Consider the following 40955-nt stretch of genomic DNA (forward strand, 5'->3'; position numbering starts at 1 on the left):
GGGCAGCGATGCAGATCGCTGCCCCCGGCGGATTCGCATTTCAAAGCGGGAATGCTGGGTTACTGGGTGTTCTTGGCCGGGTCCACGAACAAGCGCGGCGCCCCTTCCCAGAGGCTGCAGATCTCGTTGTGCGTCCGGCGCATGATGCTTTCCATGTTCTTCCGCGCGCCGGCGGAGTCCGAATTGGAGATGGCATCGGCGACCGACTGGTGCCAGAGCAAGGCTTCCTCGTGCGGGCGTTCAGGCATCAGGCCCAGTTCGGTGCGTCCGCGCAGGATCGCTCCGATCGGAGTGGAGAGGTTCGCGAACATCTCGTTGCCGGAAGCGGCCAGCACCACCGCGTGGAACCGGATATCCAGTTCCAGGAAACGCCGCAAATCGCCTTGCCGCCCGTAATGGTTCATCTGCGCCGAGAGCATCATCAGCTCTTTGCGCATCGCATCCGGGGCGAACTCGGCAGCCAATTCAGCGGCCATCGGCTCAACGGATATGCGCAGTTCGGTCAGCGAGCGCAGCTGTGCGCCCTTCTGGTCGCTGGCCAGCCGCCAGCGGATGACATGGTCGTCGTAGGGGTTCCAACGCTCCGCGCCCAGCACTCGAATGCCCACGCGCTTAGTGCTGCTGACTAGGCCGCATTGGGCCAGAACGCGGATGGCTTCACGGATCACCGAACGCGAGACCTGGAGCTTCTGCTCGAGATCGGCGGCGAGGATAATGGAGCCGCGCGGAATTTGCCCGCTGATAATGCGGGAGCCGAGGTGCTCAACCACATGAGCGTGCAGACTAGTTGCCATGGGGTCAGTTTAGCCAATGACTTGCGCCAAATCAGGCTATGGCGAGTCGATCCGCGAAATAAATATGCTTTAATTTATGCGATCCGCTGTAAAACACGGGCCTCGCCCTTGTAGGATGGAAAGGTCACGTGGCCGTGAACAGGGATCGTGACTAATCCGGTCTCTGCTTGGCGGTTCAACTCCCCGTAATCGATGGAGACTTATTTTTATGCCTGCACAGATTGGTGTCACAGGTCTGGCCGTCATGGGCGCAAACCTTGCCCGTAACTTCGCTCGCAACGGATACACCGTCGCCCTGCACAACCGCTCGGTCGGCAAGACCGACGCACTGCTTGAAGCACATGGCGATGAAGGCGATTTCATTCGCACCGAAAGCCTGGAAGAACTGGTAGCAAATCTCGAAACCCCACGCCGCGTGCTGATCATGGTCAAGGCCGGCGGTCCAGTGGACTCGGTTATTGACCAGCTGGTGCCGCTGCTCGAAGAGGGCGACGTTGTCATCGACGCCGGCAACTCGCACTACACGGACACCCGTCGCCGCGAAGCTGCCTTGGCTGAAAAGGGCCTGCACTTCGTGGGCATCGGCGTCTCCGGCGGTGAAGAGGGCGCGCTGCTCGGCCCATCGATCATGCCAGGCGGTTCCGCTGAATCCTACAAGTCGCTGGGCCCGATGCTGGAGAAGATCTCCGCAAAGGCTGACGACGGCGCACCTTGCTGCGCTTGGATCTCCACCGACGGCGCAGGCCACTTCGTGAAGATGGTCCACAACGGCATCGAATACGCCGACATGCAGGTCATCGGCGAAGCCTACGACCTGATGCGCAATGCCGCAGGCATCGAGCCAGCCAAGCAGGCGGAAATCTTCAACGAATGGAACCAGGGCGAACTGTCCAGCTTCCTGATCGAGATCACCGCTGAGGTACTGGGCCACGTTGACGCTTCCACCGGCAAGCCGCTGGTAGACGTCATCCAGGACTCCGCAGGGCAGAAGGGCACCGGACGCTGGACCGTGCAGTCCGGACTGGACATGGGCTCGCCTGTTTCGGCTATCGCCGAGTCGGTCTTCGCCCGCTCCCTGTCCTCGCAGCGCGATATCCGCGCCGTGGGCCAGCAGGTGCTGACCGGCGAAACCGCCGAGGTCGCCTTGCCGGAGAACTTCGTCGAGGACGTGCGCCAGGCGCTGTTCGCTTCGAAGCTCGTTTCCTACGCGCAGGGTATCGACATGCTCACTTCGGCTGCCGACGAATACAACTGGGACCTGAAGCTCGACGAGATCGCTGGCCTGTGGCGTGAAGGCTGCATCATCCGTGCGGCCCTGCTCAAGGACATCACCGCTGCCTACTCGGCAGGCGAAAAGCCTTCGAACCTGCTGTTCGCTCCGGCTTTCGCTGAAGCCATCAACAAGGCAGTTCCAGCTTGGCGCCGCGTGGTTTCCGTTGCTGTCCAGCTGGGCATTCCTGCACCAGTGTTCTCCTCGTCGCTGGCTTACTACGATGGCCTGCGCCGTGATCGGTTGCCAGCAGCCTTGACCCAGGGCCTGCGCGACTACTTCGGCGCGCACACCTACCGCCGCACCGACAAGGAAGGCACCTTCCACACGCAGTGGAGCGGTGACCGCACCGAGATTGCTGCCGAGGACACCCACTAATACCGGGTTTTCCTTAATGGCCTGCCGGAGCTCTTCGGAGTTCGGGCAGGCCATTTTTGCGCCCTGGAGAATTTGGACAAATTGTCCAATTTAAACATATAGTCTTATTGTGACTGAGAAACTAGATGCAATGCATCGCTGGGCACCGGTCTGCGAGGCCGTGTCGCGCCTGCTCTCGCCGCACGCGGAAGTCGTGCTGCATGACCCGGATACGGATACCATTCTGGCGATCTGGAATTCCTTCTCCGGCCGAGCCCCAGGAGATGACTCACTGCTCTCCGAGCTGGACGAAATGCAGGACGAGGGGACCAACGTTTTTGGCCCATACCCAAAATCCCTGGCCGATGGGCGGCAGCTCAGTAGCGTCAGCGCGGTGCTGCGCGATGGCAGCGGGCTGGCCGAGGTGGTGCTCTGCATCAACTTCGATCGCACGGTCTTCAACGACGCCTCCAGGCTCATCGCCGCATTTGCGGCGCCGGTTCAACAGCAACCTCGTGAACTTTTCGAGCATGACTGGATCGAGGGGATCCACCAATTCGTAGGTGACTATGTCCGCGAAACGGGAACATCGGTCGAACGCCTGAGCCGAGCCGAGCGGCGAACCCTGCTGGCGCGACTCGACGCCGCCGGCACCTTCGGCCGGCAGCGCTCGATTCCAGTGACCGCGCGGATCCTGAACATGTCAAGATCATCGGTGTACAACCTGCTCGCCGAAGTGCGGAAAGACGGGAAGGAGCGTGGCCATGCTTCCTGATTTCCGCCTCGAAACATACTTCTCGACTTGGGAATTCAGTGCCCGATACCATCTGGCCGCCTCCGACGCCCAAACCTTTTCGGTCACTGAACTGCTGGATCTGGCCGATGATGACTCTCGTGCGCGCTGGAATGAGCTGCAGCTGGGATACACCGAAACCTACGGACTGCCCGCTCTGAGGGAAGCGATCGCCAGTACCTATGAACACGTGGAACCCGCGGATATCATCTGCTTCTCGGGTGCGGAAGAGGGGTTGTATGTGGCCATGCAGGTGCTGTTGGGCGCAGGCGACCATGCAGTAGTCATCACGCCCAATTACCAGTCTGCGGAGACGATCCCGCTCTCACTGTGCGAAGTCAGCGGGGTAGCGCTCAACGCCGAGAACGGCTGGGCCCTGGATCTGGAATCTGTCCGCGCTGCGCTGCGGCCGAACACTCGCCTGATTTCGGTCAATTTTCCCAATAATCCAACAGGAGCCATCCCGGATCAACGGGTTTGGTCGCAATTGGTTGAGCTATGCGATGAACACGGAATCACGCTGTTCAGCGATGAGGTGTTCCGCGGGCTGGAGCTGGACCCGTCGGTGAGGCTGCCGCAGGCGGCAGATCTTTCATCGCAGGCGCTGTCGTTGAACGTCTTGTCGAAGTCTTATGGCCTGCCCGGCCTGCGCATAGGTTGGATCGCCTGCCGAGACCGCGAAATCCTGGCAAGACTCGAACGCGCCAAGCACTATACAACCATCTGCAACTCTGGCCCGAGCGAAATTCTGGGACTCATCGCGTTGCGTGCCGGCGAGAGCCTGCTTGACCGGAATCGGGGGATTTTCGCCGAAAATCTAGTGGCCTTTGACCATTTTTTCGCACAGCACCCCGAATCGTTCGAATTCCAGCATCCGCAAGGCGGCTGCATTGCATACCCTCGTTACCTGGGCAACGAAGGCGTGGAGCGGATGTGCGCAAAGCTCGTCGAAGAAGCCGGCGTATTGCTCTTGCCGGCCAGCATTTACCAATCTGAACTGACACCCACCCCCACCGACAGGTTCCGGCTGGGACTGGGGCGTAGCAATGTGCAACCTGCCCTGGAGGCCTGGAACTCGTGGTTGGAACGCAAGGCATGAATCCACCGATGATTTCCCTAGCCGAAATCAGGCAGGCGGCATCGGCAGAGCTCATCTTCACGGCTGTTCGTGAATCGCTGATCGCGCATGCCCAAGGATCCACCCAGGTGCCACCGCCCACGCACCTCTTATTTCCGAGGGCCAACGGCGATTGCCATGTCAAGGCCGGTCAGGTCGAGGGTTTGCCGTACTTTACGGTGAAGGTAGCCAGCGGCTTCTATGGCAATGCAGCTTTGGGATTGCCGACGAATAATGGCCTGCTCCTGGCGCTGAGCGCGCAAACCGGTGCGCTTGGTGCCGTGCTGGTCGACGAAGGCTGGATTACTGCGTGGCGTACGGCGGCAGCGGGAGCGCTCATCACCGATGCCATGGCTCAGGATGGGGTCAGTGAGATTGGCGTGCTGGGGACCGGGCTTCAAGCGAAACTGCAGGTCCAATGGCTGCATTGCCTGCGTCCGCTAAACCGCGTGCAAGTCTGGGGCCGCAACGATGATGCCGCCCAGCGACTAGCCGCAGAACTTCGGGAGGACGGAATCGAGGCCAGCGCCGGCAGCGTCGAAGATGCCGCGGGACAACCGTGCGTCATCACCGCGACGGCAGCTCGGAGCCCGTTGGCTCCTGTCGGCGCATTCCGCGAAGCTCGCCACATCACCGCCCTTGGAGCCGATATGCCCGGCAAACACGAATTGCCGCCCTCGCTCTTCGCCAAGGCTTCGGTTATCGCCACTGATGATCACGCCCAGTGTCTAGAACACGGGGATTTCGGTGCCGCGGTACGCGAGGGATATGCCGATGGCGACGCGGACCTTGCGGTCGGAAGCATCCTTCGCGATGGTGTGGGTCGCGATGATCCAGGCGGACAGGACCACGCATTGAGCATTGCCGATTTAACTGTTGTCGGCGCCACCGATACCGCCGTTGCAAACGCCATACTCAGCAAGCTGAACCTGGCCGGTTGATGGCTCGGATTCACATCCGCATCAGTCCAGCCTGTGTTTCCGCAGACCGTTGAGGGCTGCTGGGCTTGGCAAATAGCATCGTTCCCGCGCAAGGTGGAACGCGCTCACAGAGTCAACGGATCACCCCTAGGGTGTGCCGGTGCCATAGCCGCATGAACTGGCGGCGCTGACTCGGCCGCAGCGTCAGAGCACGGTGAGACGTAGCGCCGCTGCCTTTGGGCGAATGCTTACCAAGGCCAAAGGGGCGATCACAAGACGGCAACTAACCTCGGCCAATAGATCTTGAGGCTGAGCCGATAGGGCGGATCGAGCCCACTGGATGCCGGAACAATGGGTCCCGCGCAGCTGTTTGCGATGGGCCCCGACAACTGGCGCCAACAGTATGCCGGTACCGATGGGTGCGCGTGGAGACTCCGATGATCAAGCAACCGCCGGGATTCGGCACGGATTCGGGGGCACTTGGAGTTAGTTGCGCGCTGGCGGCAAGAACTTGCGCGCCAGGGCACCCGGATGCGTATCGCGTACGGGTTCACTTTCGTGGAAGCGAAAGTTGTTGGCAATGGAAAGCGAAGTGCTCGCTGGGGTAGGCGTAGACCTGGGCCAAACTCATTTGCTCGTGGAAAAACGGATCCCACCGGCTAGGGAAGTCAGCGCAGCGCTGCAAGGCCGCCGTTTGCTCTGTTCCAAGCCTGGACAGGAGCGCTGCTTGGGTCCGCTCCAGCCTTCTCTGCACGCGACGATGGTTGAATACGGTGGCCGCGGCACAGGAACCGAGGTAATTGACCAGATGGAAAAGCGGCGTGCCGAAATTCAGCAATTTGCAGAATGCGGAGCTAATCCAGGGCGGGCACTTGATCAGCAGGTGCACCAGCGGGATAAGTGCCCGGACCACCATATAGCCGAAGACCATGTGGAAGAGGAGCTGCTCATTGGTCCAACGGGTGCCTTCGCTGCGATTCTTCAGCGCATTGAAATCCGCAGCAGACAGGTAGCCGCCCAGGGCAGTGGCGTCGTGCCGGTAGCTGGCGGCAATTTGTTCACGAACCTGGTCCATCAGTAATCACTCCGCATGAGGGTCCTCAGAGCCTGTTTGTGCCGGGGTTCCATCGTAAATCGTGGATTCGCAGATGGGTAGAGCCTAAGCGGCTAATCGTCCAGCAGGTTTTCGGCACACTGCAATAAGCGAACAGCTTCGCTGGGGGAGATGCGCACGATGGTGAATGCTGCCACCACCAGCCCGGTGATCGTGCCGGTGAGCAGGGAGTGGCGTTCGGCCGGAAGGTCCGGACGAATGGCTTGCAAGCCACGGCCCACAGCTCCATCAAGTTCTTCCCGGTAGGCGGAAATGATGGCTGCGATTTCGTTTTCTGCGGCAATCGGTGCGCTCGCGGTGTTGATCAGCAGGCAGCCATGGGCTGCTGGCAGGGACTCGGGCTTCGCGAAAACGGCAGCAAGCCCACGCAGATAGTCTCCCAGTGCCTGGGCAGGTACCGGATCCTGGAGCAGCGGACGCAATCGCGGGCGGACAATCTCATTGAGGTAGCTGTCCACCGCTGCATCGAATAGGCCACGCTTGGAGCCGAAGGAGTTATAGATGCTTGACCGGCTCAGGCCGGTAGCGTTTTCAAGTTCGGGAATAGACGTGGCCTCGAAGCCCTTGGACCAGAAAACCGAGCGGGCGCTCTGGATGACCAATTCCTTATCGAATGCAGATGTCCGCGCCATCACACCCACCTCCTCTTTTCGTAACGACCATTCCAGTATATATTGAAATGGTCGTTACAGAATAGTTGTTTCCCCAACACCAAGGACAGGCCATGATCATCGCCGCACAGGTCTTCGCAACCGTCGCTGCCCTGCTTCACATCTATATCTTCTCGATGGAGTCCCTGACTTGGACCACCGGGAAAACCCGAGCCGTGTTCAAGACCAGCGAAGCCGAGGCAGAAGCAACGCGGGAAATGGCCTTCAACCAGGGGTTCTACAACCTCTTCTTGGCAATTGCCGCTATTGCAGGTGTCATCGCCTTGGGCATTGGCCACCTGGCGGTGGGAGCCACCTTGGTCTTCGCTGGAACAGGCTCCATGCTTGCCGCCGCGTTGGTGCTGGCATTGGGCAGCCCGAGCAAAGCCAAGCTGGCCGTGAAGCAAGGGCTTTTCCCGTTGCTGTCGGTTGCGCTGCTGGTCTTCGGCCTGGCGCTGGGCAACTAGGAAGACACCGAGAGTTCCAAACATCACCGAGAATCGAAAGAACTGGTAACCATGACTGAAGCAACCAGCACGCAGATCCTGCTCGCCTCCCGCCCATCCGGTTGGCCAACGCAGGAGAACTTCACCGTCCAGACCATCGAGCTGCCGGAGCTGAAGGCCGGTGAAATCCGGGTGCGCAATGAGTTCATTTCCGTGGATCCGTACATGCGAGGCCGCATGAATGACACCCGTTCCTACATCCCGCCATTCCAGATTGGCGAGCAGATCCTCGGCGGCGCAATTGGTCGAGTCATCGAGACCGCAGACGAAGCGTTCCCGGCAGGCACCTTGGTCCAGCATCAGCTGGGCTGGTCGGACACCGTGCAAGCTGATTCGGCCAGCTTCAACCCGGCACCCGATCTTCCGGGGGTATCTTCATCCCTTCGCCTGCACATCTTGGGCATGACCGGTTTGACCGCCTACGTAGGCCTGAGCGCCGTCGCCAATCTTGCCGAGGGCGAGACCGTCTTCGTCTCCGGCGCTGCAGGTGCGGTGGGCACTGCTGCCGGTCAGATCGCCAAGCTCATGGGTGCCAAGCGCGTCATCGGCTCGGCTGGCAGCGCTGAGAAAGTTGACCTGCTGACCAGCAAGTACGGCTACGATGCCGCCTTCAACTACAAGGATGGCGATGTCCGCGGGCAGCTGGCTGCCGCAGCTCCAGAGGGCATCGATGTCTTCTTCGACAACGTGGGCGGGGATCACCTCGAAGCCGCGCTGGCAGCGTTCAATGATGGCGGGCGTGCTGCCCTGTGCGGCGCTATCGCCAGCTACAACACCACCGAGTCGACTCCGGGCCCGCGGAACATGGCCAATCTGATCACCCGCGGCCTGAAACTGCAGGGATTCACCCTCTCCAGCTACCTTGATCTCGCCCCGGAGTTCGGCGAGCGCATGGGCAAGTGGTTCTCCGAAGGCAAGATCGCCTACGACGAGACCATCGTTGACGGCATTGAGAATACCGTGGACGCCTTCCTCGGAATGATGCGCGGCGCGAACACCGGCAAGATGCTGGTGCGCATCTAGTTCCACCAACCCAAGGATTGCTCCGGTCCGAACCCCGATTCCGGGGCTAGGATCGGAGCATGAACGGATATGGCGGTGGCTGGGGCTCGGGGCTAGGAATCCTGCTCGCGCTCGCCCCACTTTTGACGGTAATAATCGCGGCCGTAGGTGTTGTCCTGGCATTGCGGACACTGCGGCTGCGCTCGAAGCTGGATACCGCGGACCAATGGTGGCTACGCGTCCAATACGCCATTGACCGGTGCTTGGCCCAGGACATCACCGAGCAGAACGTTGGTACCTCGATGCTCGACCACCTCCAAGGCCAAGGCGAGCTGCCCGAAGGCCTGGACGAGGCGCAGCGCAGATCCTGGCAACATGCCCACAAGGACCGGTGGACGGTGCAGCCAGAGGATTTGGCCTTGATCCGTGATGTGGTCAAGGAGCTGGCCCTGGACAAATTGCGCACACTCAGCTCCATGGGGATTCGAACGAACCCCGATCCCGGTCCGGAATATGACACGTTGCTTCGCCAGGCGCAGCTGGTGCTGAAGATCGACGCGAAGCTGGGCAGGGAAAGCGACCCGGAAATCGTCAAGATCCTCTCCGCTGGCTAGCTACCGCAGCATTCTTGCGTCGGTAATCTTCGGAGCAGTCGGATCATCCTCGGTGACACCGTCGAAGGCGAAGCCGTTGCGTTCGTAGAATCTGATGGCACGCGGATTCTGGGCCGCCACCCAGAGCATGGCCGGCTCATCGCCAAGGACTGCATCTAGCAGCGCCTGCCCTGTTCCGTCGCCATGGAAGTCCTCCAGCAGATACAAGTTGTATAGCTGCCGGGAGACATCTTCGCGCATTCCATCGGTATTCCCGGTAGGGGGTGCGGAGAAGGCGAAGCCGACAAGCTTCCCGTCCTCGCTTTCCGCCACTGAAATCCTGAACAGCGGATTAGGGTCATTCAGGACCCTGGCCCACATGCCTAGCCGCTGCTCCTCGTGCGCAAGGTCGAAGAAGCCATCTGGCAGCAGACCCGTGTAGGTTTCCTTCCAGCAATCGACATGCAGCTTGGCAAGCTCCTGCGCATCGGCAGGCAGCGGTTTTCTGAGCTTTCGAGCCACATCTATCCCTTGATGTATTCGGCTAGATGAACTCCGGTCAGCGTGCCGGAGGCGGCAAGATCCGGCGGGGTACCTTCAAAGACTATGCTTCCACCCTCGTGTCCTGCCCCTGGGCCCAGATCAATGACCCAGTCGCAGTGTGCAACCACCGCCAGGTGATGCTCGATGATGATGACGGTATTGCCTTCATCGACCATCTCGTCGAGCAGGCGCAGCAGGTTCTGCACATCAGCCATGTGCAATCCGGTTGTTGGTTCATCCAGGATGTAGGTACCAGCGCCCTGGCCCAAATTGATTGCCAACTTGATTCGCTGCCGTTCACCGCCAGAAAGCGTGTTAAGGCGCTGGCCCAGTTTCAGGTATCCCAGTCCCACCTGATTCAGCCGTTCAAGCATGGCCTTCGCCTTGGGCACTTTGAGCTGCGCCAGTGCGTCTTCCATGCTCAAGTCCAGGACCTCGGCAATGTTCAAGCCATCCAAGGTGTAATCCAGCACTTCAGCGGTATACCGCTTGCCTCCGCACTGTTCACAAGGCAAAGCAACCCCGGCCATGGAAGCCAAATCCGTATAGGTGAATCCAACACCGCTGCACCCCGGGCACGCTCCGGCAGAATTGGCGCTGAACAGGCCAGGCTTCACCCCGTTGGCTTTCGCAAAGGCCGCACGGATCGGATCCATGATCCCGGTATAGGTGGCCGGGTTCGAACGCCGTGATCCGCGGATGGCGGTTTGGTCCACCACCGCAACGTCGTCACGTTTGGCGATCGTCGAATGGATCAATGTGGATTTACCGGAACCGGCGACACCGGTGATCGCGCACATCACGCCGGTAGGAATATCCACGGAAACGTTCTTCAGGTTGTGCAAGGAAGCGCCACGTACTTCCATTGCCCCATCTGCCTCGCGCGGGTTCGAATTGAGCGACGCGCGCGTCGTGAAATGCTTTCCGGTCAGGGTATCGCTGGCGAGCAGGCCATCGACTGGACCGCTGTAGCAAATGGTGCCGCCGTGGGTACCAGCACCCGGGCCCAAATCGATCACGTGGTCCGCGATTCCAATGACCTCAGGCTTATGCTCCACCACCAGCACGGTATTGCCCTTGTTGCGCAAATCAGCCAGCAACCCGTTCATCCGCTGGATGTCATGGGGATGCAACCCAACGGTGGGCTCGTCGAAAACATACGTGACATCACAGAGCGCTGATCCAAGATGCCGGATCATCTTCACGCGCTGGGCTTCGCCACCGGAAAGGGTCCCGGCCGGACGGTCCAGCGAAAGATATCCCAACCCCAAATCCACCATGGATTTGAGCACGGCCTTCAAATTAGTGATCAGCGGCGCGGCATCCGGGATCTGGATCTTTTCCAGCATTTCGAGCAGCTCGGAAACCTGCAGTGCGGTCATGTCCGCGATTCCCAAGGAATTGATCTTCGAAGCGCGAGCCGCCTGCCCAAGCCGCGATCCGGCGCAGGCAGAGCACGGTGCGGTCGTGGAGATACGTTCGATCCAGGCACGAATATGGGCTTGCTTGATCTCCCTGCCCGAATGGATGTAACTGGACTTGATGCGCGTGACCAAACCCGAGTAGCTCATGTTGGCACCGTTGAGCTTGACCTTGCCAGCTTCTTCATAGAGCAGGCGGTCCAGCATGGCCCTGGGCATGCCACTGAGCTTCACGTCCAGATCCGGCTCCGTGCCGGCGGTCAGTGTCTGCCACAGCCAAGAACCAGGGGCGAAGTTTGGCGCCTTGATGGCTCCCTCGTTCAGCGTCTTGTCCCAGTCCAGCAGCTCGTCAAGGTCGATGCTCGCCTCGGTGCCGAAACCCTCGCACACCGGGCACGCGCCCTGGCCAAGATTAAACGAGTACGCGCCAGCGCCGCCGGCACTCGGAGTGGAATAACGAGAATACAGAACGCGCAGGAGCGAATAGGCATCGGTAGCCGTGCCCACGGTAGAACGCGAATTCGCGCCCATGCGTTCCTGGTCGACCACGATGGCGGTAGAAAGGTTTTCCAGCACCTCGACATCGGGTCGGGGCATCGAGGGCATGAAACTCTGAATGAAAGTCGTATAAGTTTCATTGATTAGCCGCTGGGACTCAGCAGCAATCGTGCCAAACACCAAGGACGACTTCCCTGAACCGGAAACACCCGTAAAAGCTGTGATGCGCCGCTTTGGAATATCGACGTCAACACCTCGCAAATTATTTTCCCGGGCTTGGCGTACTCGAATCGTGTCATGGCTATCGGCCGGATGCTGGATCATGTCCCAAGCCTACTGAGAAACGCGCCAGCCAACACCTCCAGCACGGGGACGAACTTGCAATTGCTGCCGATTCCAGTGGAGGATCAAACCAATAGGGGAGCAGCGACTCCCATGCGAGAGCGGAGAAAGCCATGCCTGACGGACCTAGGAAACTACTCAAGCTCGGCTCGGTGGCGGCACTGGCCGGCTGCCTCGCGCTCGCCGGTTGCGGCAGCACCACAGGTGGCACCGCAAGCCAGGAACCATCAAGTCCTGAAGCCAGCCCGACGCGGTCCGCATCGCCAACGGCATCCTCTTCTGAGGCTGCAAGGGAGTCGGAGCAATCCGAAACTATCGGGGGCCAAGAGCTGGGCAAGCTCCCATCGAGCGCTACCGAGTATGCAGATGCCCTGGTCGTCGCTTGGGGCAATGGAAATGAAGCCCAGATGAAGCAGCTGGCCACCGTTCAGGTGGTCGCCTTCCTCACTGAGCATTCGGCGGCGGGCGGACCGAACTGGTCGCAAACGGGCAGCGATGCCGGAGCCGGTTCGGTCTTCGTGAGCTATGAAAATGCCGATGATGGATCCGTGCTCAACCTCCGCGTGCAAAGCCAGGTGGTTGGCCAGGGCCACGAACAAGGCGTGGTCGAAGCGAACTTCGAATAATCAATGGATCCAAGCCGGGGCGGGACTGCTTAATGGGGCAGATCCGCCCTGGTTCCGTTAAATCGACGAATATTCAACTCCCGAACCCCTGATGCACCAGGGGTCGAACCTGAGTGAGCGTGCTGCGATTTACGATAGAGAATATTCGGCCAAAGGGCGTATTCTCGTAACACTTAATTCATTCACAGGATTTCGGTGTAACAAAAATTACGTCTATCATGATTGAGGCGTGCGCCACGACACATCTGTGGCCCGTCCAACAGTGCGCTCCGATCCCGAACCGTTTAAAGGACATTCATGAAGCTGCTGAAATCTATCCCATTGCTTGGCTGGGTGCTCGTTGCCATCGTGCTGGGTATTCTGCTTGGCCCGATTATGCCGGTCTGGTTGGGAAGCGTATTCCTGACCTACAACTCGATCTTCTCCGGATTCCTTGGCTTCATCGTGCCTTTGATCATCTTCGGTTTGGTGGCACCCGCTATCGCTGAGCTCGGCAAGGGCGCCGGCAAGTGGTTGGGCATCACCGCGGCCATCGCCTACACCTCCACCCTGTGCGCGGGATTGCTCGCTTACTTCGTGAGCCGTTGGCTATTCACCAAGTCGCTTTCCGGTGGCGGCGTTGAAGAAGTTGGCGCAGGCGAAGGATCCGGTTTCGAACCGTATATTTCCCTGGTCGGCAGTGCGGGCGAATCGGCAACCGAAATCGTGCTGACTCCGCTGATGGGCGTCATGACTGCACTGGTACTGGCATTCATGCTGGGCCTGGGCCTGACTGCCTTCCGTTCCACCGTGATCTTCCGTGGAGCAGTGGAGTTCCGCAGCATTATCGAAATGGTTATCCGCCGTGTGATTGTTCCAGCCTTGCCGCTGTTCATCTTCGGCATCTTCCTGGATCTGTCTGCTGCCGGGGACGCCGTAACCGTGGTGCAGAAGTTCCTCTTCGTCGCCGTGGTTTCCTTCGCGCTGACCCTGGTTGTCCTGCTGGTGCAGTACTCCATCGCTGGAGCGATGAACAAGCGCAACCCACTGGCCGCGCTGTGGGGCATGCGCAATGCCTACTTCACTGCATTGGGTACTTCCTCTTCGGCCGCAACCATTCCGGTGACGCTGGAATCCGCCAAGAAGAATGGTGTTTCCGACACGGTAGCCGGATTCGTCGTCCCGCTGTGCGCCACCATCCACCTTTCGGGCTCGATGGTCAAGATCACCTGCTTCTCCATCGCCGTGCTCCTGCTGACCGGTGGCGACGTTTCCTTCGGCACCTACTTCCCATTCATCCTGATGCTCGGCATCATGATGATTGCAGCTCCAGGCGTGCCTGGTGGCGCTATCGCCGCCGCTGCTGGCCTGCTCGCCCAGATGCTGGGCTTCGGGGAGGTCGAGGTCGGCCTGATGTTCGCCGCCTACATCGCACTGGATAGCTTCGGCACCGCAACCAACGTGACCGGTGACGGCGCGCTGGCCATGATCATGCACAAGCTGACCCGAGGCAAGCTCGGCGCCCAGCCCCAGGATCCTGAGGCTGAAATTGTTGAACTGGCAGATGGCACCGAATCAGGTGACCACAAGCTGGCCTAGGCGGCTTCCTGCACTCGCAAAGGCGTCGATGCCCGGTACCAGACTCGCAATGGTACTGGGCATCGATGTTCTGCTTTGCCGGCAAGGATCCGGGCCAAAGCAAAAACCCGCCCAGCATATGAACCTTGACTGGTTCGTATGCTGGGCGGGTTTGCTCTACCGCAGCGGCGGGAAAAGAACTAGATCCACATGGCCGGGTCGATGTACTCGGCGGGGTCCACTGCAGGCTTATGCTCTTCAGGCCTGCGTGGACGGTTCTGAGCAGGGATTCCGGTGACTATCGAGCCTTCGGGAGCATCCTTGACGACCACGGCGTTCGCGCCGATGGCGGAATCGGCGCCGATCACAATGGGGCCGAGCACCTTGGCTCCGGCGCCAATGACCACGCGATCACCGATGGTCGGGTGGCGCTTGACCTTGGCCAGCGAACGGCCGCCGAGGGTCACCCCGTGGTACAGCATGACGTCATCGCCGATTTCGGCAGTCTCGCCAATGACGATGCCCATGCCATGGTCGATGAAGAACCGACGGCCAATGGTCGCACCGGGATGGATCTCGATGCCGGTCAGGGCTCGGTTTGCCTGGGACAGCAGACGCGCTGGCCACTTCAACGAGGGGTTCTGCCACATCTTGTGGGCCAATCGGTGCATCCAGATCGCGTGCAATCCGGAATACACGAAGAAGTTTTCGGGATCGCTTCGCGCTGCCGGATCGTGCTGGCGTGCGTTGGCCAAATCCTCACGCAGGCGGGAGAAAAAACTCATGAATACTACCTTAGTGGTTGCGGTTCGCTCGGGGACAATCCGCAGATGTCACACAGCAAATCGGCGCGAGCTGCACCGATACAGGTCTCTCTATAGACCCAACGGTGGCTCACGCCGATTTATTCTGCTTCTGCAAATTTACTTAGCCACGAATGTCATCGAAGAGCAGGGTGGAGATGTAGCGCTCACCGAAGTCGGGGATGATCGCAACGATCTGCTTGCCAGCGTTCTCTTCACGCGCAGCGATCTGTACCGCGCCCCAAACAGCAGCGCCTGCGGAGATGCCGCCGAGGATGCCTTCCTTGACACCCAGCGCGCGAGCGGTCGATACCGAATCCTCGATGCTGGCATCCAGGACTTCGTCGTACAGCTCGGTATCGAGCACCTCGGGGATGAAGTTCGCGCCCAATCCCTGGATCTTGTGCGGGCCCGGCTTGCCGCCATTGAGGATCGGGGAATCCTTGGGCTCAACCGCCACGATCTTCAGGTTCGGATTCTTTTCCTTCAGGTAGCGGCCTGCACCGGTGATGGTGCCACCGGTACCGATGCCGGCAACCAGGACATCGACCTTGCCCTCGGTATCTGCCCAGATCTCCGGACCGGTCGTGTCTGCGTGGACCTGCGGGTTCGCGGTGTTCGCGAACTGCTGTGCCCAGATGGCATTTTCGGAGGTCGCAACGATTTCCTTGGCCTTCTCCACAGCACCGCGCATGCCGTCGGCACCCGGGGTCAGCACGATCTCTGCACCGAAAGCGCGCAGCATCACACGGCGTTCGGTGGACATGGTTTCAGGCATGGTCAAGATGACCTTGTAGCCGCGAGCTGCGCCTACCATGGCCAGTGCGATACCGGTGTTGCCGGAAGTGCCCTCGACGATGGTGCCACCTGGCTTCAGCGCGCCCGACGCCTCGGCCGCATCAACGATTGCTACACCGATGCGGTCCTTGACGGAGTTAGCCGGGTTGTAGAATTCCAGCTTCACTGTGATGTTCCCTGGCAGGCCCTCGCCGACGCGGTTCAGCTTCACCAGTGGGGTGTTGCCGACGACTTCGGTGACGTTGTTGTAGATCTTGCCCATCTTGTATGCAATCCTTACGTGACTCTATGCAGCCGCAGTTAGTTGCGGCGAAATAATTGCCGGAATCTGGCGTATCCGCCGGACACCTCTGAGGTTCACAACTAACCCTAATAGGCCAAAAGCGCGACTAGGCTTCGTTTAGCCATTGAGCGTAATATTTCCTGACTTTTGCGAGCTTTGGATCGATAATCACCCGGCAATATCCGACTTCTTGGTTTTCGGAGTAATAATCCTGATGAATTTGCTCGGCAGGGTAGAAATCTTTCGACTCTTCCAGCGTGGTGACGATCGGATTGGGGTATACGCGCGAGAACTTGTCGATGGCGTCCTGGAAGAGGCCGCGCTGCTGTTCATCGAGTGGGAACATCGCCGAGCGGTACTGCGTACCCACGTCGTAGCCCTGGCGGTTAAGCGTGGTCGGGTCATGCACGGTAAAGAACATATCCAAGATGACTTCGGCCGGAACTACCAGGGGATCAAAGATCACAGCGACGCCTTCGGCATGCCCGGTGGTGCCGCTGCAGACTTCGCGGTAATTCGGATCCTTGGTGAATCCGCCGATATATCCCGAAATCACGGCGTGGACGCCGCGCGTTCGCTGATACACGGCATCCAAGCACCAGAAGCAACCGCCGGCTAGTACGAAGGTGCTCAGCTTGGTGTCCTGTACGTCCAGGAACGGGCTGAATTGATGAGGTGACTGAAGGCTGAGAATACTCACACAGTTCACAACGTTGCGGCGTTGCATTCTGTTCCATCCTCATATGCACCGCGTAGGGTGGTTGGTATGCAGAGCAAGGCAGATAACTCGCAAGACCTGGGGAAGAGCAATGATTCCCTGGATGCCTCGACGCTCAAGCCCGTTACCGAAGAAAAGCCAGAGCAACCGGTGGAAGACCCATCGGTTCCGCAGACTACCTTGGGTAACGTCCTTGAAGCAGCTGAGGAACTTTGGCCAAAGTCATTGGCCGAAGATTGGGATGCCGTCGGCCTGGTGACCGGGCGTACCAGCCAGAAGATTTCCAAGATCGTGATGGCTGTTGATCCAACGCTGGAGGTGATTGAGGATGCAATCGAGCGTGGGGCCGATCTGCTGATCACTCACCACCCGTTGCTCCTGCGCGGAGTCACCCAAGTTGCCGGCACCAATTTCAAGGGTGAAGCCATTCACCGCTTGATCGAATCCGGTACCGCGTTGCTTACCGCGCACACCAATGCCGACAACGCCATCGGGGGAGTCAACGACGCCCTCGCCGATGCCTTCGGGCTGAAGGACTGCGTGCCGTTGATCGAGTCCAAGGATGGACTGCCAGAAGAAGGCTTGGGTCGGGTGGGCTTTGTGGAGAAGCCGATGAAGCTCGAAGATTTCGCTGAACGCGTTTACACCGTGCTGCCAGCGGTTGCTGGTGGCGTGCGTGTTGCCGGAGACCGTACAGGAATCATCCGGAAGGTCGCCCTATGCGGCGGTGCCGGCGATTCCCTGTTCGACGCGGTGCGTTCACACCAGGCCGACGTCTACGTGACCGCTGACCTGCGCCATCACCCGGCAAGCGAAGCACGCGAAGCGGCAAACGGCGGTTTCCCATACCTGATCGATGTTTCGCACTTCGCCTCGGAATGGGTCTGGCTCTCGGCAGGCGTCCGCGCCTTGGGCAACGTGCTCAACGATCTTGGCCACACCGTGGAGATCGAGGTTTCCCAGGTGAATTCCGATCCTTGGGACTTCGTTCTGACTCCTTAGTCAGGCAGTCCCATGCTGCATCATCTAGAAATTTGGGTTGAGGATTTGGCAGCCAGTACCGCATCCCTGGGCTGGCTGCTTACTCGCCTGGGCTATGTGGTGGATTCCCAATGGGCTGACGGCATTAGCTACGCCCGTGACGATTTTTATATTGTCTTGGAATCCGGCCCAGATGTCAGAAGGCAGCGGCATGATCGCCTGGCTCCCGGGCTGAATCATTTGGCGTTTAATGCTGGTACCAGGCAGGCGGTGGAAACGTTGGCCGCCCAAGCGCTGGATCACGGTTTCACCCTCATGTTCCCGGAGCTGCACCCGTACGCCGGGGGGCCAAAGCACTACGCGGCGTATTTGGAAGATGCATCCGGGTTCGAAATCGAACTGGTAGCGGCCCCCCGCGCAAGCTGAAGCGTGAAATACCAACCGGTGCGATCCAGGAAATATCAGTCCTGAATCGCACCGGTTGCGTTCTTCCGGGTGCTGGCGGCAGCCGGCTTGCGAACTTGTGCCTGCGCCTAGTGCTCCACCAGCTTGACCTCGGCCAGTGAGTATTCGGCTTCGACTTCACGCTGTCCATTGCTGGCGGTGGCAAGCAGCGGATCCTTGGCCAGTTTCCCTTCCGAGATTTCCAGGCTGGTTAGCAATCTGCTGATGTTAGCGGTCCGTGATTCCCCGGCCGCCAATTCGGCCACGCTGAACCCCGGTCCTCCTAGATCGGTTAGCCGTACATTGCCGGTGTTGGTGACGGTGACCTCGTATTCGACCCATCCACCGGCCTTGGAAGACGAGTTTCCCTGGCGTTCGACGACTGACGGCCCGGATACCTCGACGCGGAAGGCCGGTTGGCGATCAAGGAGATCTACTTCCTCCCCGGTAATGGTGTATTCATCCACAATGCTGGTGTATTCGCCGATGCGGCCGGAGGTCCAGCGGGACTGAGGAACGAAGTAGCCGTCCGCTAGTTCCTGAACCGTCACCTCGTGGCGCGGAGTTGCGCAGGTGTAGGCCTTGCCAGCGCCGAGGTTTGAGTAGCGGCAATTGCCTGCTGGACTGGATTCGCCTACCGGCTTGGCCGCAAACGGGGAGAAATTGCCTTCTGCAGGAACGACCCATTGATTGATATTGCCGATGTTGCTCACGCGGAAACTGTAGGGCACCTTCTCACCCACCGCGTAGGGATCTGCTGCCAGGTCGCGGCCCGCATCGCCGCGCTGGCCGACTACTTCGATGCCGGTGACTTCTTGGCCGGCGATCTGAGCTGCGATGGCAGCCTGCGAAGTGGTCCCGGCGGCACTGGTGAATTGCAGTTGCAATGATTGCGCGCCGAGAGCTGTCGCCGCAATAGTTATGGGCACGTTAACGGTGGTGCTCTGGCCCGGCTCAAGTTCGGCGACCTGGGTAGCTGCGGCACTGAACAGGTCCGATGCGCCGACTTCGATGGTTCCCGAGATGGCTTCGGTTTCCTGGTTGGTGATAGTGACCGGCAGGTCAGCAGTTGTTCCGGCATCTGCGGCCAGGGTACTGGCCTGCATTGGAGCGCAAACGTAGTTCAGCCAATCCTCGTCGAAGGATGCGAATTGCATGCTGTCGGTATAGCCGGCTTCGTAGAACACCCCGAACTTGCCCCCGTCGAGCGCATCTGCCACCGAGTAGGCAGACAACCCTCGGCGGATGGTGCGAAGCCCCGGCCAGGTTTTGCCGTCATCGCAGGAGACCCGCGCCGAGACATTGGAGCGGGAGGCCTGCGAATTGGCTCCGGTGTATAGCAGCTTCTTGGCCTGGGTGCTGTTGATTTCGGCATCGGGGAACATCTGGGTGATGTGGGCGTTATTGGTGGGGTCGGGCAGGTTCCTGTCCTGGGTGACCGCCGAATAGCTGTGTCCGCCATCGGACGAGATGGCGACCTTGCGGTAGCCGCCGCCGCTGTTATCACGGGAGTTGAGCATCAAGCGGCCATCGGAAAGCTCAACTACCTTGTTCTCGTCCATGGCTTTCCCGGTGAATTCGCCACGCTGCCAGGTAGCCCCGTGGTCATCCGAATACACCGAATAGGCTTGGATAGCCCGCGATCCATCGGCTTGCATGACATCTGCCGCATACTGCTGGACCAAGCGTCCGGCGTATTCACCGCGGGTGAGCTGGATGCCCTTGCCGGAGGTGGCAAAGGTGGAGCGGACTGCCCCGGGCACCGCGCTGTCGCCGGGCTTAACCACATCGGTGATCAGCCGCGGTTCGCTCCAGGTGGCGCCGTCATCACTGGACTCGACCACGGCGGCGCTGATGACCTGCCGATTCTCGTCATCGTTGCCCCAGGTGCTGCCATGGAATCCCTGGTCCTTGGAATAGACGAAGAACGCGAAAATCTTCCCCGCTTCTTCATCCACCACGTAGCTGGGGTCGGAATAGCCGTATTTCCCTTCTTCAGCGGATCCGGGGAAGCCGGCGGCGATGGTGGTCATCGCACCCCAAGTGGCACCGTTGTCGGTGCTCTTGCGTTGCACGATGCTGTTTGGATTCGGCGCGTCGGCAGCGCTGCCGGGGCGGGCATCCCAGGCGGCGATGACTACGCCATCGCCCAGATGGGCCAGTGCCGGGATGCGGTAGAAGAAGTTCTGGGCGGTGCGGTCGGAACCCAGGTTGATCTCGGAGTAGTTTCCGGGAGGTGCACTGGGATCGGCTTCGTCCAAGGTGGTGGCCGCCAGCGCGTTGTGTGCGCTGATGAACGGAATAGCCAGGGAGATGGCGACCGCTGCCGCCAAGGTTTTTCCATGATGTTGCCTAGAGCGAATTCGCATGGGCTAGTTCCTCGCAGGTTGTATGGGGTCCCGGGAATAGGAGGGACGTATGACGTAGGATGTCATACGTGAAGCCTATGTGAACCGCATCACTTTTGGAAGGGGCCTGCGAGGAGCCATGGCCGTCCCGGCTGCGATAAGCCGGTGGCTGCAGCGAAGATCCTTCGGGCTGCAGTACCGGCACAGCTTGGATTGCCAATCCTGATTGAGCTACTTGGCGGTGGTGAACTGGTGGTCTTCTGGCAACAGAATGTTCAGTGCCAAGCCCTTCTTGTCCTGGACCAAGGACGCTTCCCACTTGGTTTGAACCAGGTCGAGCAGTTGCCCGGGATTCTGCACAGCTGCGGATTGCCCGACCAGGAAACGGGCTACCTCGCCACGGGTGTGCTTGGCAAAGTGCGAGACCACCTTCGGAGTCCCATTGCGCATCTGGAAGACGTTGACCGCAACGGTGTTGCCATTGGCTGGCTTGTAGGCGGCCGCATAAGTGCTCGACCGGGCATCAACGATCAGCTGGTCGCCGGCCACCGCATCCAGTACCGGAGCCAGGCGCTTCTTCCACCAGCTGGCCAGCTTGCCCAGCGGCTCGAGCTTGACCGACATGGACAACCGGTAGGGCGGAATACGGTCGCCAAAACGCACGGCACCCCACAGGGCGGAGATCACGATGATGGATTCATCCGCGCGCTGCTGCGCTGCTTCGTCCAGGCTCGCGTAGTCCAGGGCCTCGAAGAGTACGCCCGAGTAGATATCGTGCGCCTTGGCTGCCGGCTCGGTGTGCAGATTGATATTCCGCGCTACTTCCTTGGCCAGCGAGGCCCCGACTCCCAGCAGGTCCATGGCATCTTCGCGTGCTGAAACTTCAGCAAGAGCGTCAAGCACGAGGCGGCGTTCCCCGCAAAGCTCCGGAAAAGACAGATCCTCGATTTCAAACGGAGAACCTTCGGCGTGGGCGGTCTTGCCTTCGGAAGGCGGCAACAGAATAAGCACGCTTTCCAGCTTATCGGAATTCGCCTGATCTTCTGCCCAGGGCATGTACCCGCAGCGCGGATCTGGCTAGGCTGAACCCACCAGCAAGCAGCGCTTCACGCAGATCAAGGACAGAGCATGCCCCAGCAGAACGCAATAGATAGCCAAATTGCCTCCGGGCAGCACTGCGACTTCGACGTGATCGTTATCGGCGCCGGGCCGGCCGGGGAGAATGCCGCCGACTATGCCACCCGGCAGGGGCTGAAAGCGGCCATCGTCGAATCCGAGCTGGTAGGCGGGGAATGCTCGTACTGGGCATGCATGCCTTCCAAAGCCCTGTTGCGCAGCGGCGATGCGCTGCGCGCGGCACGCCGGGTCCCCGGGGCCAGCGAAGCGGTCACCGGCGCGCTGGACGCCGACGCGGTGCTCGCGCGGCGTGATGCCTTCGCCAGCAACTGGGATGATGCCGGGCAGGAACAGTGGCTGCGCTCGGCCGGCATCGAATTGATCCGCGGACGGGCGCGGCTTTCCGGCCGCGGCCTGGTGCAGGTGGAGGGCCGCGAGTACTGCGCCCGGGCCGTAGTCCTGGCCACCGGATCAACGCCGGTTCTGCCTGGGATCGAGGGATTGGCTGAAGCCAGGCCGTGGGGCACCCGGGAGTCCACCGCGGCCAAGGAGATCCCGCCGAGGCTGTCCATCATCGGTGGCGGAGTTGCCGGGGTGGAGCTGGCGTTCGCCTTCGCCTCCCTCGGGTCCAAGGTCACCATCCTCGCCCGCGGGCCACTGCTGGGCCGCGAAGAGCCCTTTGCCGGCCAGCTGGTGGCCGCGGCGCTGGCCGAGGCCGGGGTAGCGGTGCACCAGGACACCACCCCGTTGCAGGTCTACCGGGACGAGCACGGGATAGCCGGCCTTTTGCTGCCAGGAGGAGCCATGGTGGAAGCCGAGGAAGTGCTCGTCTCCACCGGGCGGCGGCCGGACATCGGGGATCTGGGACTCGAGGCAATCGGGGTGGACCCGTCCCAGCGGCTCCAGGTCGATGACACGATGCTCGTGGCGGGCACCGACTGGCTCTATGCCGTGGGGGATGCCAGCGGGCGCAGCCCGCTGACCCACCAGGGCAAATACCAGGCCCGGGCCGCGGGCGAGGCCATTGCCGCAAGGCTCAATGGAACCGGGGTTCTCGACGCGCCCTGGGGCAGGCATGCTGCCACGGCGGACCACCATGCGGTGCCGCGCGTAATCTTCAGTGATCCGCAGATCGCCGCGGTCGGACTCACCGAACGCGATGCCCGCGAGGCCGGTCTGCAGGTTTCGGTTCTCGAGCACGATCTGGGTGCGGTGGCCGGGGCGAGCCTGCACGCCGACGGGTATTCCGGGCGGGCCAAGCTGGTGATAGACCAGGCGCGCTCGGTGATCATCGGTGCCACTTTCGCCGGACAGGATGCCGCGGAACTGCTGCATGCGGCCACCATTGCGATTGTCGGCGAGGTCAGCCTGGACCGGCTGTGGCATGCGGTCCCGGCCTATCCGACGATCAGCGAAATCTGGTTGCGCTTGCTTGAGGCGCAGCGGTTCGGGTAAACCCGGCTGTGATCGAATCAGCGTTCGAAAGTGGTCCGGATGCCGCGCCCAACGCATTAGACTGGTAGTGAATGGGATGGCCAGACGGTCGCGTGGCAAGCAATTGCCCCGAGGAACGTCCGGGCTCCGCAGAACAGGGTGGTGGGTAACGCCCACTCGGGGTAACCCGCAGGCTAGTGCCACAGAAAATAGACCGCCAGGTTTTCCTGGTAAGGGTGAAACGGTGGTGTAAGAGACCACCAGCACCCCAAGTGATTGGGGTGGCTAGGTAAACCCCACTCGGAGCAAGGTCAGACAGACTGCGTTATGAGGGCTGTTCGCCCCATGCAGTCGGGTGGACCGCTAGAGGCTGCCGGCAACGGCAGTCGTAGATAGATGACCGTCCCGCTTCGGCGCGACAAAACCCGGCGTATCGGCCATCCCATTCATCAACTTCTTGGCTGCTTCCAGCTCCGATTCTGCTCGCAACGGGCCAGCCTTGGCTACCCGTGAGATGATTCACAGTTCCCGATCCGCGGTTTTTCAGCGCACGGTCTAGAATGGATCATGTACTTACGAGGATGATCCTGTTACCTCGTGCCACCGCAAAAGCAATGGTGCTTCCCACGGTGCCAACCGACTTTATGGATCTGCGAGTCGGCTGAATTGGAAGGATTTTCTGTGACCCAGCAGTCTGTCGTTGCCCAGCAAGAATGGAGCGGGCGCGAAGAGCTCGCCGAGGCCATGATCCCACTGATCGGACGTCTGTACCGCAAGAACAATGTGGTGACCTCCGTCTACGGCCGCAAGCTGATCAACCAGTCCGCCATTGACATCATCAAGGCCCACCGCGTGGTGCGCCGCATCGATGGCGAAGAGCTCGACCTGAACGACACCAAGGCCATCCTGGATGCCATCGAGACCCTGAATGTTGGCTCGGTTGCCGTTGATCTCGGCCGCGTGAACAAGAAGTTCAAGGAATCCGGATCCGCTGATCTGAACGCATTCCTCACCGAAGAATTGGGCGAGAAGGTTGGCCAGGCCGGCGCAACCGACGCAGAACCACAGGACGTAGTGCTCTACGGCTTCGGCCGCATCGGCCGCCTGCTGGCCCGCATCCTCGTCGAGCGTGGCGGCTACGGCCTGCGCCTGCGTGCCATCGTGGTCCGCAAGGGCTCGGAAGACGACATCGTCAAGCGCGCTTCGCTGCTGCGCCGCGACTCGGTTCACGGCCGCTTCGAAGGCTCAATCACCGTTGACGAGGAAAACAGCACGATCCTCGCCAACGGCACCCTGATCAAGGTCATCTACTCGAACGACCCGACCACCGTTGACTACACCGCACACGGCATCGATAACGCCATCGTCGTAGACAACACCGGCCGCTGGCGCGACGAGGCTGGCCTGTCCCAGCACATGCAGGCCAAGGGCGTTTCCCGCGTCCTGCTGACTGCACCGGGCAAGGGCGATCTGAAGAACATCGTCCACGGCATCAACGATTCGTGGATCACCGCAGAAGACAAGATCGTCACCGCTGCATCGTGCACCACCAACGCCATCACCCCAGTGCTCAAGGCCCTGAACGACAAGTTCGGCGTCATCCACGGGCACGTCGAGACCGTTCACTCGTTCACCAACGACCAGAACCTGATCGACAACTTCCACAAGGGCGAGCGCCGCGGCCGTTCGGCAGCGCTGAACATGGTGATCACCGAAACCGGTGCCGCCAAGGCAGTAGCCAAGGCCCTGCCGGAGTTCGAAGGCAAGCTGACCGGTAACGCCATCCGCGTACCGACCCCGGATGTCTCCATGGCGATCTTGAACCTCAACCTTGAGAACGAGACCACCAAGGAAGAGCTGAACGCTTACCTGCGTGAAACCTCGCTGACCTCCAGCCTGCACAAGCAGATCGACTATATCGATTCGCCTGAGGTTGTCTCCACCGACTTCGTTGGCTCGCGCCGCGCCGGCATCGTTGATGGCCTGGCCACCATCGTGACCGGCAAGAACGCTGTTGTCTACGTTTGGTACGACAACGAATTCGGCTACTCCTGCCAGGTTGTCCGCGTCATCGAAACCATGGCCGGCACCCACCCGGCAGCAGTACCAGCGCTGAAGGCAGAAGCCGTCACCGCCTAGGACCTAATAGGTTTTAGCTGAAGGGACCATCCCAACGCATTGCGCGCCGGGATGGTCCCTTCAGCTGTTAAACAGGGTTGGTACCGAATGCAAAATGGACAGTATAGCCTTCTATCTAGTTTGCCGTTTCATTTCCTGTTCGCAGTCTTCCAGTGGAGTTACTACTTTTGGCTGGAGTCCAATTTCGTCAGCGATTAAGTCAAGCGCATCTACCGAGATCGCGAACCACTCATCTCCGCCGCCGTGAGTTCGTTTGAAGCCTTGGTACAAAAGGCCGAATGGAGCAGCCTCTCGTTTTCACCAGCTTTGTCTTTGTCTCTTGCCGGCCAGACAAAGAGTACTATGGGCATTTCAGGCGTACTTGCATTGATTTGATTTTCAATGCGCGCCGCACCATGATCTCCGGCAAATCCAACCTTGATAGGTAGTATTGCGTCCGGGAAAATGCCCGCATTCTAAGAACCGTAGGTACATATACCGGTAGCAGCAGGGATGCTGTAGGAACTCAAAATTTGTTGACTTAATTCTCGAGCTTCCACGAGGTTTTCTTGCACCTTTGGATTTAATTGATTCTACTCATCCTTGAAGGGTGAGAAGATAAGACCGTAAATCGGGCGATAGGTCAAGGCGTAATAGTTTATCCAGTATCCTTCGAAGATCTTTAACTGCGGTCAATGAGCTTGACTTGATATTCACCGGATCGGGGTAGGAATTGAAGAGTAACTCGAGAACGGGTTTGTCGCGTGTTGGGGGATTCAGGTTTTCTTGCTTGCGGCTTTGGATGAATGCTGTGATGGAGCCGTGAAATAAACTTGACTTAAAAGTCCGGCAAACTCGAGATCCTTTGCTGAGATCGCTCAGGAGCAGCAATTTGAGCTCCAGGGAATGCCTGCTGAGGCGCAGCTCGGACGCGTATCTATCTATGTCTTGCAAGAGAATGTCCTTCGTTTATTGTGGAAATTGGACCGGCGGCCAATTCGATGTTGGGAACATGGCTATTCTTGGCTGGTCGTTACCTAGGTTTCAAGCGAAACCCACCGTGGCTGGTCGTTTGGGGAAGTATGAGTCAACTCCTCGGGCAACCGTTTATATACTTATTAGACCCACCGGGATACTGCCTTAGATGTCTAGAAAGATGCCAGCGACTTCTACAAAATTGTTTCGTAATGGTTTCGTAACATTACGGCAGGGGAAGACTTCAAGCTCTTCTTACTCAGCTCTGAGCTCCTGAGTATCCATGGATGTACTGGACCATGCGACACGGAGACGTTATTCGGTATCCCGAGCCGTTGGGTATTGGCAGTTCTCAAGGCGCCGTGGTCGGCTAGGAATGCGTCCGCCAATCCGCAGTATTTGCACGTACCATGCACAGTAGATGTTATTCGCAGTGCCGGTGGGCAAAGCTGAGGGCCAGAGAGGAGAGGGGCATCGATCGAAGAATGCAGCTCGCGGCGCGCATGGCGGGCCAGCTCTTGCTGGAGCCGGCAGAATCCGCGTTGCAGGCCGCAGAGCACATGCTTGCGTTCCAGTCCCAGGACTTCGCTGCAGGACGCTACGCGCTGGCTCAGCGCTCCGCAGCGCAAGAATCCCGCAAGCAAGTCGATGCCCTGTTCAGCGAAGGCCGGCTGGTTCGGTCGTGGACCATGCGGGGAACGCTGCATATCTGCTTGGCCGAAGATGCACGCTGGATGACGCGCGCAACGCGTGAACGCACCTTGCGCGCATCGGCCACACGGCTGCGGGGACTGCAGATAGGCACGCAAGCCATTGACCAGGCGACTGGCATCATCAGCTCGTATTTGCAGGAGCACGGGCAAGCCAGCCGTTCCGCGCTCTTCAAGGCACTGAACCAGAACGGAGTGGAGACGGGCCAGCAACGGGGGCTCCATATCCTGCAGGTCCTGGTCCTGGACGGGTTGATCTGCCAGGGTCCTATTCCGGATGACGCGAAGCTCATCGCGCAGGACTTCGTGCTCGTGGATGAGTGGATTGCACGGCACCGGGAACCAAATGACCCGCTGGCGGAATTATTGCGCCACTACCTGCACTCGCATGGTCCAGCTACCCTTCGTGACGCAGCCTGGTACACGGGACAGACGCTGACCAGCATGAGAACCGCGGCAGAGGCCCTGGGCGGGGTGCTGGTGAGCGCAGGAAGCGATGACCGCGGGGAGGGCTATTGGGTGATCGCCGGCAGCCTTGCCCACCGTGAACTTCAAACTACGGGGCCCGCCACGCTACCACTACGCCTGCTGGGTCCCTTTGACGAGTACTACCTGGGCTATGCCGACCGGACGCTGGTAGCCGACGAGCCGATGGCCCGGCAGATCCTGCCCGGCAAGAACGGCATGTTCCTGCCCTTCTGGCTAGAACAAGGCAGGGCTGCAAAGCTCTGGAACGCAGAAACAGCGCCCACCGGCAAAATCGGTGCGGCGCTGCATCAGCGGTATTTGGACTTCAAGGCTGCCCGCTAGGCGGTTCGAGGCCTAGTGGCCGAATGGATCCTCATCGGTACCCGGCAACCAGGTAATGCCCGGCACGCCCCAACCAAGAGATTTCTTGGCCTTCTTCCACTTCTTCTCCCAGCGCGGCTGCAACTTGTCCACGTAGAGGTAGCCATCAAGATGGTCGTACTCGTGCTGCATGATGCGCGCGAACCAGCCATGGGCCTCAAAAGAGACCGGATTGCCGAACTCGTCGAAGCCCTCCACCTTCGCGTAGTCGGCACGTTGCAGCGGGTAGTTCAAGCCAGGCACGGACAAGCAGCCCTCTGAATCCTCATCAGGGTGGGCCGAAGCCTGCGAAACCTTCGAAAGGGTCAGCTTGGGGTTGATCACTACGCCCCGCTCGGGAGCATCGTCCTGATCCGCGAATACGTAGGTGAACATGCGCAGGCCCAAACCGATCTGCGGAGCCGCCAGGCCTACACCGTGCGCTTCATCCATGGTGAGGTGCATATCGGCAACGAGCTCGCGCAAGGCGTCATCAAACTCGGTGACCTCCACCGCACGCTTGTGAAGTACAGGTTCTCCGTAAACAGTGATCTGCCGAATGGGCACGTGATCAGTTCCTTTCAAAAGTGCTTAGAGTGCTCGTCCAATAGTTTCACGCATGATCTCACTTGTGCCACCGAAGATGGTCAGCAAGCGCGATGCAGTGAACGACTGGGCAATCGGGTACTCCATGATGTAGCCATAGCCGCCATGAAGCTGCAATGCCTGATCGGAAAGCTTTTTCGCGCTCTCACTAGCCCAAAGCTTGACCTCGGCAGCCTCGGAAGGATCCAGCTCGCCTTCGTTGAATGCCAGTACGGCCCGGTCCACGAAGCTCTGGGTGACATGCGCCTCAGTCTTCAGGTTAGCCAGCTCGAAACGGGTGTTCTGGTACTCGGTCAGCGCCTGGCCAAAGGTCGAGCGGTTCTTCGCATGCTCCAGCGCCTGTTCGAAGGACGCGGTGCAGATCGCGGAGGCAGACACGGCAATAGCCAGGCGGGCCTGGGGAAGCTGCGCCTTGACGTAGGACAGGCCCTGTCCAGCTTCGCCAACAAGATCCGTCGCCGAGACGCGGACATCGTCGAAGAACAGCTCAGCGGTATCAGAAGCGCGCAGCCCGATCTTATCGAAGGGGCTGCCGTTGGTGTATCCCTCGGAACGCTCGACCATGAACAGCGAGAATGACTGTTCGGTCGCCCGTCCGCTCTCGCCATCGGTGCGCGCAAGCACCAAGGCGGCATCGCCAAACGCTGCGTTGCCGATGAAAGTCTTCTGGCCGCTAATCAGCCAGTCATTGCCATCGCGTACCGCCTTGGTGCGTACGGCACGCAGGTCGGAACCCGCGCCAGGCTCCGTAAACGCGCAGGAGGTAATGGTTGAGCCATCGACCATGCGTGGCAGCCACTTGGCCTTGAGCTCGGCGGAGCCGTAGGACAGCAGGTATGGCAGAACCAAGTCGTCGTGCAGGTGGAACGCCAATGCCACGGACAGGTGACCCGAACGCACGAGCTGCTCATCAAGCACTACACGGAAGCGGTAATCATCGATACCCATGCCACCGAACTGTTCAGGCACGGCAAGACCCAGCAGGCCGTTTTCGCCGGCAGACTGCCACACCTCGCGAGGGATCTGATGATCCTTTTCCCACTGAGCGTATTTACCGGAAATCTCCCGGGCATTGAATTCCGTAGCCAGTTCACGGAACTGCTCGTGGTCCTCTTCAAAGAGCGCGCGTTTCACAGGGGGAGTACCTTTCGGTGGATAGAACGAAGGCATGAAGCTCACTGGCTTGCCGAAGTACATCATCCATTATGGTGGCTCAAGCCAATTCGTGCCTATTCGCCAAGGCAAACAACGATTCAAGTCACTAGATAACGCAAAAAGTCTCGAAAAACACGGGGCTAGACCCAAAAACGCAAAGCGTTCGAACATAGTTTCGAATCCAGGCTCCAACCTGCCGAAATATGACTTAACACCGCATCAGGGCATCACTGCGCTCGCCGGTAGGTTCGAACTTCCCGCTCAAGCAGTCCTGCCGGCGACGCGTTTGCCGCCAGCTTCCGTGATGGCGTTGGGTTGACCGGAGCCAACGATACTTCGGATCCGGCCCCTGGGTGACGAGCTGCTCGTTGCGCATGGGTGCGGGGTACCAGTGGTGTCGCCCTGGTGGCCGTCCCAGGGGTTGCAGATCTCTTCGCGGGCAATTAACCCGGTTGGCGCTTCGCAGAAGCTGATTGGTTCGAGACTGCTGGCGGGGTTGCGAATTATCGTGGCGAAGTGCCCGATCCGTGCCTTGTAGGCCCGCTGTTCAGCTTCGGCAGGGTGCATGGGCAGCTGCTGGTTCGTGGCGAATGCAATGACGGTCCGTTGGCCGTTTGGCTGCTGGAAAGGCGGGCCGAGGCGTATTCGCTGGCGGGGATTTGCTGCGATTGCCTCTGGATTCCAGATGCCCGGGCTGGAATCATTCGAGGCCGAGTGCCTAACTTGTGCCGCTCCAGTGCGCTGGAAACGAAAAAAGACCTGGTTCGGAATTCTTCATTCCGAACCAGGTCTTTCGAACTGGGGTGAGTAACGGGGTTTGAACCCGCGACCTTCTGGACCACAACCAGACGCTCTACCGACTGAGCTATACCCACCATGTTTACTTCGGTACTAGTCAGGAGCGGTAGTGCTCATGATTTCGTACCGGGCAACGAGAAATACTATACACGTATTCGCGTCGGAAATACCAATTCGCGCGGTGCCATCCCTGGGATTGTGACCGGATGCTCATTATTTATGGCCGTGAGCCTGTGGTGCGCCACTGATCTGCATCATTCGGTGAATCCCTGTGGCAGGATGCCGCCTTTGCCCGCAGTACCGGCGGCAAAGGTCTTGCCACGGGTTCGGGACGCTCCCGCGCTAGGTAGCGAGGGTGGAAGTCGATATAGTTCGAGCTACTGTGAAACATGGACGATGGGGGAATCCTTGAGCATTGACGACCTTTTGGAAGCCTTGAATGCGGGCCAGAGAATTACCGCGGGTTCGCCGCTGCATGCGGTCATGCATCGCTCTAGCCAGGACGCGCTGCGCATTTGCGCGGAGCTGAACAACGGCTACCGCAGCCCTGGGCAAGTGCGTGAGTTGCTGCAGCAGCTGACCGGCACGCGCGTTGACGAGTCAGTGGTGCTATTTCCGCCGTTCAACTCGGAGTTTGGCCGAAATATCGAACTGGGGAAAAACGTCTTCATCAATGCTGGCTGCAAATTCCAGGACCAAGGCGGGATCAGCATAGGGGATGAGTGCTTGATTGGGCATAACGTCGTTGTGGCTACGCTTGATCACGATCTTGATCCTGCTCGGCGAGCGGATATGATTCCGGCCCCCGTGATCATTGGGCGCAATGTCTGGATTGGAGCGAACGCGACCATACTTTCCGGCGTCACGATCGGCGAGAACGCGGTTGTCGCTGCTGCAGCGGTAGTAACGAAAGACGTCCCTGCTGGTGCTGTTGTGGTTGGGTCGCCAGCCAGGGTGGTGCGCACCGTCTAATACTGCAGCGCGTAAGCGGCGGGGCAGTGGCGCCAGGCATGCAGTTAAAGCAAAAGACTCGATTCGGAACTTTCGTTCCGAACCGAGTCTTTATCTCTGGGGTGAGTAACGGGGTTTGAACCCGCGACCTTCTGGACCACAACCAGACGCTCTACCGACTGAGCTATACCCACCATATTTACTTCGATACTAGTCAGATCGTTTTTGCGAACCAATTTCGTACCGGGCAACGAGAAATACTATACACGCAATTCCTAGCGCGATGCCAATCGGGAGGCCCCTGGAGCACTGTGCAGTGCATCACCAACGCTTCGGGGGCCTTCTTCTGGCAGCTAGCCGGCGCTCTGGCTGATCCCGCTGGCGATCTTCCTGGCCTCATCGGAGGTTGGTCCTGGAGCCGGAACCATGATGGCGTCGCGGTAGTAGCGAAGCTCGTTGATCGAATCCTGGATGTCACCCAGCGCGCGGTGGTTGCCGGTCTTGGCTGGAGCGCCGTAGTGCGCCTTCGGGAACCAGCGGCGGCTCAATTCCTTCAAGGTCGACACGTCGATTATGCGGTAGTGCAGGTGCTCGATGACCTCGGGCATATCGCGTGCCAAGAAGTTCTTGTCGGTGCCCACCGAGTTGCCGCCCAGCAACGCCTTGTTCGGCTCCGGTACGTGCTTCTTGATGTAGTCGATCACCAGACGCTGGGCTTCCTCCATGGAGATGCCGTTCTCCAGCTCGGGCAGCAGGCCGCTAACCACATGCATATTGCGAACGAAATCATCCATCTGCGCCAGGGCTGCCGGCTCCGGCTTGATGACTACCTGGATGCCTTCATCGACGATCTCCAGATCAGAGTCGGTAATAAGTACTGCTACTTCGATCAATGCGTCGTTAACCAGGTCCAAGCCGGTCATCTCGCAATCGATCCATACAATTTTTTCTGAGTTACTAGCCACGTATCCAATCTACACTTCAGGCAGCGCTGTGGGGGAGCGCACCCTCGTAACGGGGCGGACGAGCAGTGTTTCAACCGGCTTGAACGCGTGGCCAATGCTAAAATCGTCTGAGATTTCCGGCTGTTCAATCGCCTGCTCGCAAGGGCAGGGCAAATGCGACGCTGGCTTAATTACTCTCGAACTCATGTCCGTTACAGCCCGAGGTGTCAGTGTGTCAGCCAGCAAGCCAGCAGCAGTGAGCTCCCCGCCCTACGCTGGAGTGAACAGGACCCTCCTCAGTGGCGTCATCGGTTCCTCCCTGATCCTTTTCGGGTCCTTCGGTACGGGTTGGCTGGCCAGCGTGTCCCCGCTGAACCGCGACCCATTCTTCATCATGCTGCGCACCGAACCAGCTGGCGTGATGACTTGCGTGGTCCTGCTGGCCCTGGGCTGCTGGATCCTCTTCCGTTCCTGGTGGCGCCTGGGCCAGAAGCTCAAGGGCTGGGGCGAGGGGTCGCTGAAGGTGGTCCGCCGCGCGGTCTGGCTGTGGAGCATCCCAATGCTCGTCACCCTGCCGATCATGAGCCGTGACGTGTTCGCCTACATCGGCCAAGGCCGGCTGGTGGATGCCGGCCAGGATCCTTATGTTGACGGAATTTCCTCGCTGAATAACTGGTTCCAGCTTGGTGCCGACACCATGTGGGCGCAGGACGGCACCCCCTACGGTCCGCTCTACCTGAGCATCGAATTCCTCGTGGTCAAGCTGACTGGCCCTTCGACCGACGCGGCAATCCTGGCTTTCCGGGCCATCGCCTTCATTGGCGTGCTGCTCTGCCTGCGCTACGTGCCCAAGCTTGCCGAACTGCACGGTGTTTCCGGGGCCAAGGCCACCTGGATGACCGTGGCCAACCCGCTATTCCTGGTGAACTTCGTGGCCAGCGCCCATAACGACTCGCTGATGACCGGCCTGGCCGTATGGTCCGTCTACCTGGCTTGCAAGCGCCATGGATTCTGGGCCATCGTTGTGCTCGCCGCCTCGGTAGGCGTCAAGCCGATCACCCTGGTGCTCCTGCCGTTTATCGGCCTGCTCTGGGCAGGGTCTAACGCTACCTGGCCGCGCCGCATCCTCTACTGGTTCTACACCGGTATGATCTTCCTGGCCCTGATGACCGTGGTTGGGTGGCTCAATGGCTACTGGTTCGGTTGGCTGAAGGTCATGCTCTTCACCGGTACCGGATACTCCATCTTCTCCCCGGTAGGCATCGCGGTCATTGCGCTGAGCGGTCTGGTCTCCGCCTTCGGGTTGTCCACCGAGTGGATCCTGCCCGCGGCCAAGCTCTTCGGCCGCCTGGTTGGCGTAGCCATCGCCTTCGTCCTGATCTTCCGCGGAAAGCACTCGCACCTGGTGCAGCGCATGGCCATCGCCTTCGCAGCGATTGTCGTCCTCTCCCCGGTGATCCAGCCGTGGTACCTGCTGTGGCTGCTGCCGTTCTTCGCCGTCACCGGCCTGCACGATGACTGGCAGATGCTGTGGCTGCACCTGACCACCATCTTCTTCCTGGCCTACCAGGCCGCTGACCAGATCTTCGTCTGGCAGTTCCTGCAGGAGTCCCTGGTTCCACGCGTCCAGTTGATTTCCTGGGGCATCTCCATCGCCTGCGCCTTGTACCTGGTCTTCTTCGACCCGAAGACCAAGAACATCTGCGCTGATCTGCTCAGCTCGACCAACTGGCTGAAGAAGAGCAAGAAAGCCTAGTGGCAGTGGAGGAGCGGAAGCTGGCACCGCAGCGCGCAAGCCTGCGGTCATTATCCTGGCAAGGGTTCACCGCCTCGGCGATGATCACCATAGCCTCCTGGGGGATCGGCTGGTTCCCGCGCAACCAGCTTTCCCCGCTGGCACGCAGCGGCTTCTTCATCGAGTTCCGAACTGAAGCGCCGGGAGTCATCAGCTGCATCGTGCTGATGGCCCTTGGAATTGTCTGGCTGACCCGCACCTGGATCCTGGCCCGGCCATGGGTGCAGACTGCCGGGGAGATCACCCGGCGGGAACTGACCCGAGTGCTGGCCATGTGGTCTGCTCCGCTGATGCTCAGCTTCCCGATCCTCAGCCGTGACGTCTACTCGTATCTGGCCCAGGGCCGAATGCTGCATGCCGACAAATCCCCGTATGCCGAAGGCGTGTCCGCGCTTCCGGGCTGGTTCGATGGCGGATCCGACAGCCTGTGGGCGCAATCGCCCTCGCCCTATGGCCCGTTCTTCCTCGTGCTTGCCCGCATCATCTACTTCGCCTCCAACGGCATCCCCGAAATTGGCGTGGGCCTGCTGCGGATCATTGCCGTGCTCGGCGTTTGGGGTTGCTATCACTTCACAGCGAAGCTGGCTCAGAGAATGGGGCAGAGCGCCAACTGGGCGAACTGGGCCATCGTGGGCAATCCGCTGTTCCTGCTGACCATGATCGGCGGGGTCCACAACGATGCGCTGATGATCGCCGGTGTCTTCAGCGCCTTCGCCTACGCCTACGACCGCCGCCCCATTGCCGCAACGATGGCGCTGGCCATAGCCGTGTCAGTCAAGCCCATCGTGCTGCTGGCGTTGCCTTTTATCGGCCTGATCCTGCTGGGCAGGAGCCCGTCGATGCGCGAGAGGTGGAAGATCTGGACCAAGGTCGCAGCCCTCTCGCTGACCTGGCTGCTATTGATCGGTGCGGTCACCAACCTCTGGTTCGGCTGGCTGCTTGCCATGTTCACCGCGGGCGATGCGGCGTTCCCGTACGCTCCGGTCGGACTGATCGGCTGGTCCATCAGCAATCTGACTGGCCTGTTCGGTGCCGATATTTCCCTGGTGAATGCCATTGTGGTGGCTATTTTCCAGGCCATTGCGCTGGCCATTGTTGCGCGCTTGGCACTGGCCAAGGACACTTCCAGCCCGGTCCGCCTCGCCGCGTGGGCGCTCTCGGCGGTGGTGCTGCTGGCCCCGATTATCCAGCCCTGGTACATCCTGTGGTTGATGGCGCTGTTCGTCATTTCGCACAAGGTGTCCTGGGGGTCGGAAAAGCTGATGATCTACGTATCCAGCTTTATCCTGGTGGCGGTCTTCGTCGACCAGCTCTCCATTGAGCAGTGGCATTCGGCCTGGCTGATGAAGACGCTGGCCGGCGTGCTCGTATTGGGCCTGTTCATTGGTCTATTCACCGCCGATACTAAAACCAGGCAAGTGCTGCGCGGGCCGAAAGCATAGTCAAGGTCACATTCTGCGGCACAGCTTTTTCTCGGAAAATTCCGCTTAGATAGAAATATGCAAACAATGTTCTGGCCAGCGACTATTGCGATCCTCGGCGGCGCCCTCTTCTTGGCGTCCGCCGGTGTCTTCCTGCTGGCCGTGCAATACCGCCGGCATGGACGGTTGTCCTGGCGCCGCACCATTACCACCGCAACCGCAGCTGTCTACGGATTCGGCCTCTTCAGCTACACCATGCTTCCGCTGCCGGCCACGCGCGACGAATTCTGCCGTCCCGGGGTGGCCATCCCGCAGCTGGTGCCAGGCCGTTTCCTCGACGATTTCAGGCTGGCCATCATGGAGCGCGGGCTGAGCGGCTTCGCCACCAGCTTCACCCTGTGGCAGGTGCTGTTCAACATCATCTTGTTCATGCCCCTGGGCATCTTGGCCGTGCGCTGGCTGCGCGGCAACATTTTCACCGGCGTCTTGCTCGGCTTCGCGGCCTCGCTGGCCATCGAGCTCACCCAGTACACCGCTATTTGGGGGTTGTACACCTGCGCCTACCGCGTGGCCGACGTCGATGACCTGATCACCAATACTGCCGGCGCGCTGCTGGGCGCGATGATCGCCTACCTGCCGATGTTCCGCTTCCTTTCCGGTCCGGTGGAAGCGGACGCGGCCAATGCGCCGGCGCGACCGGTCACCCGCACCCGCCGCGCACTGGCCAACATCTTCGATGCGGGCTTCACCGCCGCAGTGCTCTTCGTCATCGGCGCTGCCCTGGAACTGCTGGAGCGCCTGGGTGCTCCGGAGTTCGGCAAACAGTGGATGAACTTCTGGCTTCCGCTGCTCGTGGTCTTCTTCGTCTTCTGGCTGCCGAGCCTGGCGCCGGGGCGGGCCACCCTCGGCCAGCGCTGCGCCTGGTTGATGCTCACTGACGGGCAGGGGCAACCGGCTCCTGCGGGCCGGGCCTTGCTGCGCAGCCTGCTCGGATTTGGCGGGATTAACTTCCTCTTCCAGATTTCCACCAGCATGGTCGACTTCACGCCGTACCCGCTGCTGAACATGCTCGTTGTGATCTATATCGCGATCAGCGCCTTCTACTTCATCTTCGAGGCAAAACACCGGGGACTGGCCGGAAAAATCAGCGGTACCGGTTTCATCGACCGTCGCGCCCTTTGAGCCAAGGCACCCCAGCAGCGCAAGGCGCACGCTAAAATGGAACGCGGTGGTCTGCGCCTGGGGTGCGGTCCAGCAAACTCGCGTTTGAAGACATACCGATAATTCTCAAAAGTTAGGTCTGCTCAGCAGCATGGAAGATAACAAACCAGAGGTCCCGGCCGAACCGCACCGCGCCGTCCTAGGCACGGCCGTAGGCGCGACGGTCCTCATTGCCATCGGCGCATTCGTGCTCTCGTTCGCTGCGTTGACCGACCTGGCAGAACGCTCGGGCATCAGCCCGCGCCTGGCCTGGATCTGGCCAATCATCATCGACGGCATGATCGTTGCCGCCACCGTGGCCATCGTGGCCCTGAACGGATTCCATCGCAAGGCCATGATCTACCCGTGGTCGCTGCTGTTCTTCGGTGCGATCGTTTCCACCGCGGCGAACTCCACCCACGCAATCCTGACCGTGGACTCGATCGAAAACGGAGTGCCGCCACTGGTCTCCGCGCTGGTCGCCGCCATGCCGCCAATCGTCTTGCTGGCCATCACCCACCTGACCGTGCACATGTACCAGAAGAAGTCCGAAGCCGCGAAGCTGCGCGCTGAACTGGAATACAACGAAGAGCAGGAAAACGCCGAGAAGTACGGCGTCGCTTATGATGATGGCTACAACGCCGCGCTGACCGACACCAAGACCGCCGAGGAAGAACGCCTCACGGTCCTGGAGCAGGAACACCAGGATGCGCTGGCCCGAGCCCGAGCCGAAGGCATCGCAGCAGGCCGTTCGGACTCGAAGGTCACCCCGATCAAGCAGAACGCGCAGCCAGCGAAGGAAACCAAGCCTGCAGCGCAGAAGAAGACCGAGGACAAGGCACCATTGTTCGACGACATGGCCAAGCGCCTGTCCCGTCCATAGGGCCGTTGCCGCACCCGGTTGGCACCAGGGCATGAACATAGGGACAGCATTTTCACGAACGCTTTAGCATCCAGGAGGCATCAATGATGGATCCGGCGCAAGGCCAGGCGAACGACGAGTTCTCCGAACAGATTGCGGCCGCCGTTGAGCAGTACAAGTCTGTGACCGGCGAACTCAATACCGTCATGTCGGCCATGAAGGCGAAGATCCGCCGGCTGTTCGCCAATTCCGAGGTGCAACCGCTGTTCATCACCGGCCGGGTGAAATCGCCGCAGTCCTTTGCGGCCAAGGCCTCGCGCCGCCTGCAGGAAAGTTCCGAGACCGCACCGGTGCTGGAATTCCCCAATCCGCTGCGCGAGATCCACGACATGGTGGGCATCCGCATCATCGTGATGCTGCCCCATGAAATCCAGCAGGTAGCCAGCCTGATCAAGTCGCACCGCGACTCCTTCGACTGCCGCAGCGACCGCGAGAAGGATATCGGTTCGGTGGAGTCCGGAACCTACGGCTACTCCTCGCGCCACCTGCTGCTCAAGACCCGCAGCGAGCCGATCGTGCGCAAGTTCCAAGAAGCCTTGGGCAAGCCCGTGGTCGCCAGCGGCAATTTCGTCTTCGAAGTGCAGATCCGCACCGTGCTGCAGCATGCCTGGTCCGAAATGGAACACGACATCCGCTTCAAGCATCCTGGCGAAGCCGCCTGGAACCCGCAGATCGACCGGCACTTCACCGCCACCGCGGCGATGCTGGAAACCGTGGAAGACTATTTCACCGATATCGACGAGTTGTACCACCGCCTGAACGGCTACCACGACCAGCAGGGTGCTGGATCCGAGCCGTTGACCGGCGAGAAGATCGGCGAAATCTGGCAGACGCTGCTGCCGCACGTTGACCGCAAGCGCGATGACGATTGGTCCTGGGCCGCCGAGCTGCTCGGCTCCCATGGCATCGACCAGACCTGGCAGCTGGCGCAGCTGCTGGATGCGAATGTGGTCACCGATGTGCGTGCGGCGCTGGACCACCGCTACTCGCCGGGTCCGGACCGGTTGCTTGACGACGTGCTGCTCTGGCGCTTCGGCAAGGACCACATCGACAAGACCAGCGGCGGGGACCTGCGCCGCGAAGCTTCCTTGCGCCGCCGCCTGATCCAGATGATGGACTACCGCTCGCAACCCAGCACCAAGGAATAATGTCGATTCGAAGCCCGGATTTCCACTGCGGTGGAAGTGCGGGCTTCGAATCTTTTAACCAGCTCAACCCCAAACTGTTAGTTTGTGCACGTTCCGCCGGTCAGGGCGCGGTTGGCCGGTAGAATAGTTAAGTTGCCCAATTTGTGGGCCGCAAAGTTTTTGTACCCGCGTGAAAGGGCCACACCATATGATTTCCGTAGCCAACCTTGAGCTACGCGTCGGCGCCCGCCTGCTGATGGACGAAGTGAACTTCCGCATCGACAAGGGCGACAAGATCGGACTGGTGGGACGCAACGGTGCCGGCAAGACGACGATGACCAAGGTCCTCGCCGGCGAGACCCAGCCAGCCGCGGGTGAAGTCACCTACAAGGGCTCCATCGGCTACCTGCCGCAGGACCCCAAGACCCCGGACATGGAGCAGCTGGCGCGCAATCGCATCCTCGGCGCCCGTGGCCTGGACGTGGTGGTCACCAAGCTGGCCCAGAACCGCGAGGACATGGCCAGCGAGGACGCTGCAGTCTCCGCCAAGGCCATGCGCCAGTACGACCGCCTGGAAGCAGAATTCATCGCTGCCGGCGGTTACGCTGCCGAATCCGAAGCTGCCGCCATCTGCGCCAACCTGGATCTGCCGGACCGCATCCTGGACCAGCCGCTGCGCACCTTATCCGGTGGTCAGCGCCGCCGCGTGGAGCTGGCCCGCATCCTCTACTCGGATGCCGAGACCCTGCTGCTCGATGAGCCGACCAACCACTTGGACGTTGACTCGATCATGTGGTTGCGCGACTTCATCAAGAACTACCCCGGCGGCGTGCTGATGATCAGCCACGATACCGGCCTGATGGAATCCACCGTGAACAAGGTGCTGAACCTCGACGCGAACCGCGGCGTGGTGGATGTCTACAACATGAACTGGAAGCGCTACAAGATCCAGCGCGAAACCGATGAGCGTGCCCGCAAGCGCGAGCGCGTCAACATCGAGAAGAAGGCTTCGGTCCTGATGACCCAGGCGAACAAGATGAAGGCTCGCGCCTCCGGCGCCTCGGCGGCGCAGTCCATGCTCAAGCGCGTGGACCGCATGCTTTCGGGCCTGCAGGAAGAGCGTGCCTCCGACAAGGTTGCGGCACTGCGCTTCCCGGATCCGGCCCCTTGCGGCAAGACCCCGCTCATGGCCGAAGGCCTGTCCAAGGCCTATGGTTCGCTGGAGATCTTCAACGATGTCTCGCTGGCCATCGACCGCGGTTCCAAGGTCGTGATCCTGGGCCTGAACGGTGCCGGCAAGACCACCTTGCTGCGCATGCTTGCCGGTGTCTCAGAACCCGATACCGGAAAGATCATTCCGGGCCACGGCCTGAAGATCGGCTACTTCGCCCAGGAGCATGACACCTTGGATCCGGAAGCCAGCGTGCTGGAGAACATGCGCCGCAACGCGCCTGATCACCTGAACGATGCCGACGTCCGTTCGATCCTCGGCTCGTTCCTGTTCGTCGGCGATGACGTGACCAAGCCTGCCGGCGTGCTTTCCGGCGGCGAGAAGACCCGCCTGGCCCTGGCCACCATCGTGGCTTCCAGCGCCAATGTGCTGCTGCTCGATGAGCCGACCAACAACCTCGACCCTGCTTCGCGCGCCGAGGTGCTGGGCGCGCTGTCCACCTTCCCGGGTGCCGTGGTCATGGTGTCCCACGATGAGGGCGCAGTGATGTCGCTGCAGCCTGAGCGCGTGGTCATCTTGCCTGATGGCGATGAGGACCTCTTCAACGAGGACTACCTGGAATTGGTTTCGCTGACTTAAATCCTTACCAACGCGGATTAACTCTCGTAGGCTTGGCAGATCACCACTTTGAAGGGGATGTGCCAAGCCATGAGTGTATCTGGACGCAGGTTACCGCGGATCGCAGGCGCTGGGCTGCTGCTTGCCAGCGCGCTGGCCGGTTGCGCCGCACAGGTTCCCGATGAGGTCAACGCCCAGTGGACGCTGCTCGATCCTGCCGGGGTGAACGCGTCGAGCACCAGCCTCGAACTCGGGGTCATGCGGCTTGCCTGTTCATCGGGGGTTACCGGCGACGTGGCCGCCACCCAGGTGGAAGTGTCCAACGACCAGATCACCATCGGGATCGTGGTTGAACCGCTGGAAGGCGACGCGCACACCTGCCAAGGCAACGAGACCGCGCCCTACACGCTCGAGCTGCAGGAGCCGGTGGGGGACCGCAGCCTCATCGATGCCTCCTGCCTTGAAGGTGCGGGGCAAAAGGCCGATAGCTGCAGCGACGGCGGGATCCGCTGGAGTCCGCCGGCCAAGCACAGCTGAAAGAAAACGGCATTAAGCGAGGAACCGCGCGGCAACTGGAATATTCCAGTT

36 protein-coding genes, 2 tRNA genes and 1 other RNA gene are annotated in these 40955 nt (G+C 60.3%); 24 read left to right on the forward strand and 15 right to left on the reverse strand.

The window, feature by feature from the left end:
* Window positions 1-59: 59 nt before the first annotated feature.
* Complete coding sequence (locus ACRDT3_RS15485) at window positions 60-794, reverse strand: FadR/GntR family transcriptional regulator (protein ID WP_431493830.1); 735 nt, start codon at window positions 792-794, stop codon at window positions 60-62.
* A 208-nt stretch (window positions 795-1002) separates the two neighbouring features.
* Here ACRDT3_RS15485 and gndA point away from each other — a divergent pair, with 208 nt between their 5' ends.
* From gndA to ACRDT3_RS15505, 4 genes are all read left to right on the forward strand, one after another.
* Window positions 1003-2442, forward strand: coding sequence for an NADP-dependent phosphogluconate dehydrogenase (gndA, locus tag ACRDT3_RS15490; protein ID WP_431493831.1), 1440 nt, complete (start codon window positions 1003-1005; stop codon window positions 2440-2442).
* Between the two features lie 109 nt (window positions 2443-2551).
* Entirely contained in the window at window positions 2552-3196 is a 645-nt protein-coding gene (locus ACRDT3_RS15495) for a helix-turn-helix transcriptional regulator (protein ID WP_431493832.1), read from the forward strand.
* Window positions 3186-4313: an aminotransferase class I/II-fold pyridoxal phosphate-dependent enzyme gene (locus ACRDT3_RS15500; protein ID WP_431493833.1), complete on the forward strand. Its 1128-nt coding sequence runs from the start codon at window positions 3186-3188 to the stop codon at window positions 4311-4313. Before ACRDT3_RS15495 ends, ACRDT3_RS15500 begins: the two co-directional genes overlap by 11 nt.
* 8 nt (window positions 4314-4321) lie before the next feature.
* A complete protein-coding gene (locus ACRDT3_RS15505; protein ID WP_431493834.1) occupies window positions 4322-5272 on the forward strand; it encodes an ornithine cyclodeaminase family protein in 951 nt (316 codons plus the stop codon).
* Window positions 5273-5801: 529 nt separating this feature from the next.
* Here ACRDT3_RS15505 and ACRDT3_RS15510 read toward each other — a convergent pair.
* Both ACRDT3_RS15510 and ACRDT3_RS15515 read right to left on the reverse strand, forming a co-directional pair.
* Window positions 5802-6326 (reverse strand): DinB family protein, encoded by a 525-nt coding sequence (locus ACRDT3_RS15510; protein ID WP_431493835.1) that lies wholly within the window; start codon window positions 6324-6326, stop codon window positions 5802-5804.
* Between the two features lie 92 nt (window positions 6327-6418).
* Window positions 6419-6997 (reverse strand): TetR/AcrR family transcriptional regulator, encoded by a 579-nt coding sequence (locus tag ACRDT3_RS15515; protein WP_431493836.1) that lies wholly within the window; start codon window positions 6995-6997, stop codon window positions 6419-6421.
* Window positions 6998-7089: 92 nt separating this feature from the next.
* Here ACRDT3_RS15515 and ACRDT3_RS15520 point away from each other — a divergent pair, with 92 nt between their 5' ends.
* The 3 genes from ACRDT3_RS15520 to ACRDT3_RS15530 are packed head-to-tail and all read left to right on the forward strand — an operon-like array spanning window position 7090 to window position 9137.
* Entirely contained in the window at window positions 7090-7482 is a 393-nt protein-coding gene (locus ACRDT3_RS15520) for a DUF1304 domain-containing protein (RefSeq protein ID WP_431493837.1), read from the forward strand.
* Between the two features lie 51 nt (window positions 7483-7533).
* On the forward strand, window positions 7534-8544 hold the full coding sequence (locus ACRDT3_RS15525) for an NADP-dependent oxidoreductase (RefSeq protein ID WP_431493838.1): 1011 nt from the start codon (window positions 7534-7536) through the stop codon (window positions 8542-8544).
* Window positions 8545-8603: 59 nt separating this feature from the next.
* Window positions 8604-9137, forward strand: coding sequence for a hypothetical protein (locus ACRDT3_RS15530; protein ID WP_431493839.1), 534 nt, complete (start codon window positions 8604-8606; stop codon window positions 9135-9137).
* On the opposite strand, the gene ACRDT3_RS15535 is transcribed toward ACRDT3_RS15530, so the two are convergent.
* Both ACRDT3_RS15535 and ACRDT3_RS15540 read right to left on the reverse strand, forming a co-directional pair.
* A complete protein-coding gene (locus ACRDT3_RS15535; RefSeq protein ID WP_431493840.1) occupies window positions 9138-9638 on the reverse strand; it encodes an N-acetyltransferase family protein in 501 nt (166 codons plus the stop codon).
* Window positions 9639-9640: 2 nt separating this feature from the next.
* Entirely contained in the window at window positions 9641-11902 is a 2262-nt protein-coding gene (locus tag ACRDT3_RS15540) for an ATP-binding cassette domain-containing protein (protein WP_431493841.1), read from the reverse strand.
* A 131-nt stretch (window positions 11903-12033) separates the two neighbouring features.
* Here ACRDT3_RS15540 and ACRDT3_RS15545 point away from each other — a divergent pair, with 131 nt between their 5' ends.
* On the forward strand, window positions 12034-12546 hold the full coding sequence (locus ACRDT3_RS15545; RefSeq protein WP_431493842.1) for a hypothetical protein: 513 nt from the start codon (window positions 12034-12036) through the stop codon (window positions 12544-12546).
* Between the two features lie 297 nt (window positions 12547-12843).
* A complete protein-coding gene (locus ACRDT3_RS15550) occupies window positions 12844-14124 on the forward strand; it encodes a dicarboxylate/amino acid:cation symporter (protein WP_431493843.1) in 1281 nt (426 codons plus the stop codon).
* A 179-nt stretch (window positions 14125-14303) separates the two neighbouring features.
* On the opposite strand, the gene epsC is transcribed toward ACRDT3_RS15550, so the two are convergent.
* The 3 genes from epsC to msrA all read right to left on the reverse strand — a co-directional run bounded on the left by epsC (window position 14304) and on the right by msrA (window position 16621).
* Window positions 14304-14888 (reverse strand): serine O-acetyltransferase EpsC, encoded by a 585-nt coding sequence (gene epsC, locus ACRDT3_RS15555; protein ID WP_431493844.1) that lies wholly within the window; start codon window positions 14886-14888, stop codon window positions 14304-14306.
* Between the two features lie 142 nt (window positions 14889-15030).
* Window positions 15031-15966 (reverse strand): cysteine synthase A, encoded by a 936-nt coding sequence (gene cysK, locus ACRDT3_RS15560; RefSeq protein WP_431493845.1) that lies wholly within the window; start codon window positions 15964-15966, stop codon window positions 15031-15033.
* Between the two features lie 127 nt (window positions 15967-16093).
* Window positions 16094-16621: a peptide-methionine (S)-S-oxide reductase MsrA gene (gene msrA / locus ACRDT3_RS15565; RefSeq protein WP_431493865.1), complete on the reverse strand. Its 528-nt coding sequence runs from the start codon at window positions 16619-16621 to the stop codon at window positions 16094-16096.
* A 132-nt stretch (window positions 16622-16753) separates the two neighbouring features.
* Between msrA and ACRDT3_RS15570 the strand changes: the two genes are divergently transcribed.
* Window positions 16754-17707: a Nif3-like dinuclear metal center hexameric protein gene (locus ACRDT3_RS15570; RefSeq protein ID WP_431493846.1), complete on the forward strand. Its 954-nt coding sequence runs from the start codon at window positions 16754-16756 to the stop codon at window positions 17705-17707.
* Window positions 17708-17719: 12 nt separating this feature from the next.
* On the forward strand, window positions 17720-18112 hold the full coding sequence (locus tag ACRDT3_RS15575) for a VOC family protein (protein ID WP_431493847.1): 393 nt from the start codon (window positions 17720-17722) through the stop codon (window positions 18110-18112).
* A 107-nt stretch (window positions 18113-18219) separates the two neighbouring features.
* Here ACRDT3_RS15575 and ACRDT3_RS15580 read toward each other — a convergent pair whose 3' ends face one another.
* Window positions 18220-20499, reverse strand: coding sequence for an exo-alpha-sialidase (locus ACRDT3_RS15580; RefSeq protein WP_431493848.1), 2280 nt, complete (start codon window positions 20497-20499; stop codon window positions 18220-18222).
* 210 nt (window positions 20500-20709) lie between these two features.
* Window positions 20710-21489: a YaaA family protein gene (locus ACRDT3_RS15585; protein WP_431493849.1), complete on the reverse strand. Its 780-nt coding sequence runs from the start codon at window positions 21487-21489 to the stop codon at window positions 20710-20712.
* Between the two features lie 117 nt (window positions 21490-21606).
* Here ACRDT3_RS15585 and ACRDT3_RS15590 point away from each other — a divergent pair, with 117 nt between their 5' ends.
* The 4 genes from ACRDT3_RS15590 (at window position 21607) to ACRDT3_RS15605 (ending at window position 27641) form a co-directional block, all read left to right on the forward strand.
* Window positions 21607-23049 carry a dihydrolipoyl dehydrogenase family protein gene (locus tag ACRDT3_RS15590; protein ID WP_431493850.1) on the forward strand — a complete coding sequence of 481 codons (1443 nt, stop codon included), beginning with the start codon at window positions 21607-21609 and terminating at the stop codon, window positions 23047-23049.
* Between the two features lie 72 nt (window positions 23050-23121).
* Window positions 23122-23477: RNase P RNA component class A (gene rnpB, locus ACRDT3_RS15595), an RNA gene on the forward strand.
* 232 nt (window positions 23478-23709) lie between these two features.
* Window positions 23710-25167, forward strand: a complete 1458-nt coding sequence (locus ACRDT3_RS15600) for a glyceraldehyde-3-phosphate dehydrogenase (protein WP_431493851.1) — start codon at window positions 23710-23712, stop codon at window positions 25165-25167.
* A 1439-nt stretch (window positions 25168-26606) separates the two neighbouring features.
* Entirely contained in the window at window positions 26607-27641 is a 1035-nt protein-coding gene (locus ACRDT3_RS15605) for a winged helix DNA-binding domain-containing protein (protein ID WP_431493852.1), read from the forward strand.
* A gap of 12 nt (window positions 27642-27653) precedes the next feature.
* Here the strand turns inward: ACRDT3_RS15605 and def are convergent, their stop codons facing one another.
* Together def and ACRDT3_RS15615 are read right to left on the reverse strand one after the other, a co-directional pair.
* Window positions 27654-28226, reverse strand: a complete 573-nt coding sequence (gene def / locus ACRDT3_RS15610; protein WP_431493853.1) for a peptide deformylase — start codon at window positions 28224-28226, stop codon at window positions 27654-27656.
* A 24-nt stretch (window positions 28227-28250) separates the two neighbouring features.
* A complete protein-coding gene (locus ACRDT3_RS15615) occupies window positions 28251-29399 on the reverse strand; it encodes an acyl-CoA dehydrogenase family protein (protein ID WP_431493854.1) in 1149 nt (382 codons plus the stop codon).
* 34 nt (window positions 29400-29433) lie between these two features.
* Between ACRDT3_RS15615 and ACRDT3_RS15620 the strand changes: the two genes are divergently transcribed.
* Window positions 29434-29739: a hypothetical protein gene (locus tag ACRDT3_RS15620; RefSeq protein ID WP_431493855.1), complete on the forward strand. Its 306-nt coding sequence runs from the start codon at window positions 29434-29436 to the stop codon at window positions 29737-29739.
* Between the two features lie 480 nt (window positions 29740-30219).
* Here the strand turns inward: ACRDT3_RS15620 and ACRDT3_RS15625 are convergent.
* A tRNA-His gene (locus ACRDT3_RS15625) sits at window positions 30220-30295 on the reverse strand.
* Between the two features lie 331 nt (window positions 30296-30626).
* Here ACRDT3_RS15625 and ACRDT3_RS15630 point away from each other — a divergent pair.
* Entirely contained in the window at window positions 30627-31190 is a 564-nt protein-coding gene (locus ACRDT3_RS15630; protein WP_431493856.1) for a DapH/DapD/GlmU-related protein, read from the forward strand.
* A gap of 97 nt (window positions 31191-31287) precedes the next feature.
* On the opposite strand, the gene ACRDT3_RS15635 is transcribed toward ACRDT3_RS15630, so the two are convergent.
* Both ACRDT3_RS15635 and orn read right to left on the reverse strand, forming a co-directional pair.
* Window positions 31288-31363 (reverse strand) — tRNA-His (locus tag ACRDT3_RS15635).
* Between the two features lie 159 nt (window positions 31364-31522).
* A complete protein-coding gene (gene orn / locus ACRDT3_RS15640; protein WP_431493857.1) occupies window positions 31523-32134 on the reverse strand; it encodes an oligoribonuclease in 612 nt (203 codons plus the stop codon).
* Between the two features lie 211 nt (window positions 32135-32345).
* Between orn and mptB (ACRDT3_RS15645) the strand changes: the two genes are divergently transcribed.
* The 7 genes from mptB (ACRDT3_RS15645) to ACRDT3_RS15675 all read left to right on the forward strand — a co-directional run bounded on the left by mptB (ACRDT3_RS15645) (window position 32346) and on the right by ACRDT3_RS15675 (window position 40904).
* On the forward strand, window positions 32346-33869 hold the full coding sequence (gene mptB, locus ACRDT3_RS15645; RefSeq protein WP_431493858.1) for a polyprenol phosphomannose-dependent alpha 1,6 mannosyltransferase MptB: 1524 nt from the start codon (window positions 32346-32348) through the stop codon (window positions 33867-33869).
* The gene (mptB, locus tag ACRDT3_RS15650; RefSeq protein WP_431493859.1) at window positions 33869-35350 is read left to right on the forward strand and encodes a polyprenol phosphomannose-dependent alpha 1,6 mannosyltransferase MptB; all 1482 of its coding nucleotides are present in this window, start codon (window positions 33869-33871) and stop codon (window positions 35348-35350) included. Before mptB (ACRDT3_RS15645) ends, mptB (ACRDT3_RS15650) begins: the two co-directional genes overlap by 1 nt.
* A 57-nt stretch (window positions 35351-35407) precedes the next feature.
* On the forward strand, window positions 35408-36511 hold the full coding sequence (locus tag ACRDT3_RS15655) for a VanZ family protein (RefSeq protein WP_431493860.1): 1104 nt from the start codon (window positions 35408-35410) through the stop codon (window positions 36509-36511).
* Between the two features lie 130 nt (window positions 36512-36641).
* Window positions 36642-37412 (forward strand): DUF2637 domain-containing protein, encoded by a 771-nt coding sequence (locus ACRDT3_RS15660; RefSeq protein ID WP_431493861.1) that lies wholly within the window; start codon window positions 36642-36644, stop codon window positions 37410-37412.
* Between the two features lie 83 nt (window positions 37413-37495).
* A complete protein-coding gene (locus tag ACRDT3_RS15665; RefSeq protein ID WP_431493862.1) occupies window positions 37496-38599 on the forward strand; it encodes a GTP pyrophosphokinase in 1104 nt (367 codons plus the stop codon).
* 187 nt (window positions 38600-38786) lie between these two features.
* A complete protein-coding gene (locus tag ACRDT3_RS15670; RefSeq protein ID WP_431493863.1) occupies window positions 38787-40388 on the forward strand; it encodes an ABC-F family ATP-binding cassette domain-containing protein in 1602 nt (533 codons plus the stop codon).
* A 69-nt stretch (window positions 40389-40457) separates the two neighbouring features.
* Window positions 40458-40904 carry a hypothetical protein gene (locus tag ACRDT3_RS15675; RefSeq protein ID WP_431493864.1) on the forward strand — a complete coding sequence of 149 codons (447 nt, stop codon included), beginning with the start codon at window positions 40458-40460 and terminating at the stop codon, window positions 40902-40904.
* Window positions 40905-40955 lie beyond the last annotated feature (51 nt).

Source organism: Glutamicibacter sp., from assembly GCF_050701915.1.
Taxonomy (GTDB): domain Bacteria; phylum Actinomycetota; class Actinomycetes; order Actinomycetales; family Micrococcaceae; genus Glutamicibacter.

Coding starts and splice junctions, on each gene's coding strand:
- cysK (WP_431493845.1), bottom strand. CDS start 15,966: ATGGGCAAGATCTACAACAACGTCACCGAAGTCGTCGGCAACACCCCA.
- gndA (WP_431493831.1), top strand. CDS start 1,003: ATGCCTGCACAGATTGGTGTCACAGGTCTGGCCGTCATGGGCGCAAAC.
- ACRDT3_RS15660 (WP_431493861.1), top strand. CDS start 36,642: ATGGAAGATAACAAACCAGAGGTCCCGGCCGAACCGCACCGCGCCGTC.
- ACRDT3_RS15665 (WP_431493862.1), top strand. CDS start 37,496: ATGATGGATCCGGCGCAAGGCCAGGCGAACGACGAGTTCTCCGAACAG.
- ACRDT3_RS15655 (WP_431493860.1), top strand. CDS start 35,408: ATGCAAACAATGTTCTGGCCAGCGACTATTGCGATCCTCGGCGGCGCC.
- ACRDT3_RS15525 (WP_431493838.1), top strand. CDS start 7,534: ATGACTGAAGCAACCAGCACGCAGATCCTGCTCGCCTCCCGCCCATCC.
- ACRDT3_RS15505 (WP_431493834.1), top strand. CDS start 4,322: ATGATTTCCCTAGCCGAAATCAGGCAGGCGGCATCGGCAGAGCTCATC.
- ACRDT3_RS15515 (WP_431493836.1), bottom strand. CDS start 6,997: ATGGCGCGGACATCTGCATTCGATAAGGAATTGGTCATCCAGAGCGCC.
- ACRDT3_RS15575 (WP_431493847.1), top strand. CDS start 17,720: ATGCTGCATCATCTAGAAATTTGGGTTGAGGATTTGGCAGCCAGTACC.
- ACRDT3_RS15510 (WP_431493835.1), bottom strand. CDS start 6,326: ATGGACCAGGTTCGTGAACAAATTGCCGCCAGCTACCGGCACGACGCC.
- ACRDT3_RS15620 (WP_431493855.1), top strand. CDS start 29,434: ATGAAGCTCACTGGCTTGCCGAAGTACATCATCCATTATGGTGGCTCA.
- ACRDT3_RS15580 (WP_431493848.1), bottom strand. CDS start 20,499: ATGCGAATTCGCTCTAGGCAACATCATGGAAAAACCTTGGCGGCAGCG.
- ACRDT3_RS15540 (WP_431493841.1), bottom strand. CDS start 11,902: ATGATCCAGCATCCGGCCGATAGCCATGACACGATTCGAGTACGCCAA.
- ACRDT3_RS15545 (WP_431493842.1), top strand. CDS start 12,034: ATGCCTGACGGACCTAGGAAACTACTCAAGCTCGGCTCGGTGGCGGCA.
- epsC (WP_431493844.1), bottom strand. CDS start 14,888: ATGAGTTTTTTCTCCCGCCTGCGTGAGGATTTGGCCAACGCACGCCAG.
- ACRDT3_RS15590 (WP_431493850.1), top strand. CDS start 21,607: ATGCCCCAGCAGAACGCAATAGATAGCCAAATTGCCTCCGGGCAGCAC.
- ACRDT3_RS15670 (WP_431493863.1), top strand. CDS start 38,787: ATGATTTCCGTAGCCAACCTTGAGCTACGCGTCGGCGCCCGCCTGCTG.
- ACRDT3_RS15550 (WP_431493843.1), top strand. CDS start 12,844: ATGAAGCTGCTGAAATCTATCCCATTGCTTGGCTGGGTGCTCGTTGCC.
- ACRDT3_RS15520 (WP_431493837.1), top strand. CDS start 7,090: ATGATCATCGCCGCACAGGTCTTCGCAACCGTCGCTGCCCTGCTTCAC.
- ACRDT3_RS15605 (WP_431493852.1), top strand. CDS start 26,607: ATGCAGCTCGCGGCGCGCATGGCGGGCCAGCTCTTGCTGGAGCCGGCA.
- ACRDT3_RS15530 (WP_431493839.1), top strand. CDS start 8,604: ATGAACGGATATGGCGGTGGCTGGGGCTCGGGGCTAGGAATCCTGCTC.
- ACRDT3_RS15485 (WP_431493830.1), bottom strand. CDS start 794: ATGGCAACTAGTCTGCACGCTCATGTGGTTGAGCACCTCGGCTCCCGC.
- ACRDT3_RS15500 (WP_431493833.1), top strand. CDS start 3,186: ATGCTTCCTGATTTCCGCCTCGAAACATACTTCTCGACTTGGGAATTC.
- ACRDT3_RS15570 (WP_431493846.1), top strand. CDS start 16,754: ATGCAGAGCAAGGCAGATAACTCGCAAGACCTGGGGAAGAGCAATGAT.
- ACRDT3_RS15675 (WP_431493864.1), top strand. CDS start 40,458: ATGAGTGTATCTGGACGCAGGTTACCGCGGATCGCAGGCGCTGGGCTG.